Genomic DNA, 57671 nt, shown 5'->3' on the forward strand with positions numbered 1-57671 from the left:
AAGTTGGCAGCATCACCCTGAGCTGGTTAATGCTGTGCACACACAAACAAGCAATTCCATTTGTAATGTGCCTCCCTGGCAGTTTCATCCGGAACCCGGATGAAAGTAAAAATGCATATGAGTTGCACTAAAAATGTGGCTCACATTGTTCCGTTATAATGCCTGAAGTAGATCACAGAATATATCTTCAGGGATCGCATATCTATTAAGTTACTCACTCTTTTCTATTTATGACATGCGAGAGTTTATGTAAATGTAAATGTTGCTCCCTGCTCCACTCCCTCGCAGCAGCGCGGCTAATACGTGTACGCGTACAAACAGCGAGGATGAGGCTGCATCAAAAGCAGGTGCTCCGTCATTAAAGTAGGCATTTTACCCTAAAACCCTTTTATTTATAAGGGTCATTGCGAATTATCTGATGCAAAGTTATGTTATGTTAGGCAAAGTAATCTTCTATTATTAATATGCACAACAAAGCCTTTTTGAATATTAAATAATAATTAATTAGCATCACCCGCATTCATTAATTCCTCTTAACAATAATTTCCCCCGTCATCACCTATACGACACATCGGCAATCACTACTCGTTAATTTTTCACTTATAACGAAAATATCATGAATGCTTTATGTTCGTGATTTCTTAAGCCGAAGAAATTTTACACATTTATCTATCAGACAAAAAAACCATACTCTGAATTGATATTCAGAATAAATCACTACCAAACATCACTTATTAAGTATATGCATCTTATTATTTTGCGATAATTAAGTTATTAACAGCACAATTCCTCTTTCTCTGCCAGCAAAATCTTGTTCTGCAGAACTTCAAAACGCCGCCTCGGGGGAGTACATTGTTCTAAGCTGACTTCCACGGCAGGGAGTGGCGATAACAGCAAAAAGGTCAAGATTCATGTCCCCCATTGAAAAATCCAGCAAATTAGAGAATGTCTGTTACGACATCCGTGGTCCGGTGCTGAAAGAAGCAAAACGCCTGGAAGAAGAAGGTAACAAGGTACTGAAACTGAACATCGGCAACCCAGCGCCGTTCGGTTTTGACGCACCCGATGAAATCCTGGTTGACGTGATACGCAACCTCCCGACAGCTCAGGGCTATTGCGATTCCAAAGGTCTTTACTCCGCGCGTAAAGCCATCATGCAGCACTACCAGGCTCGCGGTATGCGTGATGTTACCGTGGAAGATATTTACATTGGCAATGGTGTATCAGAGCTTATCGTTCAGGCAATGCAGGCATTGCTGAACAGTGGGGACGAAATGTTGGTTCCTGCGCCTGATTACCCTCTATGGACAGCGGCAGTTTCGCTCTCCGGCGGTAAAGCAGTGCACTATCTTTGCGATGAATCCTCTGACTGGTTCCCGGATCTTGATGACATTCGCGCCAAAATTACGCCACGCACGCGCGGCATTGTTATTATCAACCCGAACAACCCAACCGGCGCAGTATATTCCAAAGAACTTTTGATGGAGATTGTGGAGATTGCGCGTCAACATAATCTCATTATCTTCGCCGATGAAATTTACGACAAAATCCTCTATGACGACGCTGAGCATCACTCGATTGCGCCGTTAGCTCCTGACTTGCTGACTATTACCTTTAACGGACTGTCGAAAACGTATCGTGTTGCAGGCTTCCGTCAGGGCTGGATGGTACTGAACGGGCCGAAAAAACACGCCAAAGGCTACATCGAAGGTCTGGAAATGCTGGCCTCAATGCGACTGTGCGCTAACGTTCCCGCACAACACGCAATACAGACCGCACTCGGCGGCTATCAGAGCATCAGCGAGTTTATCATGCCGGGTGGACGTCTTTACGAGCAGCGTAATCGCGCCTGGGAATTGATTAACGACATTCCAGGTGTTTCCTGCGTGAAGCCGCGCGGCGCACTGTACATGTTCCCGAAAATCGACGCCAAACGCTTTAATATTCACGACGATCAGAAGATGGTACTGGATTTCCTGTTACAGGAAAAAGTTCTGCTGGTACAAGGAACTGCATTTAACTGGCCATGGCCGGATCACTTCCGCATTGTCACGCTGCCGCGTGTTGATGATATCGAACTGTCCTTGAGCAAGTTCGCTCGTTTCCTTTCCGGTTATCATCAGTTGTAATCTTAAATTCACTGCCGGAGATTGCATCCGGCAGTGTTATCCCTCCACAATGACCTCAGGATATCATCACTCGTAAGGTCACTATGAAACAGAGCCATTTTTTTGCCCACCTCTCCCGCCTGAAACTCATTAACCGCTGGCCGCTAATGCGCAACGTGCGGACGGAAAATGTGTCCGAACACAGTTTGCAGGTAGCGATGGTCGCCCATGCGCTGGCAGCCATCAAGAATCGCAAATTTGGCGGACAGGTGAATGCAGAACGCATCGCACTTCTGGCGATGTACCACGATGCCTCTGAAGTGCTCACGGGCGATCTCCCTACTCCGGTGAAATACTTCAACTCGCAAATCGCCCAGGAATATAAAGCCATTGAGAAAATCGCTCAGCAAAAACTTGTCGATATGGTTCCGGAGGAGCTGCGGGATATTTTTGCGCCATTAATCGATGAAAATGCGTATAGCGATGAAGAAAAGTCACTGGTTAAACAGGCGGATGCGCTGTGTGCATATCTGAAATGCCTGGAAGAACTCGCAGCCGGAAATAATGAATTTTTACTGGCAAAAACGCGACTGGAAGCGACGCTTGAAGCGCGCCGCAGCCAGGAGATGGACTACTTCATGGAGGTATTTGTTCCCAGCTTTCATCTTTCGCTCGATGAGATTAGCCAGGATTCACCGCTGTAAGCAGCCAGATACCAGCCGACACAGCCTGACAAGACGCGCCAGCGTCGCATCAGGCAATAAGCGACGGATGTGACATCAGGCTCTCGTCAAAATGGAAACAACATCGGGATCATCACCACACAAACCACCATCACGATAATGGTGAACGGTACTCCCAGCTTCACAAAGTCACTGAAGCTGTAATTCCCCGGGCCTAAAACCAGTGTGTTAACGGGTGAAGAAACTGGCGTCATAAAAGCGGCGGATGCAGCCATCGCCACGACCATTGCGAACGGATAAGGTGATACGCCCATTGTTTTTGCAGCAGCCAGTGCAATCGGAGCCATCAACACCGCCGTCGCGGTATTAGAGATAAATAACCCAATAACTGCCGACAAGACAAACAAACAGACCAGCATCATATGCGGCCCGTAACCGCCGCCGATGTCCATCAGCCCTTTCACCGCCAGCGCGACACCACCGGTTTTCTGTAATGCCACAGCAAACGGCATCATCCCAACGATCAAAATAATGCTCGGCCAGTGAATGGATTTATAGGCACTTTCGGCATCGATACAGCGGAATTTCCCCATCAGCAGGCAGGCAATGATAGCGGCAACAGGGTTAGGAATTTCATCGGTCAGCATTAACGCCACCATCAGCACCAGACAGAAAATGGCATGTGGCGCCTGGCTGTGTGCGGGTGATGCTTCACTCACTTCTTCCGGTAAATTCAGCGCCACAAAATCGCGGCCCTGTTTTGCCAGCATACCGATCAGTTTCCAGTTACCAACCACCAGAATAATATCGCCCAGCAGCAGAGGTTCATCCGCCAACGAACCTTCCAGCGCCACGCCATTGCGTTTCAGCCCCACGACATTCAGCCCGTAGCGGGTACGAAAGCCGATTTCGCGAACCGATTTACCAATAAGCTCTGACTCAGGAATTAATGAAATCTCTGCCATACCGACATCAAGAGCCTGATCGGAAAAATACTCGCCGCGCAAAACCATCGGCTCCAGTAATTGTTCACTGCAAAATTGCCGGAGATCGACGTCAGCCGCTGACATATCAATAAGCAAAACGTCACGCGCGCGAAATTCAGAAACCCCGTTCACATTCACAATAACACGACGAAAACGCCGCCAGCGTTCAACACCAATGACGTTTGCGCCATAGCGTTCACGCAATTTAAGGTCGTCCAGCCGTTGACCGATCATCGGCGAACCGGGGCGAATAGCCAGACGGCGCGCACGCCCGGTAAGACGGTATTCACGAATAAGATCGCGGAAGGTGCGACGCGTCCAGCCTTCGCGCTGCGGGGTCTGGGAATCCCCTTTCAGCATAAAACGCATCACCAGCATGTATAAGATGCCGAGTACCAATACGACCAGGCCGATAGGGGTTACGCTGAAGAAACTAAACCCGTGATAACCCTCGCGTAGCAGTTCGCTGTTCACCACCAGGTTAGGCGGCGTCGCCACCAGCGTCATCATGCCGCTAATCAGCCCGGCAAAACTTAGCGGCATCATCAGGCGCGATGGCGACGTTTGCATACGCATGGCAACGCTTAACACCACGGGAATAAAGATAGCGACGACGCCAGTTGAACTCATAAATGCGCCAAGACCCGCGACAGTTAACATCAGTAAAACCAGCATTTTGATTTCACTGTTGCCGGCCACTTTGACCAGCCATGTCCCCATCACGGTGGCAACGCCGGTACGGACTAAACCATCGCCAATAATAAACAGGGCGGCGATCAGCACAACGTTAGGATCGGAAAAGCCGGAAAAAACTTCGGGGACCGTCAGCGTTCCGCTTAATGCAAACGCGACAATAACAAACAAAGCGACCGCATCCATACGCACTCTGCCTGTTGCAAACAGGACTATGGCAACGGCCAGTAATGAGAGAACCCAGATCAATTCACCGTTCACAACTTATCCTTGTTAATTGAGGGGGATGGCTTGATTCTGCCACAAAAAAGCCCCGACGAGACGGGGCTAAATCATGATTAGGTGTTTCACGAAATAATAACATCGCCATTTGGCTGTTTGGTCACAGTAATTTGCTCCAGACTATGGAGAACCAAATCTACCTCATTCAGACGTGGGGTGTCTGCCGGTGCATTAACCGCAATAACATGGCATCCCGCTGCCAGGCCAGAAAGCACACCTGCGGGAGCGTCTTCCACCACCACGCATTCTTGTGGTGCAAGACCCAGCAGTTGCGCGCCTAACAGATACGCGTCGGGCTCTGGTTTCCCACGTTTCACCCGCTCCGCAGTAACAAATACTTCCGGTGCAGGAAGTCCGGCTACTTTGTGGCGCGCTCGTGCAACTGGCATTGAACCTGAAGTCACAATCGCCCATGGAATACCCGCTTTATTCAAATGATTGAGTAAGGCGATTGCCCCAGGAAGTGCAGAAATTCCTTCGGTTTCCGTAGCCTCAATTTGCTCCAGACGCGTAAACTCTGCAGCAATTTCCGCCTCCGATTTCCCCACCATAAAATGGCGCAGAGACGTTATTGCCTGTTTACCGTGAATAAAAGCCAGCACTTCTTCCGGCGTTAATCCATGGCGTCTCGCCCAGTTGCTCCACGCCCGCTCTACCGCAGGCAGGGAATCTACCAGCGTACCATCAAGATCAAACAGAAAACCTTTGCACCGCACGCAAGCCTCCTCAGGCGTTAATGATTTGATTAATTTCGTTTGTGCTCAGATGATACTGACGCGGGCAAGAATGCCAGACGTTCAACATGCGTTGGTATTTCTCCCACATTGGCGTCTGGGCATTAAAGCCGTGAGTCCCGGCATCAAAATGGGTGTAACGCCCTTCGACATTAACCATAAAGCGTACATAACCGAGATAACGTGCTTCGGTGGCAGCGTCGAAGCCGAGGAAAGTGACACGGCGTTCATCGATAGCTTGTTGATCCTGCAAATTAGACCAGGAGACATGCAGTGCGTGATACATCTCCATAATGTCGATGATAGTGCGGCAGGTTTCTTCTTTCAGCTCGCCAAACTCACGATCCAGTTCACGCATCTGCAATCCATAACCGCGTTCAATGATTGTTTGCAGACGACGATAACGTTCAGCATTTGCCGGATCGAGCATAGTCATCATTTTGTACTGGTTAGACAAAATAAGACGTTGCGCGTTGGTCATTTCCATTGTTGACTCCTGTATCACTTTACTACGGTGAAAAAAAAAGAAGGCCGATGTCTGCCTTCTTTTATATGCGTAATCAGGGGTCAATTACAAATCATCAAGGAAAGTTTTATCCAGTTGTTTGAAGGCGCGCTTAAGCGTGTCAGCTAATGCCTGATAATCAGGCTTGCCTTCTACGGGTGCTAATGCTTGCCCGGCCTCCTGCAATTTACCGCGAACCTCATAAAACCAACTCAGGATCGCTGGTGGTAATGGCGTAACAGAACGTTTGCCCAGCCACCATAGCCCCTGCATCGGCAAACTCAGGGCGAACAACGCAGTAGCAACAGCCGGCCCAAGCTGACCGCCTAGTGCAATTTGCCAGCAGAGAGTGAACACAGCAATCGGCGGCATAAAACGAATCGCATAGCGCGTCATCTTGATAACGCGATTTTCAACAAAGACCGGGGCAAGGCGTTTTTCCAGCGGCCACGTCTTTGAGTAATGCTGTCCCCGGCGAAACAAGCTAAAAAAATTAACAGAACGATTATCCGGCGTTGACATGCTTCACCTCAACTTCACATATAAAGATTCAAAAATTTGTGCAAATTCACAACTCAGCGGGACAACGTTCAAAACATTTTGTCTTCCATACCCACTATCAGGTATCCTTTAGCAGCCTGAAGGCCTAAGTAGTACATATTCATTGAGTCGTCAAATTCATATACATTATGCCATTGGCTGAAAATTACGCAAAATGGCATAGACTCAAGATATTTATTCCATCATGCAAAAAAAATTTGCAGTGCATGATGTTAATCATAAATGTCGGTGTCATCATGCGCTACGCTCTATGGCTCCCTGACGTTTTTTTAGCCACGTATCAATTATAGGTACTTCCATGTCGAGTAAGTTAGTACTGGTTCTGAACTGCGGTAGTTCTTCACTGAAATTTGCAATCATCGATGCTGTAAATGGTGAAGAGTACCTTTCTGGTTTAGCCGAATGTTTCCACCTGCCCGAAGCACGCATCAAATGGAAAATGGACGGCAATAAACAAGAAGCGGCTTTAGGTGCAGGCGCCGCTCACAGCGAAGCGCTCAACTTTATCGTTAATAATATTCTGGCACAAAAACCAGAACTTTCTGCGCAGCTGACCGCTATCGGTCACCGTATCGTACACGGCGGCGAGAAGTATACCAGCTCTGTAGTGATCGATGAGTCTGTTATTCAGGGTATCAAAGATGCGGCTTCTTTTGCACCGCTGCACAACCCGGCTCACCTGATCGGTATCGAAGAAGCTCTGAAATCTTTCCCGCAGCTGAAAGACAAAAACGTTGCGGTATTTGACACTGCGTTCCACCAGACTATGCCGGAAGAGTCTTACCTCTACGCTCTGCCGTACAACCTGTACAAAGAGCACGGCATCCGTCGTTACGGCGCGCACGGCACCAGCCACTTCTATGTAACCCAGGAAGCGGCAAAAATGCTGAACAAACCGGTAGAAGAGCTGAACATCATCACCTGCCACCTGGGCAACGGTGGTTCCGTTTCTGCTATCCGCAACGGTAAATGCGTTGACACCTCTATGGGTCTGACCCCGCTGGAAGGTCTGGTAATGGGTACTCGCTCTGGCGATATCGACCCGGCTATCATCTTCCACCTGCACGACACCCTGGGCATGAGCGTTGACGCAATCAACAAAATGCTGACCAAAGAGTCTGGCCTGCTGGGTCTGACCGAAGTCACCAGCGACTGCCGCTATGTTGAAAACAACTACGCGACTAAAGAAGACGCGAAGCGCGCAATGGACGTTTACTGCCACCGTCTGGCGAAATATATCGGTGCATACACTGCACTGATGGATGGTCGTCTGGACGCAGTTGTATTCACCGGTGGTATCGGTGAAAATGCCGCGATGGTTCGTGAACTGTCTCTGGGCAAACTGGGCGTGCTGGGCTTTGAAGTTGATCATGAACGCAACCTGGCTGCACGTTTCGGCAAATCTGGTTTCATCAACAAAGAAGGCACCCGCCCTGCTGTTGTGATCCCAACCAACGAAGAGCTGGTTATCGCGCAAGACGCCTGCCGCCTGACCGCCTGATTCCACACCGCCAGCCCTGCTGGCGGTGCTGTTTTGTAACCCGCCAAACCGGCGGTAACGAAAGAGGATAAACCGTGTCCCGTATTATTATGCTGATCCCTACCGGAACCAGCGTCGGTCTGACCAGCGTCAGTCTTGGCGTGATCCGTGCAATGGAACGCAAAGGCGTTCGTCTGAGCGTTTTCAAACCTATCGCTCAGCCGCGTACCGGTGGCGATGCGCCCGATCAGACAACGACTATTGTGCGTGCGAATTCTTCCACCACGACAGCCGCTGAACCGCTGAAAATGAGTTACGTTGAAGGTCTGCTTTCCAGCAATAAAAAAGATGTGCTGATGGAAGAGATCGTCGCGAACTACCACGCTAACACCAAAGACGCTGAAGTGGTTCTGGTTGAAGGTCTGGTCCCGACACGTAAGCACCAGTTTGCCCAGTCTCTGAACTACGAAATCGCCAAAACGCTGAATGCGGAAATCGTCTTCGTTATGTCTCAGGGCACTGACACCCCGGAACAGCTGAAAGAGCGTATCGAACTGACCCGCAACAGCTTCGGCGGTGCAAAAAACACCAATATCACCGGCGTTATCGTTAACAAACTGAACGCACCGGTTGATGAACAAGGGCGTACTCGCCCGGATCTGTCCGAGATTTTCGACGACTCTTCCAAAGCTAAAGTCAACAATGTTGATCCGGCGAAGCTGCAAGAATCCAGCCCGCTGCCGGTTCTCGGCGCTGTGCCGTGGAGCTTTGATCTGATCGCAACCCGTGCGATCGATATGGCGCGTCACCTGAATGCGACCATCATCAACGAAGGCGACATCAACACTCGCCGCGTTAAATCCGTAACTTTCTGCGCACGCAGCATTCCGCACATGCTGGAGCACTTCCGTGCCGGTTCTCTGCTGGTGACTTCCGCAGACCGTCCTGACGTGCTGGTTGCCGCTTGCCTGGCTGCAATGAACGGCGTAGAAATCGGTGCCCTGCTGCTGACTGGCGGCTACGAAATGGACGCGCGCATTTCTAAACTGTGCGAACGTGCTTTCGCTACCGGCCTGCCGGTATTTATGGTGAACACCAACACCTGGCAGACTTCTCTGAGCCTGCAGAGCTTCAACCTGGAAGTTCCGGTTGACGATCATGAGCGTATCGAGAAAGTTCAGGAATATGTTGCTAACTACATCAACGCTGACTGGATCGATTCTCTGACTGCCACTTCCGAGCGCAGCCGTCGCCTGTCTCCGCCAGCGTTCCGTTATCAGCTGACTGAACTGGCGCGCAAAGCGGGCAAACGTATCGTTCTGCCGGAAGGCGACGAACCGCGTACGGTTAAAGCAGCCGCTATCTGTGCTGAACGTGGTATCGCAACTTGCGTTCTGCTGGGTAATCCGGCAGAGATCAACCGCGTTGCAGCGTCTCAGGGCGTAGAACTGGGCGCAGGCATCGAAATCGTTGATCCAGAAGTGGTTCGCGAAAGCTATGTTGCTCGTCTGGTCGAACTGCGTAAGAACAAAGGTATGACCGAAACCGTTGCCCGCGAACAGCTGGAAGACAACGTGGTTCTCGGTACGCTGATGCTGGAACAGGATGAAGTTGACGGTCTGGTTTCCGGTGCTGTTCACACCACCGCAAACACCATCCGTCCGCCGCTGCAGCTGATCAAAACTGCACCGGGCAGCTCCCTGGTATCTTCCGTGTTCTTCATGCTGCTGCCGGAACAGGTTTACGTTTACGGTGACTGTGCGATCAACCCGGATCCGACCGCAGAACAGCTGGCAGAAATTGCGATTCAGTCCGCAGACTCCGCTGCGGCCTTCGGTATCGAACCGCGTGTTGCTATGCTCTCCTACTCCACCGGTACTTCTGGTGCAGGTAGCGACGTAGAAAAAGTTCGCGAAGCAACTCGTCTGGCGCAGGAAAAACGTCCTGACCTGATGATCGATGGTCCGCTGCAGTACGACGCTGCGGTAATGGCTGACGTTGCGAAATCTAAAGCACCGAACTCTCCGGTTGCAGGTCGCGCTACCGTGTTCATCTTCCCGGATCTGAACACCGGTAACACCACCTACAAAGCGGTACAGCGTTCTGCCGACCTGATCTCCATCGGGCCGATGCTGCAGGGTATGCGCAAGCCGGTTAACGACCTGTCCCGTGGCGCTCTGGTTGACGACATCGTCTACACCATCGCGCTGACTGCGATTCAGTCTGCACAACAGCAGCAGTAATCTCGTCATAATCCGCAGCCTTGCGCTGTGGATATCTGAACCGGAAATAGTCACTATTTCCGGTTTTTTATTCTCTTAATTTGCATTACTCCTTTCTGATTATCTTGCTTAACTGCGCTGCATCAATGAATTGCGCCATATCACTTTGCATACTTACCACTTTGTCTTGTGCAAGGGAAAATTTGCGCTATGTCCGCAATAACTGAATCCAAACCAACCAGAAGATGGGCAATGCCCGATACGCTGGTGATTATCTTTTTTGTCGCTATTTTAACCAGCCTCGCCACATGGGTTGTTCCGGTGGGGATGTTTGACAGTCAGGAAGTGCAGTACCAGGTTGATGGTCAGACGAAAACACGCAAAGTCGTAGACCCTCACTCATTTCGCATTCTGACCAACGAGGCCGGCGAACCTGAGTATCACCGCGTACAACTGTTCTCGACCGGAGATGAACGTCCAGGCCTGATGAACTTCCCGTTTGAAGGGTTAACCTCCGGCTCGAAATACGGGACAGCCGTTGGCATCATCATGTTTATGCTGGTGATTGGCGGTGCATTTGGCATCGTGATGCGTACAGGAACCATTGATAACGGCATCCTGGCGCTTATCCGCCATACTCGAGGGAATGAAATTCTCTTTATTCCTGCGTTGTTTATTCTCTTTTCGCTCGGTGGTGCGGTGTTCGGCATGGGGGAAGAGGCCGTCGCCTTTGCCATTATCATTGCCCCGCTAATGGTACGACTGGGTTATGACAGTATTACTACCGTCCTGGTGACCTATATCGCCACTCAAATCGGTTTTGCCAGCTCGTGGATGAACCCGTTCTGCGTAGTTGTCGCCCAGGGGATTGCTGGCGTTCCGGTGCTTTCCGGCTCCGGCCTGCGCATTGTGGTGTGGGTTATCGCCACTCTGATTGGCCTGATCTTTACCATGGTTTACGCCTCACGAGTGAAAAAGAATCCTCTGTTGTCACGCGTGCATGATTCCGATCGCTTCTTCCGTGAAAAGCAGGCTGACGTTGAACAACGTCCGTTTACCTTTGGTGACTGGCTGGTATTGATTGTCCTGACCGCCGTTATGATCTGGGTGATTTGGGGGGTGATCGTTAATGCCTGGTTTATTCCAGAAATCGCCAGCCAGTTCTTCACTATGGGGCTGGTGATTGGCATCATCGGCGTTGTCTTCCGTCTTAACGGCATGACGGTAAATACCATGGCTTCATCCTTTACCGAAGGCGCGCGCATGATGATCGCCCCTGCCCTGCTGGTGGGTTTCGCCAAAGGGATTTTGCTTCTGGTGGGTAACGGTGAAGCTGGTGAGGCCAGCGTGCTGAATACTATCCTCAACAGCATTGCCAATGCCATTAGCGGTCTGGATAACGCTGTCGCGGCCTGGTTTATGTTGCTCTTCCAGGCGGTATTCAATTTCTTCGTGACATCCGGTTCTGGTCAGGCTGCGCTAACCATGCCGTTACTGGCACCGCTTGGCGATCTGGTCGGTGTTAACCGTCAGGTTACCGTGCTGGCGTTCCAGTTTGGCGATGGCTTCAGTCACATCATTTACCCGACCTCGGCTTCGCTAATGGCGACGCTCGGCGTTTGCCGGGTGGACTTCCGTAACTGGCTGAAAGTGGGTGCGACACTGCTTGGACTGCTATTTATTATGTCCAGCGTCGTGGTGATCGGCGCTCAGTTAATGGGCTACCATTAAAAATGTTAAGAGCCGCAATTGCGGCTCTTTTTTCATTCTGCCGTTTCAGTCTCTACGGCTTCATTTTTGGCATTGCGCTTCATCCACAACGCCAGAGCTTTCAGCGAGTCTGGAGTAAACTCATCGCAACGTGCGGTGATTTCTTCCGGCGTTAGCCAGCAAACTTCACTGACTTCATCTTCCTGGAGGGCGAATGGACCGTGAGAGACACAACTGAACAGCGCGCCCCAGACACGGCAATTTTTATCTTCGAAATAGAACTGCCCGTGCTCGGCAAAGGGGACACCAGCAATGCCCAACTCTTCTTCCGCTTCGCGACGTGCGGATTCCAGCAGTTGCTCATCGGCCTGGACCACACCACCAGCGGTCGCATCTAACATGCCGGGTAAAAAGTCTTTTGTCTCGGTACGACGCTGCACAAGAATTTTGCCCATGCCATCATGCACGACGATATAAGTTGCACGATGACGCAGACACTGTGCCCGCATTTGTTCCCGGCTGGCTTGTGCAATGACTTCGTTCTCTTCATTGACAATATCCACCCATTCAGTACTTGCCAAACGACGCTGTTCCATTATCAGGAAACCTTCTTTTTCTGGCGCTCTTACGGCGCATTTTGAGTTGTGGAGTAAATTACGGATTAATCGCGATCTGCGCAATGATACTTTGATCATTGAGTGCGATTACGCTTAGTACGTCATCATCCAACATGCCATAGCTCGCCGGATAGCCGCCTTTCGGAATGCTTACCGAACCGGGGTTAAAGTGGAAAATTTCACCCCGCTGTTCCGCCACTGGTAGATGGGTATGACCGTACACCAGCACGTCGTTCTGGTTTAAAGCCGGCAGATTATCCGGGCCAAACAGATGACCATGCGTCAGAAACAGACGTTGCTTTTCCAGTAATACCTGTTGCCACGGTGCGGTTATAGGGAAGTGCAGCAGCATCTGATCCACTTCGCTATCGCAGTTGCCGCGCACGGCGATAACTTTATGCGCCACCTCATTCAGCCGTTCGGCTACTTTGGCTGGCGCATACCCTTCAGGCAGGGCGTTTCTCGGGCCATGATTCAGCACATCGCCAAGAATCACCAGCCACTGAGCTCCGCTCTGGGCAAACAAATCCAGAACACGTTCCGTCGCCGGTAACGACCCATGAATGTCCGATGCAAACATCAGTTTCATCACTCACTCCTCGTCGAAAAAACGTAAGCTATGATACTGGATTCTATCGCCTCTATCAGCCAGATTGCTTCGCCGAAAGTGCAATAAAAAGCTGAACTGAAGCCCGCTGCCACTGGAATGCTGCATAATCCACCAGACGTTCCGGCACCTCATCACCCTGTAATACCAGGCGGTTAATCATTAACGCCAAATCAGTATCTGCAATACACCACTCACCAAACAGATTCGGCTGGTCATGCGCCAGTAAATGTTCTGCCATCGCGAACAGTTTCTCTGCACTGGCCTTTCCCTCCACCGTTAATGGCGCTTTTTTCGCACCAGCAAAGACAACATCCGTCGGACGCTCTTCGCGGATGGGCATCAGATCGCTGCGTAGCCAGGCCTGAATCTGCCGTGCTCGCGCCCGATTTTGCAAATCAAGCGGATAAATGCGCTCCCAGGTCGGCGGCGCAAAACGATCCTCCAGATATTCTGCAATGGCAGAGGATTCACTTAACTCAAAATCATCAATTTGTAACAACGGCACGCGCCGTGTCTGTCTGTAACCTTGCCACGTCGGCCGCAAATGTTCACCGCTGTCGAGGTTGATGGTTTTTATATGAAAAGGCAGGCCTTTCTCCTGCAACGCCACCCAGGCGGATAACACATAAGGGGAGAAAAAATGGGCATCTGACCACAGCGTGATTGCAGGTTTACTCATTATGTCCTCAGCGATAAATGGGCTTGCTATCAAACTATAGAGCCTTTTTGTCACGGTTACTTGATGAAAACTTACACAAGTCGCTGCGCTTTCTATACTTGATGTGTTCAGATTATTAGATAACCGGAGCTGCAATGATCGATCTCTATTTCGCCCCAACGCCGAATGGTCACAAAATTACGTTGTTTCTCGAAGAGGCGGGACTGGATTATCGCTTAATCAAAGTTGACCTCGGTAAAGGTGGTCAGTTTCGCCCGGAGTTTTTGCGCATTTCGCCCAACAATAAAATTCCGGCGATTGTTGATCATGCCCCGACTGACGGCGGTGAACCATTAAGCCTCTTTGAGTCAGGTGCAATTTTGTTGTATCTGGCGGAAAAAACAGGGCTATTTTTAGGTCATGAACCGCGTGAGCGCGCCGCCACATTACAGTGGTTATTCTGGCAGGTTGGAGGCCTGGGGCCGATGCTCGGGCAAAATCACCATTTTAATCATGCAGCGCCACAGACTATTCCCTATGCAATTGAGCGTTATCAGGTTGAAACTCAGCGTCTGTATCATGTGCTGAATAAGCGCCTGGAAAACTCGCCCTGGCTGGGCGGTGAAAACTACAGCATTGCAGATATTGCCTGCTGGCCGTGGGTTAATGCCTGGACTCGCCAGCGAATTGATCTCGCAATGTATCCGGCAGTAAAAAACTGGTATGAACGAATCCGCTCACGTCCTGCTACCGGGCAGGCGCTACTAAAAGCACAAGTAAATGATGAGATTTCGAATAGTTAACAGAACCTGGTTCTCGTGTATTATTTAATCCTAAATAAAACAACGGAGAACCTGCAATGGCACAAACTGCCGCGATTATTCGTATAAAGAACCTTCGCTTACGTACATTTATCGGAATTAAAGACGAAGAGATTAACAACCGTCAGGATATCGTTATCAACGTGACGATCCATTACCCCGCTGATAAAGCGCGTACCAGCGAAGATATTAATGACGCGCTGAATTATCGTACCGTTACCAAAAACATCATTCAACACGTAGAGAATAACCGTTTCTCTTTGCTGGAGAAATTAACTCAGGATGTGCTCGATATCGCACGTGAACATCACTGGGTGACGTATGCTGAAGTGGAGATCGATAAACTTCACGCGCTGCGCTATGCCGATTCGGTATCCATGACCTTGAGCTGGCAGCGTTAACCGCTATATCGGGAGGCTGCATGAATATAGTGATCACCGGAGGGACAGGATTAATTGGTCGCCATTTAATCCCACGCTTGTTGGAACTGGGTCATCAGGTAACGGTGGTAACGCGTAACCCGCAGAAAGCCAGTTCCGTTCTCGGCTCCCGAGTGACACTATGGCAAGGGCTTGCCGATCAAAGCAACCTCAACAGCGTTGATGCAGTAATCAACCTGGCCGGAGAACCGATTGCTGATAAACGCTGGACTCGCGAGCAAAAAGATCGCCTCTGCCAAAGCCGCTGGAATATCACGCAAAAACTGGTGGATTTGATTAACGCCAGCGACACGCCGCCGTCAGTGCTCATTTCAGGCTCGGCGGCGGGATATTATGGTGACTTAGGTGAAGTCGTGGTCACTGAAGAAGAACCGCCACATAACGAATTTACCCATAAACTCTGCGCCCGTTGGGAGGAAATTGCCTGTCGGGCGCAAAGCGACAAAACACGAGTGTGCCTGCTGCGTACCGGCGTAGTACTGGCTTCGGATGGCGGTATCCTCGGCAAAATGCTGCCTCCGTTTCGCCTTGGCCTGGGCGGTCCGATAGGCTCCGGTCGGCAGTATCTGGCCTGGATTCATATTGATGATATGGTCAACGGTATTCTCTGGCTGCTGGATAACGAGCTGCGCGGGCCATTTAATATGGTCTCGCCATATCCGGTACACAATGAACAATTTGCCCATGCGCTTGGTCATGCGCTGCATCGCCCGGCGATTTTGCGCGTCCCTGCCACAGCTATTCGCTTGCTGATGGGGGAATCATCGGTTCTGGTATTGGGCGGACAACGCGCCTTGCCAAAACGGCTTGAAGAAGCGGGGTTCGCTTTTCGCTGGTACGATTTAGAAGAGGCGCTGGCGGATGTCGTTCGCTGATGTGGTTTACTGCAAACATCCGCCAGTTAATCCCAGTGTTACAGGATTAGTGGCTTTGCGCGATAAGATCGTCTGGCGAAAGTCTGGTCACCATCAGAACTAACTCTCTGTCTAACCCTCTCTCCAACATCTCCTGAGCAATACGCAGGGCTTCTTCGTGTTTGCCCTGCATTGCGCCTTCTTCACGTAATCTGTCAGCAATGGTCATCAGTTTCTCCTTTTCTTGTGGTGCGCGTTCCGTTATCTCACCAATAAATGCACGGAAACGCTGGGCATCCCCTGTTTGTAATACGTAATTAAACAGGGCTTTTAGCTGTCTGTCATTAGTGTTCCCTGTAACTAGCAGCGAAACAATTTGGTCGACTAATCCCAACAGATCGCGCTGACGAATATGTTTCTGAATTAACTCCAACAGCGCCATTTTGCGATGTTGCATAATCTCGTCATCCGGCACCACGGTAATATCCACCAACGGAAACGCTGATGAATATATTTTGCGGGCAATCGCAGGCTCGGCAAATTCATCAAGCCAGCAGAGTGAATATGGATAAGGGCTTCTGCAGCCATGATAAAACAGCATCGGGATCACCAATGGAAGCTCTTTATAGCCCGCATCAAGATGGTTTTGCATTGCCGCAATGGAATAACGCATCATGCGAAAAGCCATTAATTCTTCCGGCTTACTTTGGTGCTCTATCACTACATAAATATAACCCGCTCCCTCCTGCGTTTTCACAGACCACAAGAGGTCGGAATAATATTGCCGCAGGTCTTCATCAATAAAACTGTTTGGTTCCAGTTTAAGAGTCGTTAAATCACACAGTTTGCGCAGCGGCGCGGGAAGGTGAATATCAATAAAATCCCGCGCGGTGTCTGGATGGCGTAAAAAAGATTTAAATACCGCATCATGCGGCGTGGAAGTTGCCGATATTGTCATGGCGTTCCGTCACCCCTCAAATTTAAGATGACGCGACAATAACCACGATTAACACCCAATGCAGCAGGCAGTTTTTATCTTTGGACAGCGAATTCAGAAGTATTTTTAGCGGACTGCAACTTTTACATTTCAGCGGAAGCTGACTCGCAAATTCCCCCGGAAAATACTCCGGCAGCATTAGCCACCGGAGAGATAATTATTTCAGCGATCCCTTAAGGAACTGTTGCAGACGCGGACTTTGCGGGTTGCCGAATAACTGTTCTGGCGTACCCTCTTCTTCAATTTTCCCTTGATGAAGAAAAATTACATGCGTGGAGACGTGGCGGGCAAAGCCCATTTCGTGGGTCACTACCACCATGGTTTTCCCCTCTTCTGCCAGTTGCTGCATAATACGCAACACTTCGCCTACCAGTTCAGGGTCGAGCGCCGAGGTAGGTTCATCAAACAGTAAAACTTCCGGTTCCATCGCCAGCGCCCGCGCGATAGAAACACGCTGTTGCTGACCGCCGGAAAGATGCACCGGGTATTTACCCTGCGCACGTTCGTCTATCCCGACTTTCGCCAGATACTTCACCGCCCGCTCGCGCGCTTCCTGCTTGCTCAGGCCCAACACCTGAATCGGCGCTTCCATGACGTTTTCCAGTACCGTCATATGACTCCAGAGATTGAAGTGCTGGAACACCATGGTCAGGCGTGTGCGCAGTAAGCGCAGCTGATTTTTATCGGCGACTTTGAGTTGACCGTCTTTGTCACGCACCAGATTGATCGTCTGACCATTAACCACGATCGATCCTTCGCTCGGCTTTTCGAGGAAGTTAATGCATCGTAAAAAGGTACTTTTCCCCGATCCCGACGACCCGATGATGCTTATCACATCTCCGGCGTTCGCCTGCAGGGAAACCCCTTTCAGCACTTCATGTTCGCCGTAGCGTTTGTGCAAATCGATAACGTTTAATTTATTCTCGGACATCGTATTCTCAGTGCGTTGAAGAAGGTTTCACATGCTGCAACCAGCGTTTTTCCGCTTTACGGAACAGGCTTATCAGGACATAAGATATAATTAAATAGAGCACAGCGGCAATGCCGAAGGCGGTAAATGGTTGATAAGTGGCGGCGTTGATATCGCGAGCAATTTTCAGCAGATCCGGCACCGTGGCGGTGAAAGCCAGCGCAGTAGAGTGCAGCATCAGGATCACTTCGTTGCTGTATGCCGGTAACGCAATACGCAGCGCAGAAGGCAAAATAATGCAGCGATACATTTTAAAGGTCGAGAAGCCATAGGCTCTGGCGGCTTCAATTTCCCCATGCGGCACTGAACGAATTGCCCCGGCAAAAATCTCGGTAGTGTAAGCGCAGGTGTTAAGCGTCAGCGCCAGCACGGTACAGTTCAGGCCACTGCGGAAAAAGGCGTTAAGGAACTCGGTTCCCTTAACAATCTCCAGCGTGTACATGCCGGAATAGAACACCAGCAACTGAACATACAGCGGCGTACCGCGAAAAATATAGGTAAATAACCAGATTGGAAACTGGATGTATTTATTACTTGAGACGCGACCAATCGCCAGAAACAGCGCCAGGACTCCGCCTATCACTACCGACAAAATAAGCAGCCACAGAGTGATCGCCACACCAGTAAAGCGATAACCGTCGGTCCACAGCAGTGGTTTCCAGTATTCATGTAAGATTTCGATCACAGGTCAGCCCTCTTCACACCCACGGAGTAGCGGCGCTCAAGGAACAGCAGCACACCATTGGAAACGGTGGTGAAAACCAGATAAATCACGCCGCAGACGATGGCGAAATAGAACGGTTCCCAGGTACTTTTACCCGCAAGTTGCGTGGCTTTGACCACATCTTCCAGGCCGAGTAACGAAACCAGAGCGGTAGATTTAAGGATCACCTGCCAGTTGTTGCCAATGCCTGGCAGGGCGTAACGCATCATCGCCGGAAACATGATCCGCCGAAACACTTGCCCACGAGTAAAACCAAACGCCGTCGCCGCCTCTATATGCCCTTTCGGCACTGCCATAAAAGCACCACGGAACGTTTCGGTAAAATAAGCACCGTAGATAAAACCGAGAGTGATAATACCAGCGACCATCGGATCGATATCAATCTGCCCGACGCCCATCGCCTCCGTCACCGTGTTTAGCGCAATCTGCAAACCGTAGAAAATCAGCAGCATCAACACCAAGTCCGGCACGCCACGAATCAGCGTGGTGTACCCTTCGAAAATCAGCCCCGAAAGCCGATTTTGCGAGAGCTTACCGCCAGCGCCAATTAAACCGATGATTACAGCGAGCACTACAGAGCTGATCGCCAGCTCCAGCGTGACGAGCGCACCCTGTAAAATAACACCTGAAAACCCATACAACATGCTGCCTGTCCTGTCGTGTGTGGTGAATTACCGTCTCTTGTCTCCCTCCGGTTACCCGAAGGGAGCGGGCTTTCTTTCACCGATGGCGATTAACCACCATAAACATCAAAATCGAAGTACTTTTTCGCTAATTTCTCGTAAGTACCGTCAGCGCGCATTTCGGCAAAGGCTTTGTTCAGTGCCTCGCGCAGTTCGTTATCTTCTTTACGCAGGCCCATGCCGGTCCCTACGCCAAACAGTTTTTCATCTTTAACAGACGGACCACCGAATTTGTAATCTTTACCGACGGGTTGTTTGAGGAAACCTTCGCTGGCAGCGACCTCATCCTGGAACGCGGCATCAATACGTCCGGCAGTCAGGTCAGAATAAATGTTGTCCTGCCCCTGATACGAGACGATTTCAATGCCTTTTGGTGCCCAGTGTTCATTACCGAACGTCTCCTGAGTGGTGCCCTGCAATACGCCTACCCGTTTGCCTTTCAGCGACTCGACTGTCGGCTGAATGTCGGAATTTTTCGCCACCACCAGACGAGAATCGGCAGCGTACAGTTTGTCGGTGAAGGCAATTTCTTGCTGACGTTTTTCCGTAATGGAAAGCGATGACATGATGGCGTCAATCTTCTTCGCTTTTAAGGACGGGATTAACGCATCCAGCGGGTTTTCGACAAACGTACATTGCGTATTGATGCGCTTGCACAACTCCTTCGCCAGATCGATATCGAAGCCAACCAGTTCGCCTTGTGAATTTTTTGATTCAAATGGCGCATAGGTCGGATCGGTGCCGATGCGGATGTTTTGCGGGATCGCAGCAAACGCTGCAGTTGCGCTGGAGAAGGCCAGAACCAGAGAGAGCGATAGCACCAGTTTTTTCATAATGTCCTCAACTGACAGTCTTTTTATAGGGAATATTTACAGGTTTGTTACACTTATCGTGCCATAAAATTGACCATCAAGGCAAAATATCCCGCCCCGTTAGACGTATTATTTTTCATTAAAAATGCTTAAGTATGCATTTCAATGCACCACGATAGTGCAACAAACCTGGCGTGCACCATGATGATTCCCCATCAGGCGCTACTTCCCTGCGACGTATCAGTCACCATAGACATTAAAGTCGAAATACTTTTTCGCCATCTTGTCGTAGGTGCCGTCCTGACGCAGTTCGCCAAGCGCCTTATCAAAGGCGGCTTTCAGTTCGGCATCATCTTTACGTAGCCCTACGCCTGTACCATCACCGAAGTATTTTTTGTCTTTCACTGATGAGCCAGCAAAGGCGAACTCTTTACCGGCGGGTTGCTTGAGGAAACCTTCGCTGGCAGCCACTTCATCCTGCAGAGCGGCATCCAGACGACCTGCATCCAGATCGGAATAGACCAAATCCTGGTTAGCATAGGCCACCACATCGACGCCTTTACTGCGCCAGTTGTCATTAGCATACGCTTCCTGGGTGGAGCCTTGCAGCACGCCAACATGTTTACCTTTCAGTGAATCCAGCGTCGGCTGGATCGGCGAACCTTTGGCAGCAATCAAACGGGAATCTGCGGCGTACAGCTTGTCGGAGAAGGCAATCTCCTGCTGACGTTTATCGGTAATGGAGAGCGACGAAATAATGGCGTCGATTTTTTTCGCTTTCAGTGAGGGGATCAGCGCATCAAAGTCACTGGCAACCCAGGTACATTTCACCTGCATCCGTTTGCACATCTCGTTACCGAGATCGATATCAAAGCCAACAAAGTCACCTTTGGCATCTTTCGATGAGAACGGTGCATAGGTGGTATCCGTTCCGATACGTACCGTCTCCGGCAGCGCCGCATAGCTGGAAGCCGCTGCGGAGAGACCGACTAACAAAGACAGAGCGAGAATCGACTTCTTCATACATAACCCTCAAGTGAAATGGCTTTTTTATGTTGTGTATTGTGTTGTGTGTTGCAGGCTCTTTCATGCAGGTCTTATGCCATCTTGCCGACAGCAGAAACATTCGATGTTAAATATGTTAATAAGACGTTGCGTTATTGTCCTGAAGTTGAAGATAGCAGGTATGACGGTTCAATCGCAGCGTTTCGATTCAATGACAGGAACAAAATGTCGAGGATTTGATCGCGGTTGCAAAATTGCCCTGAAACAGGGCAACAGCAAAGTTATACGCCCTGCCAGCGGGCAAAGAGATCTTCGGGAAGGGTTATCGCAAACTGGTCAAGTACACGGTTAACCGTCTGATTTATCACATCATCAAGCGATTGTGGGCGATGATAAAACGCCGGAACGGGAGGCATAATCACCGCACCAATTTCCGCCGCCTGAGTCATTAACCGCAGGTGGCCTAAGTGCAATGGTGTTTCACGCACGCAGAGCACCAACGGGCGACGCTCTTTCAGCACCACGTCTGCCGCACGGGTCAGTAAACCATCGGTATAGCTATGGACAATGCCGGAAAGGGTTTTGATTGAACAGGGTAAAATCACCATCCCCAACGTCTGGAAAGAACCGGAAGAAATGCTGGCAGCAATATCGCGCGCATCGTGCGTCACATCGGCTAACGCTTGCACCTCGCGCAGGGAAAAATCCGTTTCGAGGGATAAGGTCTGGCGCGCCGCCTGGCTCATCACCAGATGCGTTTCAACATCTGCGACATCGCGCAGAACCTGTAATAAACGCACTCCATAAATCGCGCCACTGGCACCGCTGATGCCTACAATGAGTCGTTTCATAAATAGTTGCCCTGTCAAACTTGCAGGCAGACTTTGCAGGATTTCGGCGGGAGTTGCAAGTCAGGGTGCCAGACCGGCACCCTGCGTGAAGGCGTCATCCTTCGTTATGCATTTCCAGATTTTCTACTTCGTTCTGGCGCTGCACCGCTTTGGCGTCGTCATTACGTAAAGTATCGAGGAAATCGAGGTAGCCCTGATCAACATCTTTGGTGACGTAGACGCCGTTGAACACCGAGCATTCAAACTGCTGGATATCCGGGTTTTCAGCGCGAACGGCTTCGATCAGATCGTTGAGATCCTGGAAGATAAGCCCGTCAGCACCAATGATCTGGCGAATTTCATCCACTTCACGACCGTGGGCGATAAGCTCCGTGGCGCTCGGCATATCAATACCATAAACGTTCGGGAAGCGAATTTCCGGTGCCGCAGAGGCGAGGTAAACTTTCTTCGCTCCGGCTTCGCGTGCCATCTCGATAATCTGCTCAGAAGTGGTGCCACGGACGATGGAGTCATCAACCAGCAGGACGTTTTTATCACGGAACTCGGCGCGGTTGGCGTTCAGTTTACGGCGCACAGACTTACGGCGCAGCTGCTGACCCGGCATGATAAAGGTGCGGCCAACATAGCGGTTTTTGACGAAGCCCTGGCGGTACGGTTTACCCAGAATTCGAGCGATTTCCAGCGCGATATCGCAGGAAGTTTCCGGGATTGGAATAACCACGTCGATATCCAGATCTTCCCATTCACGGGCAATTTTTTCGCCAAGTTTCGTGCCCATATTGACGCGGGCGCTGTAAACAGAAATTTTGTCGATGAACGAGTCCGGGCGGGCGAAGTAAACATACTCAAACAGGCACGGATTGCTGACCGGATTGTCGGCACACTGGCGGGTAAACAACTGTCCGTCTTCAGTGATGTAAATCGCTTCACCAGGAGCGACATCACGCAGGAACTCAAAGCCCAGGGTGTCGAGCGCAACGCTTTCAGAAGCGACCATATATTCTGTGCGATTCTCATCAATATCGCGCTTCCCTAACACCAGCGGACGAATGCCGTTAGGATCGCGAAACGCGACCATACCGTGGCCGATAATCATCGCCACACAGGCATACGCGCCACGGATCTGGCGGTTTGTGGCGGCAATGGCGGCAAAAATGTTGTCGGCTTCCAGCGGGTAATGGCGAAAGTTGTCCAGTTCACTGGCGAAGATATTGAGCAGAATTTCCGAGTCGGAAGTAGTGTTGATGTGGCGGCGTTTTTCTTCAAACAGCTTTTTACGCAACTCGTGAGCGTTAGTCAGATTGCCATTATGGGCAAGCGTGATGCCATACGGGGAGTTAACGTAAAACGGCTGTGCTTCAGAGGCGCTGGAGCTGCCAGCCGTAGGGTAACGCACATGACCAATGCCCATATTGCCCTGCAAACGCTGCATATGGCGAGCTTCAAATATATCGCTCACCAGACCGTTCGCTTTACGCAAACGGAAGCAGTTATTGGCATCAATGGTGATGATGCCAGCGGCATCCTGACCGCGATGCTGAAGCACCGTTAAGGCATCATAAATCGATTGGTTAACCGGCATAACACCGGCGATACCGACAATACCGCACATACGTCTTTTTCCTCGTTAAGCCACATCTCAGAACCGTTAGATCCTGGGCAAGAAACTTGACGAGCTTTGCAGATAATCAAAAAACCATCTGATGATAAAACTGAACTGCGGGATCAGCTGTGATTTGCTCCAGTCTTCGCTTTTCGACACTCCGGTAAAGGAGTCGAGAAAGAAAAGAATGGCAGCAACAATCAGCACACCACGCAACGCACCGAAACAGACGCCCAGCACCCGATCGGTGCCTGACAACCCTGTTTTCTCCACTAGCTGGCCTATCACGAAGTTCACGATAGCGCCAACGATAAGTGTGGCAATAAACAGTACCGCGATGGCAATCCCATTTCGAACCAGTTCGTCTTCAAAGCCCGTAAACCAGGGTGACAGGTAAGTGTAGTAATGACTGGCGACAAAGAAAGCACACCCCCATGTCACCAGCGATAACGCTTCACGAACAAAGCCACGGATCAGGCTAACCAGAGAGGAAAAAGCAATCACCGCGATTATGGCGTAATCAATCCAGACCATATGTGTCCCACGATTTTACGCCCTGTCATCCTGTTCGGGGCGCATTCTAACAGAAAAAGAAAACGTTTGCGTAGGGATTTCCTTCCCACGCATCAATAAAAATGGCGCTGAAAAAATATTCAACGCCATCGGTTTTTTTGCCTTTGCGGCATCGGGCAATACGTGTCGGATGCGGCGTGAACGCCTTATCCGACCTACAGGGCTGCTCCTGTTCGGGCCTGATAAGATCGCATCAGGCAAAACCGTATTAATTCGGCGTATAGCCCATTACCACGCCGCTTAAGCCAGAAAGTTGCTTCAGCTCACCCAGCGAGCCTTTCAGCTTCTCTTTCGAAGCATCCGGCCCAACCAGAATACGGGTAATTTTACCCTGTACTGGCGTTGACGGCGACGTATAAACCCGGTATCCCGCACCGCGCAATTTACCAACAATCTCATTCACTTTGTCGGCATTTTTCAGCGCGCCCAGTTGCACAACATAGGCTTTACCCGTCGGTGCAGCTTTTTCCTCCACGACCGGTTTCGGTTCTGGCTTCGGCGCAGGCGGTGCTTCTACTTTCGGCTTAGGCGGCTCCACCGGTTTTGGTTTCGGTGGAGCGACCGGTGCAGGTTCCGGTTCAAACTCGGTATTATTGGCCGCAATAATTGCCGGATCGAGCGAAGGTGCCGCAGCATCGCCCGCACGCACCTCCTCTGCAGCCCCTTCAGGCGGCTGTGTCGGCAATGCCTGGGTAGCGGCTGGCATCATATCAGGCTCATCGCGATCGCCCGCTTTAGGCACCAGCGGGATTGCCGCGAACTCATCCTGATAATGTTTTTTCTGCCCGTCCAGCAGCCCTGGCAGCACAATCACTCCCAGCGCCACCAGCACTATTGTGCCAACTAACCGATTCTGAAACTTACTCGCCACCGCTTCTCCTCGCGTCAATCACTTCCATGACATGTGCGACCGTGTGGAATGAACCACACACCAGCACGGTATCTTCCGGTTTAGCGTCCGCCATTGCGGCATCCCATGCCTGCGCAACGCTATCAAATGATTTGCCGTAACCCAAATGCTCAAGCAGTTGTTCTGCCGTGGCACCGCGCGGCCCTTCCAGTGGCGCACAATACCAGTCATCCACCACGCTTTTCAACCAGGCCAATGTCCCAGCAATATCTTTATCATGTAGCATACCGATTACTGCCAGTACGCGCCCGTTTTTCGGTAACGCTTTCATACGCCCGGTAAGATATTCTGCCGCATGGGGATTATGGGCGACATCAAAAATGACGCGTGGCGACTCGCTCACAATCTGGAAACGTCCCGGCAAAATTGCGCTGACAATACCATCGCGAATTGCCTGCTCACTGACCTCCAGGCCGCTGGCACGCAGCGCCGCCAGCGCCGTTGCGGCATTCGGTTGTGGGACAAGCGGTAACGGCAGGTTTTCCAGCGTACCGTGTGCGTCGGTAAACGACCAGTCATGGTCGCTGACGGAATAATTCCACTCTACGCCTCGACGTCGCAACAGTGCGCCCTTCTCATGCGCCACATCGGCGATGGTGTACGGCATTTCAGGTTCACCAACGATCGCCGGTCTTTCACTGCGGAAGATCCCTGCTTTCTCGCGACCAATGCTTTCGCGATCTGGCCCCAGCCAGTCGGTATGATCCAGCGCAATGCTGGTCACCACGGCCACATCAGCATCGACAATATTGGTGGCATCCAGACGACCACCCAGCCCCACTTCCAGAATTACCACATCAAGTTGCGCCTGTTTAAACAGCCACAGCGCCGACAACGTGCCGTATTCAAAATAGGTCAGGGAAATATCACCGCGTGCCGATTCAATCTCAGCAAAAGAGGCGGTGTGAGCCGATTCTGGTAGTTCCTGACCCTGTACACGAACGCGCTCGGTATAACGCACCAGATGCGGCGAACTGTAAACACCCACTTTGTACCCTGCCGCCATGAGTATCGATTCCAGCGTGCGGCAGGTTGTGCCTTTGCCATTAGTACCCGCAACGGTAAACACAAACGGTGCTGGTTTCAGAACGCCGAGACGCGCTGCCACCTGGCTTACGCGCTCAAGGCCGAGATCGATAGTCTTACTGTGCAGGTTTTCCAGATAAGAAAGCCACGAAGCCAAAGGCGACGCGGCTTGAGGTGTGCGTTTGATAATCATGGTATCCGCTGATTCATTACGGGGATAATAGCAAAAGGGCAGAGCCAGCGGCCCTGCCCTTATCAGTTATCAGGCCTCAGGTTCCTGATCCGGTGCTGGTGGCACCACTTCGCCTTCACGTGGCGCTTCAGGATTTGGCGCTGGCAGATTCATCAGCTTCGCCAGAATGCTCGCCAGTTTCAGGCGCATTTCCGGACGGCGGACGATCATGTCGATCGCGCCTTTTTCGATCAGGAACTCACTGCGCTGGAATCCCGGCGGCAGTTTTTCGCGAACGGTCTGTTCAATAACACGCGGGCCGGCAAAGCCGATCAACGCTTTCGGTTCAGCAATATTGAGATCGCCAAGCATCGCGAAACTTGCAGAAACGCCGCCCATGGTCGGATCGGTCAGTACGGAAATGTACGGCAGACCGCGCTCTTGCATTTTCGCCAGCGCCGCAGAGGTTTTCGCCATCTGCATCAGCGACATCAGCGCCTCTTGCATACGTGCGCCACCAGAGGCGGAAAAGCAGATAAGCGGGCAGTTGTCTTCCAGCGCCTGCTCAACGGCACGCACAAAACGAGCACCCACTACGGATCCCATTGAACCGCCCATAAAGGCAAATTCGAAGGCAGCAGCAACGACCGGCATTCCATACAGGGTGCCTTTCATTACTACCAGCGCGTCTTTTTCGCCGGTTTCTTTCTGTGCTGATGCCAGACGATCTTTATACTTTTTGGAGTCACGGAACTTCAGCACATCTTTCGGCTCAAGCTCGCTACCCAGCTCCACAAGGCTTCCTTCATCTAACAGGCTATGCAGGCGATTACGCGCCGTCATACGCATGTGATGGTCACACTTCGGACAGACCTCAAGATTACGTTCCAGCTCTGCACGGTATAAAACCTGACCGCAGCTATCACACTTAGTCCACACACCTTCAGGAATACTTGCCTTGCGGGTGGGAGTAATGTTGCTTTTAATTCGTTCAATCCAGCTCATTAGGGACCTTTCTGTCTGAACCTGGTTCGATGCCAGTTTTATCTTTGGGGACGCATAATGCCATTTTTGCCCCCAACAGACCATCAATGTTGCACATTAAAACATAACAGCCCGAAACTTTGGATAAAAAAGTGGTCGAACCGCCGAGTTACTTTATTTTGCGGCGCGTGCCGCAGCGCGTTTGTGACGGATAATTTCGATGACGCCCGGCAATATGGAAACCACAATAATCCCGACGATCAGCAGCTTAAGGTTATCCTGAACCATTGGGATTGTACCGAAGAAATAGCCTGCGTAGGTAAAAAGCAGTACCCATAACAGCGCGCCGATCACATTGTAAGCGGCGAAATGACGGTACGACATGTGGCCCATCCCCGCAACGAACGGGGCGAACGTTCTGACGATCGGCACAAAACGGGCGAGAATAATGGTTTTGCCGCCGTGTTTCTCATAAAACTGATGCGTTTTGTCGAGATAGCTACGACGGAAAATTTTCGAGTTCGGATTACTGAATAATTTCTCACCGAACAACCGTCCGATGGTGTAGTTGACTGCATCACCAACAATCGCGGCGATTAACATCAGTATGACCATCATATGAACATTGAGATCGTTGGTTTCAAGCGAAGCCAGTGCTCCAGCGACAAACAACAGCGAATCTCCCGGCAGAAACGGTGTCACCACCAGACCAGTTTCACAGAACAAAATCAAAAACAGGATTGCATAAACCCAGACGCCATACTCTGCGACCAGCTCCGCCAGATGCACATCAATGTGCAGGATAAAATCGATGAGGAAATAAATCAGGTCCATAATTGCCTATGCCTTTTGCTCTTACTCTTTCAGGCCGTAACTGCGTTGGCTACGACCTGAAATGTTCAGAGCATTATTCTCATTAGTCCGCCAGAAATAGCGGGCCCATTGGCGGCTTTGGAAGATCAAATCGGTCAGGGTAATCCACCGCAACCAGATACAGACCTTCCGCTTTCGCCGTTGCTGCCGCCAGCGTTCTGTCCTTTGCCGCCAACAGCTCTGCTATCCAGCTCTCTGGCTGGTTGTGGGCACCGACCTCCATCAGGCTGCCAACAATATTCCTCACCATATGGTGTACAAAGGCATTCGCTTTGATATCTACCACCACATAAGGACCGTGACGCGTGACATTAATATGCATAACGTTGCGCCACGGGGTTCGGGACTGGCACTGCACCGCACGGAACGAGGTGAAATCATTCTCGCCCAGCAAGCATTGCGCAGCCCGATGCATCCGTTCAGCGTCCAGCGGTTCGTAAAAATGGGTTACCCCTTTACTCAGTACCGCCGGGCGCAGCCGATGATTGTAGATGATGTAGCGATAACGGCGAGCCGTGGCGCTAAATCGGGCATGAAAATCATCAGGTACAGCTTTAACCCAACGCACGGCGATGTCACCAGGTAAATTCGCATTTACGCCCAACGTCCACGCAGCGTCTTTGCGCTGCGCGGTGGTTTCGAAATGCACAACCTGCCCGGTGCCGTGTACACCTGCGTCAGTACGCCCGGCGCAGAAGACGGTAATCGGTTCGTTCGCCACCTGGGAGAGCGCCTTTTCCAGCTTCTCCTGCACACTGCGGACTTCGTTCTGCCGTTGCCAGCCGTAATACTTACTGCCGTCGTACTCAATGCCCAGCGCAATTTTATAAACTGGCGGTTGTTGCTGGTCGGACATTAGTACAGGTACTCCTGCACCAGTTTTTCAGCGATCTTCACTGCCATCAATGCGCCGCCAAAGCGAACGTTATCAGCCACCGACCAGAACTGAATTTGTTCCGGCATACCATAGTCATTACGCACGCAACCAACAGAAAGATGCGGCGACCCGGAAGCATCGCCCACCTGCGTTGGAAATTCATTCTCTTCAGAAAGCTCAATATCTTCGCTTTGAGCAAACGCATCACGCGCTTCTTCCGCCGCCAGCGGACGCAGTGCTTCAAAGTTGACCATCTGAGCATGACCATAAAATACCGGTGCCTGGACGATGCTTGCCGAAATCATCAGCCCTTCGTCCTGCAGGATTTTGCGTACTTCGTCAACGATACGACGTTCTTCACGCACGCTACCTTCGCTATCCGGCAGTAACGGCAGCATGTTGAACGCCAGCTGACGACCAAAGAAATCTTCTTCATCAATCGGAATACCGTTGAGCAATTTCGCGCTCTGCCCTGCTAACGCATCGACCGCTTTTTTACCCTGGGCGGAGGCAGAAATCAGGCTGGTGACGCTGATACGAGACAAACCGCCCTGATCGATTAACGGTTTCAGTGCTGCCAGTAACTGACTGGTCAGGCTATCAGGAACAGCAATAACGTTGCGATTACGGTAGTCCGTCAGTACAAAAGGATTCACTTCCGGCACCACCAGCGGTACGTCGGGTTCGAGAGCAAACAATCCGCTGCTGTCGATCACCAGACAACCCGCGTTGGTCGCTTCTTCAACCCAGGCAGCGGTCGCTTCTTTGCCTGCGACAAAAAATGCAAGTTGCGCCTGCGTCCAGTCAAATTCAGCGGCATCCTGCACGGTGATTGTCTTACCACCAAAGCGCAGATGTTCACCTGCGCTTTCGTTACGTGCCAGTGCATAAATTTCCCCAACCGGGAACTGACGTTCAGCCAGCGTTTCAAGCAGGGCTTCGCCCACAGCGCCAGTTGCGCCCAGGACGGCAATGTTCCAGCCTTCAGACATGGTGGTTTACTCCAGAAATAGCAAAGCTCCCTGCCAATATTACAGCAGAGAGCATGAAGAAGAGATTAACGTGCCGGATGATGAACGGCGTTAAAACCCAGTTTACACAGTAATGCCGCCGCGCTGGCGTCATCACAGATCACATACAGAGACGACCATTCACGGCGCTCAAGGTAGTTTTTGCGCAGTTTATCAAACTCACCCGGTATCCCGGCGACTTTACGCAGCGGTGCGTCATCGCGGCGCACATCATACACCAAATGCACCAGCCTTTTCAGCGTTGGCTGATCGAGCGAGCCATGCAGCGTAATGCGACCAAACTCTGGCGTTGGCAATAAGGTATCCAGCGCAACGTGCTGCTCATGACCAATAAATTTGCTGTATGCTTCAAATACTTGTGTGGTTCCGCGCGCTTTTCCTTCCAGGGTATAACCGGCGATATGCGGCGTGCCGATATCCACTTTCTTCAACAGTTCTACGTTGAGTTCCGGCTCCCCTTCCCAGACATCCAGCACCACGCTTAACTTCTGGCCTTCGTTCAGGCAAGTCAATAACGCGGTATTATCAACGACCGCGCCACGGCAAGCGTTAATCAAAATCGTCCCTGGCTTCAGGCGGCGGATCAATTTTTCATCCGCCAGATGTAGCGTTTTGTACGGCCCATCTTTAAAGAGCGGTGTATGGAAAGTCAGAATATCCGCGTGCTGAACCAGCTCATCAAGAGAACGGAAATCTCCCTCATCCCCACGATCGGCGCGTGGCGGATCGCAAAGCAAGGTTTTAATCCCCAACGCCTCCAGCCGCGCCTGTAATCGACGACCGACATTACCGACGCCCACAATCCCCACGGTACGGTCATGCAGTGAAAATCCATCGCGTTCGGCAAGCATCAGCAATGACGAGAAAACGTATTCCACTACCGCAATCGCATTACAGCCAGGTGCCGCAGAAAAACCAATTCCCGCCTGCTTCAACCATGCCTCATCAACATGGTCTGTCCCTGCCGTGGCAGTGCCAACAAATTTTACCGGTTTCCCCGTCAGCAGCGACGCGTTCACTTTTGTGACTGAACGCACCATCAGCGCATCTGCATCATCCAGTTCAGCGACTGGAATTGGACGCCCCGGAACCGCTTTCACCTCACCCAGACGGCTAAATAATTCGCGGGCATAAGGCATATTTTCATCAACAAGGATTTTCACGTTTGTGCTACCTGTATGAGAACGAGAGTTAACCGGACAAGTGTGCCATAATCTCGCGGCCAGGCATACTTGCGATGATTTCAGGTATAAGGATACGTAATGATACAACCTCTTTCAGGCCTTCCACCTGCGCAACCACCAGGTCAGGGGGATAACCTGTCGTCTGGCGCAGGCAATCAGCCTTTATCCAGCTTGCAACGTACCGCGTTGGAAAGTTTGATGACCAAAATAACTTCGCTGACGCAACAGCAGAGAGCGGAATTGTGGGCCAATATAAAGCACGACATCGGTCTGCCGGGTGATTCACCTTTGCTTTCACGCCACTTCCCGGCCGCAGAACAAAACCTTGCGCAACGTCTGCTGTCTGCGCAAAAAAGTTATTCTGTCCGCCAACTTCTGGCTCAATTGGGGGAGTATTTACGTCTGGGGAATAATCGTCAGGCCGTCACGGATTATATCCGGCATAATTTTGGTCAGACGCCGCTGAATCAACTCTCACCAGAGCAGTTAAAAACCGTCCTGACTCTGCTACAGGAAGGGAAGATGGTTATCCCGCAGCCGCAACAGCGCCAGGCGACCGATCGACCTTTATTACCAGCGGAGCACAATACGCTCAAACAACTGGTCACAAAACTCGCGGCAGCCACGGGGGAACCCAGTAAACAGATCTGGCAATCGATGCTGGAACTTTCAGGGGTGAAAGATGGCGAGTTGATTCCGGCGAAACAGTTTAATCATCTGGTCACCTGGTTACAGGCGCGTCAGGCGTTAAGTCAGCAACACACACCGACGCTGGAGTCGCTCCAGATGGCGCTAAAACAGCCACTGGATGCCAGCGAGCTGACGGTATTATCGACCTATGTTGAGCAAAAGTATGGCCTTTCTACGCATTCAGCCCTGACTTCTGCACAGGCCGAGGATATCCTTAACCAGCTCTATCAGCGGCGGGTAAAAGGCATTGAACCGCGTGATATTCAACCGCTGTTCAATCCCTTTACCCCATTAATTGACACGATACAAAAAATGTCAATGCGCCCCAGCTTGTGGATATTATTCGTCGTCATCATTGTGATGTTGTTTTGGCTGGTGAGTTAACCCCGGCGAAATGCCAGTATCGTCACGATAATCCCCAGCACCGCCGATATCGCCCCGGCAAGAAATACCGAAGAGTAGCCAAACGAGGTCGCCAGCACTCCCGCCAGCGGCCCGGAAACGCCGAGGGCGATATCCTGAAACGCGGCATAGCCGCCGAGCGCAGTACCGCGAACCTGGGAAGGAACACGTTTAACCACTTCCACACCCAGCGCAGGGAAAATAAGCGAACACCCAGCTCCGGTTAACGCCGCGCCAGCTAACGCGACCCACGCCCCCGGCGCCTGCCAGAGCAGCAACAGTCCTACCGTTTCCACCAGCAGAGAGACAATCGCCACTTTTACGCCGCCAAAACGGTCTGGCATCCAGCCAAACATCACGCGCATAACGACAAATGCGCCGCCAAAGGCAGTGAGCGTAAAGCCCGCCATCGCCCATCCTTTGCTGGCAAAGTAAAGTGAAACAAAAGTCCCGATAACCGCAAAGCCAACACCCTGAAGCGCCAGTCCTAGCCCTGGTTTCCAGATAAGCCCAACAACGCTCCACAGCGATGGGCGTTCTCCCGCCATTGCCGGTACTTTGCGTACTGTGCCATTGCAGCCCCACGCCAGTAAGGGTAATGCCATTGTGGTGAGCGCCAGTGCGGCAAAACCATAATGGCTATGAATCAGTAAGCCAAGCGGTGCGCCGACTGCCAGTGCGCCGTAAATGGCCATTCCGTTCCAGGACATCACTTTACCAGAGTGTTTCGGCCCGACAATGCCTAATCCCCATGTCAAAGCCCCTGTCAGCAACTGACTTTCACCAAAGCCAAGAATCAAACGTCCGACAACCAGCAGAGTAAATTTAATCGGTGCAGAGACGGGTAAAAGCGCCGCCAGCAGCAACGCGCCGCCAGCCAGACCACAAGCTAACATCCCCTGAAGCGCCGAACGTTTTGCGCCATATTGATCGGCCAGCCGCCCGGCGTAACCACGCGTCAGCACCGTAGCCAGAAACTGAATGCCGACGGCAATCCCGACCATGGTGTTGCCATAGCCCAGTTCATGATGAACAAACAGCGGGATAACCGGCAACGGTAACCCTACGGTCATGTAAGTTAGAAAAACCGCAAAGGCGATACGAAAGAGTGAAAAATTGGCAGAAGATCGTGTTTCTGTTTGGCTTACAGCAGTCATGCATTACTCCAGAATGCAGCGCAAGGCGAGGAGTGTCCCCGTCTCATCTCTCTGGTTTTCAGGGTTACGGTGCGTCGCGTACGTGTTTTCAGAAGGCAATTGACAAAGCGGGAAGTTTGCCTGGAAGCGGCAGCGATTGTCAACGATGTGAAAAAGGGAACCATCAGGTTCCCTTTTGCGTTGCTGTCGGATGCGACGCTGGCGCGTTTTATCCGACCGACTCTACCTATTAATCTTTCAGCTTACGCATTACCAGCGTGGCGTTAGTGCCGCCGAAGCCGAAGCTGTTAGACATAACGGTGGTCAGTTCGCGATCGGTTGTTTCGGTCACGATGTTCAGACCCGCCGCCTGCTCGTCCAGCTCCTCAATGTTGATGCTCGGGGCGATAAAGCCGTGTTCCAGCATCAGCAGAGAGTAGATAGCTTCCTGCACACCCGCCGCGCCCAGTGAGTGACCGGTCATTGCTTTGGTTGCAGAAATTGCCGGGCTCTTGTCGCCAAACACTTCACGGATAGCCGCCAGCTCTTTCACGTCGCCAACCGGAGTTGAAGTACCGTGAGAGTTCAGGTAGTCGATTGGGGTATCAACGCCGTGCATCGCCATCTTCATGCAGCGAACTGCGCCTTCACCAGACGGAGCAACCATATCTGCGCCATCAGACGTTGCGCCGTAGCCAACGATTTCAGCGTAAATGTGAGCGCCACGTGCCAGAGCGTGTTCCAGCTCTTCCACCACGACCATACCGCCGCCGCCAGCAATAACGAAACCGTCACGATGAGCGTCATAAGTACGGGAGGCTTTTTCCGGGGTGTCGTTGTATTTGGTAGACAGCGCGCCCATTGCGTCGAATTCGCACGCCATTTCCCAGCACAGCTCTTCGCCGCCGCCAGCAAACACGATATCTTGTTTGCCCAGTTGGATCTGCTCGACTGCGTTACCGATACAGTGTGCGGAAGTCGCACACGCGGAGCTGATGGAGTAGTTAACACCGTGAATTTTAAACGGTGTGGCGAGGCAGGCAGAAACGCCAGATGCCATCGCTTTGGTGACCACATACGGGCCAACCGCTTTCAGGCCGCGCGGGCCACGCATTGCGTCAGCACCGAACACCTGGAAACGCGGGGAACCGCCGCCGGAACCTGCAATCAGGCCAACGCGCGGGTTATTCTGGTAAGCTTCCGGAGAGAGGCCAGCATCTGCAATTGCCTGCTCCATAGAAAGGAATGCATAGATGGATGCGTCGCTCATAAAGCGCACAACTTTGCGGTCAATGAGGCCAGTGGTATCCAGTTTTACGTTGCCCCAGACGTGGCTACGCATGCCGGAATCCTTCAGCTCCTGAGAGAAAGTGATCCCTGAGCGTCCTTCACGCAGAGATGCCAGGACTTCCTGCTGGTTATTACCGATGCTGGAAACAATGCCCAGGCCAGTAATCACTGCACGTTTCATTCAATACCTCTGTAAGTCGCACATAGAGTAAGTTTCGAATGCACAATAGCGTACACTTGTACGCCGAACAAGTCCGATCAGACAATTTATAGAGAAATTTGCGCGGCCTGACACACATCGCTAAGATCGAGCCACCGCCTGTAAGACGAGTAACTTACGTGAAACACTACTCAATACAACCTGCCAACCTCGAATTTAATGCTGAGGGTACACCTGTTTCCCGAGATTTTGACGATGTCTATTTTTCCAACGATAACGGGCTGGAAGAGACGCGTTATGTTTTTCTTGGGGGTAACCAATTAGAGGCACGTTTTCCTGCTCATCCAGATCCTCTGTTTGTGGTAGCGGAGAGCGGCTTCGGCACCGGATTAAACTTCCTGACGCTTTGGCAGGCATTTGATCAGTTTCGCCAGGCGCATCCGCAGGCACAATTGCAGCGATTGCATTTCATTAGTTTTGAGAAGTTTCCCCTCACCCGTGCTGATTTAGCGTTAGCGCATCAACACTGGCCGGAACTGGCGCCGTGGGCGGAACAACTCCAGGCGCAGTGGCCTTTACCCTTGCCCGGTTGCCATCGTTTATTGCTCGATGAAGGACGCGTAACGCTGGATTTATGGTTTGGCGACATTAACGAACTGACCAGCCAACTGGACGATTCGCTGAATCAAAAAGTGGATGCCTGGTTTCTGGACGGTTTTGCGCCTGCGAAAAACCCGGATATGTGGACGCAAAACCTGTTTAACGCCATGGCACGTCTGGCGCGTCCTGGCGGCACGCTGGCGACCTTCACATCTGCCGGATTTGTCCGTCGCGGTTTGCAGGAAGCCGGATTCACAATGCAAAAGCGTAAGGGCTTTGGGCGGAAACGGGAAATGCTTTGCGGCGTGATGGAACAGACATTACCACTCCCCTCCTCCACGCCGTGGTTTAACCGTACAGGTAGCAGCACACGGGAAGCCGCAGTTATCGGCGGCGGTATCGCCAGCGCGTTATTGTCTCTGGCGCTGTTGCGGCGCGGCTGGCAGGTAACGCTTTATTGCGCGGATGATACCCCTGCGCTGGGTGCTTCTGGCAATCGCCAGGGGGCGCTGTATCCGTTGTTGAGCAAACATGATGAGGCGCTGAACCGCTTTTTCTCTAATGCGTTTACTTTTGCTCGTCGGCTTTACGATTTATTGCCCGTTAAATTTGATCATGACTGGTGCGGCGTCACGCAGTTAGGCTGGGATGAGAAAAGCGAGCATAAAATCGCGCAGATGTTGTCGATGGATTTACCCGCAGATCTGGCGATGGCGGTCGATGCAAATGAGATTAAAGGCGTTACAGGTGTTGCGACAAATTGTGGTGGTATCACTTATCCGCAAGGCGGCTGGCTGTGTCCGGCAGAACTTACCCGTAATGTGTTGGAACTGGCGGAACAGCAAGGTTTGCAGATTCGTTATCAGCATCAGTTAAAGGATTTATCCCGTAAAGATGATAAGTGGCAACTGACATTTGCGGATAGTCAGCAAACGATGCATAGCGTGGTGGTACTGGCGAACGGGCATCAAATTAGCCGTTTCAGCCAAACATCGCCTCTGCCGGTGTATTCAGTTGCCGGGCAGGTTAGCCATATTCCGACAACGCCGGAACTGGCGAAGCTGCGGCAGGTGCTGTGTTATGACGGTTATCTCACGCCACAAAATCCGGCGAATCAGCATCATTGTATTGGTGCCAGTTACCATCGCGGTAGTGAGGACACGGCGTACAGTGAAGATGATCAGCTGCAGAATCGCCAGCGGTTGATTGATTGTTTCCCGCAGGCGCAATGGGCGACAGAAGTCGATGTCAGTGAAAAAGAGGCTCGTTGCGGTGTGCGTTGTGCTACCCGCGATCATCTGCCAATGGTGGGAAATGTGCCCGATTATGACGCAACGCTCGCGGAATATGCCTCGCTGGCGGAACAGAAAGATGAAGCGGTAAGCGCGCCGATTTATGACGATCTGTTTATGCTTGCAGCTTTGGGTTCGCGTGGTTTGTGTTCTGCCCCACTGTGTGCCGAAATTCTGGCGGCGCAGATGAGCGACGAACCGATTCCGATGGATGCCAGTACGCTGGCGGCGTTAAACCCGAATCGGTTATGGGTACGGAAATTGTTGAAAGGTAAAACGGTGAAGTCCGGGTAATCAGCTTTGCCATTGTTTGTCGGATGCGGCGTAAACGCCTTATCCGACCTACGGTAACATGCAGGCCTGATAAGACGCGGCAAGCGTCGCATCAGGCATAGTGCTCCAGACGCCAACAACTTACTGCTGTGAAGCCTGCTGAAACAGGTTTTCCCACATATCGGTCACCAGCGCCTGGTCACGCGGCGACAACTCACCTGCGCCAATGGCTTTTTCCAGACTCTGGCTAACGGTTGTATGCACCGCCTGGGCGGAGTGGTCATCACCACTTTCCAATTCTGCGATGGCTAATGTCAGGTGGCCACGCAAATATCCACTGGCAAACAACTCATCATCACTGGCATGGTCAACCATACCGTCGATTAATGCCAGAATGCGTGATTCAAACTCCGCGATCATCTTCTTTCCTCATTGTAAAACGTGGCGCTGGCTTCAGTTGAGCTCTTCCGGCCACGGGAACTGTTCCGCCGTAAGTTCCGGCGTGTGATAATAATTTTGTAATGCGTTTATGAAGCGTGCCGGACGTTCGGGAATACCGTTTGCCAGATAATCCATGACCTGAGCATGTACCCGCCGTTGAAACACCACGCGATCCGGTTCGAAGTCGCCTTCCAGATTGTCGCAGCTAACATTAAACGGATATCCCGCCGCCACGCAGAACAACCAGTCGAGCGCCTGCGGCTTAACTTCAACATCTTCAAACTGGCTTTGCGTCTGGGCATCGCGTCCGTCCGGGCAATACCAGTAACCGAAATCAACCAGTTCACGGCGGGCTTTCCCGGCAATACACCAGTGCGAAATCTCGTGGATGGCGCTGGCATAAAAACCATGAGCAAAGACGATTCGGTTATACGGTACTTCCGCATCAGCAGGAAGATAGATCGGCTCGTCGTCGCCTTTAATCAGACGGGTATTAAATTCATCGGCAAAGCAGCCATTAAAAATTTCAATCAACTGCTCGTAGTGGTGTGTACTGTTCATTAGTTCATCCCCAACCAGTGGAGGATCTCCTGTCCGTGGCTATCGTAAAGTAATTTGGCACTCATCACCGCCGAGACGATAACAATCATCGGGCGGATCAGCTTTTGTCCTTTGCTCAACACCAGTCTTGAACCCATGCGCGCGCCGAGGAACTGCCCCACCAGCATCACAAAGCCCGTCGCCCAAATCACTTTGCCGCCGAGAATAAACAGCAACAGGCCGCCGATGTTTGAGGTTGCGTTGAGTAATTTGGCGTGGGCGGTGGCTTTGGCAAGATTAAATCCGCACAGCGTAACGAAGGCCAGCGCATAAAACGATCCGGCTGCCGGACCAAAGAATCCATCGTAAAAACCGACACAACCACCGGCAATTAACGCGAAAGGTAGGCCGTACATCCGGCGCTGGCGATCTTCTTCTCCCAGTTTGGGCATCAGCAAGAAATAGAGACCGATACAAATCACCAGGATGGGTAAAATCTGCCGTAGCACATCAGCCTGCACGTACTGCACCAGCAATGCGCCGCTCATTGAACCAACAAAGGTCATGGCGATATTGAGTTTCTGATCGCTTAAGCTGACGACTTTGCGGCGAATAAAATAGATAGTAGCGGAAATAGAGCCACCGCAGGCTTGCAGTTTATTGGTTGCCAGCGCGTTAGCCGGAGACATCCCCGCCGCCATCAATGCCGGAATGGTGAGTAACCCACCGCCACCGGCAATCGAGTCAATAAATCCCGCCAGCATGGCGACAAAAAAGAGAACGCCCAGCAATAGCGGGGAGACCATAAACAGGCTATTAAACGTTTCCATTAGATCACGTGCTCATCCAGTAGCGCCTGGCAGGAAGGCGGCAACGGAGGCGGTGTCTTCTTCTCAGGCTTGGTTGTTCCTGGTTTCGGTGGTTCAAACCAGCTTTGCAGTTCTGCCCCGCAGCCATCGCCCGGCGGCGGTAAAGGTTGATCTTCACACTCCAGACTATCGGCAGGACAACGTAATCGTACATGCATATGCGCACGATGCTGGAACCAGGGTCGCACTTTACGCAACCAGTCGCGATCGGTGCCCGCATCAAGGCAAAGTTGTTGTTTAATCGCCGGATTAACAAAAATGCGGGTGACGTCTTTGTCCTGCGCAGCGAGTTTGATCAGGCTGAAAATTTCCGGCTTCCACAGCGTCGGGACGACGTGTTTGCCGTCGCGGGAAACTAAGTCCAGTGCCTGCGGGCGCAAGAGCTGCGCGGAGGTCCAGCGTTTTTTCGGCAGTTGCAGGAAGATATCCACATCCAGTCCGGTCTGGTGGCTGGCGTGACCGCCGTTAAAACGCCCACCAGCGGGCATCCCCATATCGCCAATCAGCACCGTGCCCAAACCCAGATTGCTCACCTGGCTACTCAGTCGCTGGATAAACATCACCAGATCCGGGTGTCCAAAATAGCGACGCTGGTCGGTACGCATCACCTGATAATGTTCGGACTGTACCGGCAGCGTGTCAGCGCCGACGATACAACCATTAGAAAAACTGCCTATCGATTGTGCGCTACCCGGCACAGGTTGGGTTATTTTTTGCCACGGCGTCGCTGCCAGGCTGGCGCTACTGGCAAGCAGGGCCAGCAGCGCAATCGCGGTTTTGTTCATGTTTTACCAGCGTGGAATATCAGTCTTCACATCGGCATTTTGCGCCCGTTGCCGTAACAGGTGATCCATCAAAACGATCGCCAGCATCGCTTCAGCGATCGGCACCGCGCGGATCCCGACACAAGGGTCGTGACGGCCTTTGGTGATCATCTCAACTTCTTCGCCAAAGCGGTTAATGGTGCGCCCAGGCACGGTAATGCTGGAGGTCGGTTTCAGCGCCATATGGGCAATGATTTGCTGCCCGCTGCTGATGCCACCAAGAATGCCGCCTGCGTGGTTGCTCTGAAAACCTTCTTTGGTGATTTCGTCGCGATTCTGGCTGCCGCGCAGCGCCACCACGTCAAAACCATCGCCAATTTCCACGCCTTTCACCGCGTTGATGCTCATCAGCGCGTGGGCGATGTCGGCATCCAGGCGATCAAAGACCGGCTCGCCAAGTCCGGCGGGGACGCCACTGGCAATAACGGTCACTTTCGCTCCGATAGAATCGCCCTCTTTTTTCAGCGCGCGCATCAGTTCATCTAAGGCGTCGATTTTGTCCGGGTCCGGGCAGAAGAACGGATTTTGCTCGACCTGCGACCAGTCTTTGATTTCCAGCGGAATGTCGCCCATTTGGGTCAGGCAACCGCGAATCTCAATACCAAATTTCTCAGCGAGATATTTTTTGGCAATCGCCCCTGCCGCAACGCGCATGGCGGTTTCACGGGCGGAAGAACGTCCGCCGCCGCGATAATCGCGCAGGCCGTATTTTTGTTCGTAGGTGTAATCGGCATGACCCGGACGGAAAACGTCTTTAATTGCGCTGTAATCCTGGGAACGCTGGTCGGTGTTTTCGATCAACAAGCCAATGCTGGTGCCGGTGGTGACGCCTTCAAAAACGCCGGAGAGAATTTTGACCTGATCCGGTTCACGACGCTGGGTGGTATAGCGCGATGTCCCAGGGCGACGACGGTCGAGGTCATGTTGCAGATCCGCTTCCGTCAGCGGAATTCCTGGCGGAACACCATCGACGATACAGCCGAGCGCCAGCCCGTGCGATTCGCCGAAGGTGGTTACGCGAAAGAGTTGTCCAATTGTGTTTCCAGCCATCACGGCTCCGTTATTGTTGTGTTTGCGTGTTTACTTAATCTTTATAAATTCCAAAATGTTCCCGTGCCGCAATAAGCTGCGCTTTGGTGAGCATAAACACACCATCGCCGCCGTTATCAAACTCCAGCCAGGTGAACGGAACATCCGGATATTGTTCCATAAGATGTACCATGCTGTTGCCGACTTCACAAATCAGCACGCCATCATCAGCAAGGTAATCTGCCGCGTTACCGAGAATGCGGCGCGTCAGTTTCAGGCCGTCGGTGCCAGATGCCAGACCCAGTTCCGGCTCGTGGCGGTATTCATTTGGCAGGTCGGACATATCTTCCGCATCGACATACGGCGGGTTGGTGACGATCAGGTCGTACTGCACTTTCGGCAAGTCACGGAACAGATCGGATCGAATCGGAATGACGTTATGGATCAAACCGTGTTCTTCGATGTTCTGTTCGGCAACCGCCAGCGCGTCGGGAGAGATATCCACCGCGTCGACTTCCGCTTCCGGGAAGGCATAAGCGCAGGCAATGGCGATGCAGCCGCTACCGGTACACATATCTAAAATATGCTGCGGTTGCTTGCTGATAAGTCCGGCAAATTTATTGTTGATCAGTTCACCAATCGGCGAGCGCGGCACCAGTACGCGTTCATCGACGTAAAATTCATGACCGCAGAACCAGGCTTTGTTAGTCAAATAGGCCACCGGAATGCGTTCGTTGACGCGGCGGATCACGCGCTCAACAATACGGTGTTTTTCGCTGGAGGTCAGGCGGGCGTTACGCATATCTTCCGGAATATCCAGCGGCAGGTAGAGCGACGGCAACACCAGTTGCACTGCTTCGTCCCACGGGTTGTCTGTGCCGTGACCGTACCAGATATTTGCCGCGCTGAAGCGGCTAACCGACCAGCGCAACATGTCCTGAATGGTTTGCAGCTCATTTACTGCTTCATCGACGAAAATTTTATCCACGTATTCCTCCAGGGCATGGTCGCATTAATTTCGGCGGCTAGTTTGCCATGAAGATGACGATAAATCAGCATTCACGCGGCGATGACACAGGAAAATTATGTTTTGACCGATCGATTGCGCTGCGAGTCGGGTAAACTGTAGGAAAATTAAAATAGAGATGCATAAATGAAAAAGAAAACAACACTCAGCGAGGAGGATCAGGCACTGTTTCGCCAGCTGATGGCGGGCACTCGCAAGATTAAGCAGGACACGATTGTCCATCGACCGCAGCGTAAAAAAATCAGCGAAGTGCCGGTCAAGCGGTTGATTCAGGAACAGGCGGATGCCAGCCATTATTTCTCCGATGAGTTTCAACCGTTATTAAATACCGAAGGCCCGGTGAAATATGTCCGCCCGGATGTCAGTCATTTTGAGGCGAAGAAACTGCGCCGTGGTGATTATTCGCCAGAACTGTTTTTGGATTTGCATGGTCTGACGCAGCTTCAGGCCAAACAAGAGTTAGGCGCGTTGATTGCCGCCTGCCGCCGTGAGCATGTGTTTTGTGCCTGTGTCATGCACGGGCACGGTAAGCATATTTTAAAACAGCAAACGCCGCTGTGGCTGGCGCAGCATCCGCATGTGATGGCATTTCACCAGGCACCGAAAGAGTACGGCGGCGATGCGGCGCTGTTAGTGTTGATTGAAGTGGAAGAGTGGCTGCCGCCAGAATTGCCCTGAATGGCAACAACCGATATGGAATTTGCAGGTCGGATAAGATGCGTCAGCATCGCATCCGACAAGAAATGCCGGATGCGGCGTGAACGCCTTATCCAGTCTGGGCGCTACAGCATATTCAATATGTACTGGAACCGACACGTGGCGTCTATTGGCTGCCTGCTACTGGTATCCACACGCACTAACATATCGTGCAGTTGTCGATCGGTAATAGGGTGCTGCGTTGGCGCCACCGTCACTTTAGCGTCATCACATCCTTCAGCAGTAAATGTCATCAACTGATTTACAAAACGACAATAGGCGGCGCGTTCATCCGTTCCACTGCCATCGCAGAGCTGACCATCTTTCATCAGGTAAGTCGATAAGTTTTGTTCAATAACGGCCCCTGTTGATTTCAGGTTCAAAATCTTTGTGTGTTCAACGCGGCTGTCACTCCAGGAGATATCATAAGTCGTTAATGGCTCACTCGGGCACGTTGTTTCATAGGCTGTCGGCCCCCTATAGTATTCCGTTATCCATTTACCACCATCGATTACCCGTGTAGAACTGTTTGCCGTCAACCCCACCAACCATGGGCATGTCTCTGCTGAACCGTCGACTTCTATGGTCAGTCCTGCTACTGTGCATTCCCAGGGCAGACCTTTATCAATATCGTTCACGCCCGGACAAAAAGAATCTGATGCATCATCTACTGTACGGATCGTGATTTTGGGTGCGGGCACGTTTCCAGGCCCGGTCCACGACTGATTAGGAAGATCCCCATACTTCACGCCATGGTCGACATTCTGATAATACTCCCCATGATAAACTCCATTGGTGGTCAGTAAATCAAGGGTGAAGTTAAGTTCTGCCCTTGAGCCAACCGTACCATAATAGATCTTCACGTCAGTATAGACTCCCCCCAGTTTCGCCTGAGCTCCCTGGCTAAAGCACAGCACCAGCATGACGCAAAGCAGTAATCGTATTTTTTTCATCTTATATATACTCAAAGGTTGCCGTCAGGTTGGCGGTAAAATCACCGAGCGTGACATCGCGACCGCTTTTCGCCTGCAGCCAGGCCCTGAAATTAATGTCATTGCTGCCATCGCTGAGTGTAAATTTCGCTCCGGTCGGGTTGTTAATCGACACCCGCACACCGTCGGTCGTCTCCATCCCAATCCCGACGCCCTGAGCGGCTGAGGTGGTATCCAGCGCAAGGAAACCCGGTTGCTCGCTGTCTTCCGTACCGGTAAGGGTCACCTGCACCTGGTAACTCGCTGGTCCCTTACAATCTTTCAACTTAAACACCACCGGAACGCGCGGGGATTCCCCCGCGACCATAAGATCCTGACGGCTGATGGCAGGAAAATGCACTTCTGCCAGATTTCCGCCATCAACCACCAGCGTGCAGGAGCGGCTTAACAAGTTGCCGGAAAAATGCAGGTTGTTGTCCACGGCCAGAGTACGAGTACTACCAGTCAGCAGCAGACCCGCTAAAAGCGCGTAACCGAGCGAATAAATGCGTCCTGTCTTCATTGATAATCCACCCGTAATGTTGCCCAGGCCGAAAACGTGGTATCACTCAACACCGCATCAGCCGATTTTACCGGCACAGCTTCCAGCTTCGGCTTTTGCGTAAAATCGGTGGCGTTAATGGCAAGCGGCGTATTCAGCTTAAAACGCTGACCATCGTGCTGAAGCTCAATACCAAAGCCGGGAACGTCTGTTTCGATAGCCGCGTCATTGTACGAGGTCTGCGTCCCCGTCCAGGTGAGCGTCATATTCCAGTCGGGATCGCGAACTGCGGAGTCACAGCTCAGGTCATAGTTCACTTCCTTGCGACCATAGTCCCCGTTGATGCTGTCGATGATGAGATCGCGAAATTCCACTTCGATGGTCTTTCCACCGCTGATAGTACAGACAGGCGGTGCCACCAGCGTACCGTGGAAGGTGATGTCATCGTCAGCCGCCAGGGCAACGCCGCTGCAGGCGCAGAGTAAAAGGAGCGAGAGTTTTTTCATTGGTAATCCACCACCATCGTCATGCTGGCGTTAAATTCCGCTGGCGTAAGCTGCACTCCACTTTGTTTTACCGGCACCGCTTTGAGATTGGGCAACTGGTTAACATTGAAATCAGACCAGTTACCTTCACCCACTTTAAACAGGGAGTTATCGGCGCCGTTTTCAATGCGAATGCCCAGGCCTGAAATTTCGGTCGCAATGACCGTTTCCCCGTTAATCACGGTGGTGGAGCCTTTAAGCTGCATCCGCAGATCATCAACACCTGATGCCTTATTTCCGCAGTTCAGGGTATAAAGCGCCTCCGTCGTGCGGTAATTTGTGCCATTTATTTTGTTAATGTACACATTGCCAAATTCAACATTGCTCCCTTTCACGGAACAGGGCGGTGGCCCATCCACCATAATGCGCAACGTTAATGACACCGGTTTACTTTCTCCCGCAAAAGCAACGTTGCCCGTCAGCCAGCCGCTCAGGAGCAAAATGCCCGTTCCCACCAGAAACGTGTATTTCATAAGACTCTCCCGGCATCAGCCTTTGCGGCTCTGCTCTGCATCCACCTGGCAACTATTGCCATTACATTTAAATATCAGCGACAGTCGCGCGCCGTAGTCGTTGACGTAAGTCAGCACCGGCACACTGTCCATCTTCACATTCAGCGGTGCGGATGTTTTCGGCGGCATCACCAGCGGCGTAAACCCGGCTGCCGGATTACCATTTTTCTGCGTACTGGCGTTGCTGAGGATCACGTAATACGGCGTTGGGTTATTAACGGTGAAGGTCTGACCATTGCGGGTTAAGGTCACCTTGTGCTGCCACGGATCTCTCATGTTGATTTCTGCCAGCGCCCTGGGTCGCCAGAACAGTTTGATACGCGTTTGCAGCGCAATTTGCAGGGTGTTAGGTTTGTTCGATTTTGGCGGAATTTCACGCACGTTAAAGTAGAACATGCTCTCACGATCGGCGGGTAACTTGCTGATATCCGGCATTCCCTGGACTTTTACCTGACCATTCATCATCGCATCAATGCGCTGTACCGGCGGCAGTACCGTCAATGGCGAGCTGATTTTGTTGCCCTTTTCGTCTTCTATCCAGCTTTGCGCCAGGTATGGCAGCTTAGGATCGTTATTACGCAACGTGACGCTGATGGATTTGTCGCTTTCTTTGAAGATCAAGCGGGTGCGGTCGGGCGTTACCGATGCGTGGGTTGTAAAACTGGCGGCGGTCACCAGCAGCGCCAGCGCCGGGGCAACCATTTTTGCAGTATTAGTCTGTGTATACATGGATCATTCCTTAATCACGTTATTGGTTAGCGGAGATAGCGACTGGCGGTGTACCCGGCGTGACCTGTTGCGTCTGTTCCTGAATCACCGGTTTGATTTCCACCGGCGTAGCAGGCGTCACTGTGCCTTTTTGCTTACACGGCAGTAACAGGCCATTGAACAAGTCAGCAGGCAATGGATCTGGCAGGGAGATCTCACAGTGGGAAGCCCCATTCCATGAGACGCTCATACGTTCGCCAGCTTTTACTCCGGCCAGATAGACGTTGCCGTCATCATCGACCAGACCGACCTGTTGGTCGTGTTCGTTTTTCACTTCTGCACCAAATGGTGGATAACTGCCATCACTCATGCGCAGGACAGCCATCGCCTTTTGTCCACTAATGACCGCAAATTTACGGTAGCCAATGGCTCCTTCGGTCAGCGTCGCCTGCACCACTGACTGCGTGGCTTCGGCGTTCTCTGGCAGTTTAGTCAGGTCAATCGTGGCCTGGTTACGGTAGTAGTTATTGACGTCCGCAACGACGGCTTTACCGAACATGTTGGTGTAAACCGCTGAACCGTTACCTTCGACCGGTACGTCAGCCACGCCGTCAGCGTCGATAAGCAGGCGCGTACCGCCCATGTTTTGAGTACGATGCAACGCGCCACCGTGCGCCGTTAACGTGGCTCCACCTTGCAGCGACAGCCCGGCAGAAGTGTATTGCCCTTCATGGTAGTTAGCACTCAGATCCACGTGTGCCATAGAGCTGTCATGGCTGTAATAACCATCTACGCTGGAGTGATTTTCACTGCTGCCAACGTTTATCTGATAGTGGCTGGCGTCATCAATACGGTTGAAGTATCCCACCTGACTGCTGTCTGAACCGCTGCCGTAGTTGCCGTTGTAACTCACGGTGCTGTTATCACCCCACGGCATACTTAAGGAGATATAGACGCCTTTGTCGGCGCTGTTGTCATACTCGTAGCGATAACCTGTCAGGGAGATACTCATGTTGCGAATGCCGCCCATATTGAAATAATGGGAAAGCATGACGTTGTAGTTGGTCTGCTCCTCGCGATCCCAGTAGGTATGGCGCGTATAGTTCAGATAAACAGAAACGCCGGCATCCCTGAAGTTCTGGTTATAGGTGGCGGTGTACATCTCTTTATCGTTGCCGGCGCGAACCATTTCGCTGTCATTCGCGTCCAGATACTCGCTCATGGTCATATAGTTTTCTTCAGAGAAGCGGTATCCGGCGAAGGTGACGCGACTGTTTAGTTCATCAAAGTCTTTGGAGTAACTGACCCGGAAGGAGTTACCGTCGAGCGTACCCTTGCCGTAAGCGGTTGAATCGTCGAGTCGGGTATGCGAGTGGGTAATATCAAACGCCATCGCGCCGAAAATAGAGAGATCGCGCCCGATGCCAAGCGCGGCAGACTGATAGTTTTCATCGCCCAGCGCCCCGCCGTACAGCGACCAGCCGTTGGCTATCCCCCAAGACGCTTCGCCACCGGAGAAGAATCCGCCCTGTACATGGTGTCCCCATTCCTGCGGGCGCCCCATCATCACTTTGTAGCGCACCTGACCAGGGCGCGTCAGAAACGGCATGGAAGCGGTGCTGATGTCATACTCCTGCACCTGGCCGTTCAGCTCTTCAATGCGCACATGCAGCGTACCAGAGTTAAATTCACCGAGATCCTGAATACGGAATGGCCCGGCAGGCACCTGGGTTTCATAAATTATGCGCCCGGCCTGACTGACGGTGACTTTCGCCGCCGTATGGGCCACGCCGGAAATATCCGGGGCGTAGCCGCGCAGGTTCGGCGGCAACATTTGATCGTCGGTACTGATGCTACCGCCGATGTAGTTAAAACCATCAAAAATATCGGAGTCGAGATAGTCTTCGCCAAGTGCCAGTTTGGCTTTCAGGCTCGGTAACGCACGCCAGGCGTAGTAACGGCTCCAGTCCCAGTTTCTCTCGGTGCTGTTATCCGTCTCTTCATCGTTGCTGCGGGTGTGCTGATAATCGCTCTGCCAGTCGGCGCGCAGACGCCACGGCCCAAGGTTAACGCCAACCGTACCATTTCCGCTGATGTCGTTGCTGTCATCGCCGCCATTTTCTTCGTGTCGGGTTTGGGCGTTGATGCTGTAATCGGCAATGAAACCGGGGATGCCATCATCCCAGCGCGAAGGTGGATCCCAGTCTACATCGCTGTATTCAAGATAAGCCTGCGGTAAGGTGATGAGCAGCGCGGACTGGCTTAAATCAGCACGTATTTCCAGACCGTCAAGTTGGCCTGGCTTGAGACATTTACCGTCGTTATCCCATTGCAATTTTTGTGCAATGTCTTCTTTAAAACCAAGCTGCGCCACCAGCTCCGGCGACAGGCAGGCATAAGTTTTATTTTTATCGTTTTCTGACGCATACCAGTAAATATCATATTCATCGGGTAACGGCTGTTTATTTACCTGAACCTGTAAATTATATTTACCCGGTTCAACATAACCCTGACTGGAAAAACGCTTCAGATCAATTTTCGTGTCGCCTTTTAATTCCAGAAAACGGGAATCAAACTGAATATCTTCGTCGGCCCAGGCATTGATATGGCATCCAGATATTGCCATAGCAACACACCAGGGAAGCGCCCGTAAGCGGAAAAGGGAATGGTCAGGCATACACGTATCCATCCGTGGTTATTTAAAGACTATCGAAACGCTAAAAACCCCTCATAGCATTGCTGCTATGAGGGGACATACCTTAGAGATAGGTAATCTGGAAGGTGGTATTAGCTTCAAAACCACCCAGATCCGGCGCGTCAGTCGCACCTACCAGCCAGGCTTTAAAGTTTAAAGTTTGTTTCGGTTTGCCTTTGGAGGTTGCAGTATCTTTTACGATCTGCTGATTAATGCCAGCGCCACTTTTGTAAGAGGTTCCTTGTTGATCACCAATCGCCAGGCTCACGTTGTTAAACGCCGCACCGGTATCAGTATTAAAAATGGTGTAATAGTTGCCGCTATTCGCCGTAGACACAGTACCGGTGAAGGTAGTGGCCATGGTAGTTTGGGTATCAAACACGCAGTCCTGCAAACGAATCTGGAAATCTTTCGGCGTGGTAGTGCCGTTGTTTTTCAGTTTATCTGCACCGATATTACCCATATCCACTTCCAGTTTGTGATCGTCTGGTACGATTGAGCAAACTGAATCTTCAATGGTGCCGTAAAAACGGGCAGTACCGTTGTTACCTTCTGCGAAAGAAGATGTTGAAGTGAACGCACCCATTACCATTGCTGCTGCAATAGCTGTTTTTACAAACTTACTCATTATTTGTCCTTAAACCATAAATAATTAGAATATAAGCTAACTGAAATATTGACGATAAAATCCCTCAATCTTTCTTCAGCAGCTTTTAACCAACCATTGAATAGGATTTCTGATCCATAAAATACGGGTTGCACGAGATGATATTCTTTGGCGTGGCGGCAATGTTGATATTTTAATGAGACTGATTCAATTTAAATTTACTAACAACACAGTGTAGAAATTTTTAAATAATCAACAGCACAAATAATAGCTTGAGGGTTATCTCAAAAAGCAGCAGAACATTTCATCAAAACGGTACAAACACTTTATACCATGAATGATTCTGGATCATAAAACAGCTAAAAATAAATATGGCAATTGTGACTTTAGCTTCTCGAAGATATAATATTAATCTTTCTGAATTAATATTATATCAAGACCCAAAAATATCTACTCGGCAATGTTATCTTTTATTTTTTAACACCTCTTTTCGAAAAATAATAACCCATGCAAAAAAGCAACAATTACTTCCATATGTAACTTTGTGAAAAGAAATAAGCACCATTACTATAAATGGAAACATTTATTTTTTCACACCAGGACGATTAAACGCATTTAAATAGCAATGATTTCAATACAGTAAGCAAAACTAAGGCCCGACAGCTTACGCCAGCGGGCCTTACACGTTCATATCAAATTGCTTTTGCCATCTTCAGATTACACGGGCTCATCTGCCAGTTGAATTGACCTTTTCCGCTTTCATCAAGCGTTACGCTGGCAATGGCCGAGGTGGTAAACATAGGCGGCGTTTCGCCCGGACATAACTCGGCGACCAGATACCCGACTAATGGTAAATGGGAGATCACCAGTACCGAAGCAACACCTTCATTGGTCAACGCCTGCAGATAGGCACTGACCAGGCCAACATCGCCGCAGGGCGTTAACTCCGGCAGAACTTCTGCACTGGAAGGCAGGTTCAGACAATCCCCTACTTCGTCCAGTGTTTGCTCGGCTCGCAGGAACGGGCTCACCAGAACGCGTTCGATTTCCACTTTTTGACCTTTCAGCCAGTTCGCCATCAGGCGAGATTCGTCACAACCGTTAGTGGTCAGAGGACGAACCGAATCACTGGCGGCATCGAGGGCTGCGTCGCCGTGACGCATGATAAAAACTTGCATATTGCACCGCTTTTGTTAACCAGATTCGCCCGTCTTCTTTCATCTGAAACCAGATAAAGAGGACGGTGGCCGGCATTGTGCCTTATCCATTCACCGAATGAAACGCTGTTTTTTACCTCAATGGCGTAAGTATAGTCAATATGCGTTTACATTTTGAACAACACTCCGCCATTCAGCGCGGATTCATATAGCTTTGACCTTCTTATTGCAGGTCAGTTGCAGTTGTTTTCCAAAAACTTTCCCCACGCGCGCCCATCTCTACTAAACGCTCGCAAGGGGTAAAACGAGAACCATACTGCGTGGCCAGTCGCTGCATTAATGCAACCACTTCACCCGCGCCGAGAGAATCGATATAGCGGAACGGCCCACCAAGAAACGGTGGAAAACCAATGCCAAATGCCGCGCCAATGTCCCCGTCACGCACGCTTCGGATAACCTGCTCGTCCAGACAACGTACTGCTTCATTCAGCATCAACATCACGCACCGTTCAGCAACCTGCGGTGCGGAAAGCCGCCCCTGCCCTTGCGCGCCAATCAGCGGGTAAATGGCGGGATCGACCTGTTTTTTGCTTTTACGCCCTTTCTGACCGTAAAGATAGAAACCCCGGTCATTTTTTCTGCCTTTGCGATCATCGTTCAAAATTGAAGAAACAACATTTGCAGGCGCGCTAAAACGTTCTCCATAAGCTGCTTCCAGTACAGGAATAATTTTAGTCCCGGTGTCGATTCCTACCTCATCCAAAAGTTGGATTGGACCTACCGGAAAACCAAATTTCACCAGCGCGGCATCAATGTGCTCTACCCGCTCACCTTCGGTCAACATGCGGATAGCTTCATTAATGTAAGGCGCTAAGATGCGATTGACGTAAAACCCGGCTTTGTCACGCACGACAATTGGCGTTTTACCCTGTTTTTTCGCCAGTTTTACCGTAGTGGCGATGGTTTGCGCCGATGTCCCCGCATGAGGAATGATCTCCACCAGCGGCATTTTTTCCACCGGACTGAAGAAATGCAGGCCGATAACTTGCTCTGGTCGCGTGGCGTGAGCGGCGATATCGCCAATCGGTAAAGATGAGGTATTCGAAGCAAAAATGGTATGAGCGGCGCAGTTTTGCTCAACTTCTGCCACCATCTGTTGTTTTAATTCGAGATTTTCAAATACTGCTTCAATAATCAGATCGCGATGGGCAAAGCCGCGATAATCCGTCGCCCCCGAAATCAGCGCCAGCTGTTTGTCGCGTTCACTGGCTTTGAGATGACGACGGCGCACTTTACTCTCCAGCTGATCCCAACTGTATTTCAGCGCATGATTAATCCCCTGAGCGTTGATATCTTTAATTCGTACCGGCAGACCCGCTTTACAGGCAGTGACGTAAGCAATACCGCCGCCCATCAAGCCGCCGCCTAAAATCCCCACGCTGTTTAAGGGAGCGGGTGCAACATTGCTGCCAGGATCTTTCTTCACATCAGTACTGGCAAAAAAGATATTGCGCAATGCCTTTGATTGCGACGTCATCGCCAGTTCACCAAAGGCTCTTGCTTCAGCGTCATAGCCGCTGCTGGTGCCCTGCGCTAACCCTGTCTCGACAACCTCAAGAATACGTTCCGTCGCCGGATAGTTACCCTGGGTTTTCTGTTCTGTTTTTTTGCTTACCATTTTGAATAACAGCGCACGACCTAATGGCCCCGCCATCACACGTTCGCGAACCGGGAGTGTCCGCGAAACCGGACGATCCTGCTTCGCCAGCTCCACAGCGGCTTCCAGTAAAATGGAATGCGGAACGACGTCATCCACCAGCCCCAGCTTTAACGCCTGTTTTGCCCGAAGCTGCTTGCCGGTGAGGATCATCTCTAATGCTGTGCTGACGCCTATCAGGCGCGGTAAACGCTGGGTTCCACCTGAACCGGGTAACAACCCAAGCTGAACTTCAGGCAAACCGAGCACCGTTTTAGGATCGTCGGTACAGATGCGACCATGACACGCCAGTGCTAGCTCCAGCCCGCCGCCAAGACATGCGCCGTGAATAGCCGCGATAACCGGAACGGGCAAAGCATGAATCTCTGCCATTAACTGTTGCCCCTGCCGCGCCAGTGCTTCCGCTTCTTGCGCCGTTTTGCAGTTGCCGATCATGTTGATATCCGCGCCGGCAATAAAGTTGTCTGGTTTCGCGGAGATAAACACCACGCCGCGCAGATCTTTATTTTCGCGGAGTTGCTTAATAATGACTCGCACCTGTGAGGCAAACTCCACCTTCAGGGTATTCATTTTCTCACCGGGAACGTCGATGGTGATGATGGCAATGTTGTCCAGACGCATATTGAGGGTAAATGCTGATGCCATTTCCATTATTCCGCCTCCAGAACCATTGCTGCGCCAAGCCCACCGGCAGCACAGGCGGTCACTAAACCAAATCCACCGCCGCGTCGGCGAAGTTCATGCAATGTCTGAGTTATCATCCGCGCGCCAGTCGCCGCAAAGGGATGCCCGTAAGCTATCGAGCCGCCAAGCACGTTAAATTTGCTGTCATCCACTTCACCAGTGGCATGTGCGCGCCCCAGCACATCGCGGGCAAAACGTTCGCTACCCAGCAACTGAATATTCGCCAGCGTCTGGGCAGCAAAGGCTTCGTGCATATCAATCAATGTCAGATCGCTCATCGTCAAACCAGCACGTTCCAGCGCCAGCGGTGTTGACCAGGCCGGGCCGAGCAGCATGTCCTGCCAGACATCTATCGCGGTAAATGCATAACTGCGCAGATACCCCAGCGGTAACAACCCTAATTCTTTCGCCCGCGATTCGGTCATCAGGATCACCGCCGCAGCACCATCGGTCAGCGGCGTGCTGTTTGCCGCCGTTACCGTTCCGTGTTTGCGATCAAACGCCGGACGCAGCTTTGCGTAATCGGCAAGCGTGGAATTACCGCGAATATTATTATCTTCCGCGAACGGTTGTTTATAAGGAGGGATAAAGGCGGTCATCACTTCTTCTTTGAGTTTACCTTCCGACCACGCGTGAGCGGCTCGCTGATGCGAACGATGCGCCAGCGCATCTTGCTGTTCGCGAGTAATGCCGTAGGTTTTCGCCATTTGTTCGGCGGTGTCACCCATCCGCAAGCCCGTGGAATATTCTGCTACCGCAGGCGGTACGGGCATTAAGTCACGCAAACGCAGGCGAGAAAAGAGTTTCAGCCGTTGGCTCATTGTGCGTGCTTTGTTGACATCCACCAGCACGCGCGCCAGCTTTTTACTAACGCCAATCGGCAATACCGACGAGGAATCTGCCCCACCGGCAATCCCCGCTCGAATAGTTCCCGCCATCAGGCTTTCGGCAACGTTTGCCACAGCCTGGAAACTGGTGGCACAGGCACGACTGACGCTGTAAGCATCGGTATGGACGTTCATTCCGGTGCCAAGAACAATTTCACGCGCAATGTTGGGGGCTTCCGGCATTTGCACAACCTGACCAAATACCAGTTGTTCAATCACTTCGGCGGGGATCTCGCTACGAGCAAGCAGTTCTCCGACGACCATCTTCCCCAAATCAACAGCGGGAATGCCATGAAAAGCCGTCGCCTGGCGAGCAAAAGGCGTGCGTAATCCGCTAACGATGGCGATACGATCGCCCTGACGGGTAACCAGCGGTAAAACCTGACCCATAACACTCCCCTGTAAAAAAATATATAAAGTGGTCTGACCTGATCATAGTCTTAACCATTTTTTTACATTTAGCCAAGTGGAGAAAAGGGAAAGTGGGAGCTATGACACAGAGAGAAAAGAAGAAGAGAAAACAAAACGCCCCTGCCAGCAACTGGCAGGGGCGTGCGTACCTGAGAGGAATTAACGCAGACCCAGCTGGAAGATCAGCATTTCAGCTTCGCAGGCAAAAGTGAAATCGATATCCAGGCGAACACCATCAGACTCTTCAGTGAAAGTCGGGGTGATTTTGCAAGGTTCGGATTCCACGCCACGGGCTTTTTCAGTCAGCGCCGCCAGCATTTGTTCTGCTTCTGCGCGGTTTGCAAACACGCGGCTATAAGACGCGGTGCAATCGGAGTTGTCCATAATGGTGCCAACATCCATACAGCAGCAAACCGGGGTTTCATCAGCACTACATTTACTCATCGTTGATTTCCTCTGTATGTGCACCCAAGGTGCCAGATAAACGTTGCGGATATTTTACGCTTCCGGAAAGTGCTGCTCCAGTTGTTAATTCTGCAAAATCGGATAAGTGACCGAAATCACACTTAAAAATGATCTAAAACAAAATTCACCCGGATGGATGAGTGCGCCACCTCCAAATTTTGCCAGCTGGATCGCGTTTCTTAGATCATATTTGAAAAAAGATAGAAACATACTTGCAACATTCCATCTGGTCAGACCTATACTCTCGCCACTGGTCTGATTTCTAAGATGTACATCAGCACCTACACTTCGCGCTCCTGTTACAGCACGTAACATAGTTTGTATAAAAATAAATTATTGAGGTTATGGTCATGAGCCAGAAAACCCTGTTTACAAAGTCTGCTCTCGCAGTCGCAGTGGCACTTATCTCCACCCAGGCCTGGTCGGCAGGCTTTCAGTTAAACGAATTTTCTTCCTCTGGCCTGGGCCGGGCTTATTCAGGGGAAGGCGCAATTGCCGATGATGCCGGTAACGTCAGCCGTAACCCCGCGTTGATTACCATGTTTGACCGCCCGACTTTTTCTGCGGGTGCGGTTTATATTGATCCGGATGTAGATATTACCGGACATTCTAATTTAACCGGTCAGAGTGCAAATGCTAAAAATATCGCACCGACAGCGTGGGTACCTAACCTGCACTTTGTCGCGCCTATTAACGATCAGTTTGGTTGGGGGGCGTCAATAACGTCCAACTACGGCCTGGCTACGGAATTTACCGACAACTACGCTGCTGGTATCTATGGCGGTAAAACTGATCTGCAGACAATCAACCTTAACCTTAGCGGGGCTTATCGCCTTAACAATAGCTGGAGTTTTGGTCTTGGTTTTGATGCTGTTTACGCCAAGGCAAAAATTGAGCGTTACGCCGGTTCGCTGGGGCCTTTGTTGTCTCAACAGTTGATTGCCCAGGGTGTACCCGCTTCATTGACCAATGGTATTAATACTCCGGACTCTCAAATTGCTCATCTGAAAGGTGACGAGTGGGGCTTTGGCTGGAACGCGGGTATTCTTTATGAACTGGATAAAGATAACCGTTGGGGCCTGACATATCGTTCAGAAGTTAAAATCGACTTCGAAGGGGATTACAAAAGCTCCATTAACCCAAATCTGAACAACATTTTGGGTAACATGGGCTTGCCGTATGGCACGATGGGTGCAACACAAAATGGATCCTTGACACTCAACCTGCCTGAGATGTGGGAGATTTCTGGTTATAACCGTGTTGCGCCGCAGTGGGCAATTCACTACAGCATGGCCTATACCAGCTGGAGCCAGTTTCAGGAGCTGAAAGCGAAAGGCGATAGTGGTCAGACGCTGTTCTATAAAGATGAAGGATTCCGTGACGCATATCGTATCGCGTTGGGTGCAACCTACTATTACGATAAAAACTGGACCTTCCGTACCGGTATCGCCTATGACGACAGCCCGGTTCCGGCAGATAAACGTTCTATTTCCATTCCTGACCAGGATCGCTTGTGGTTAAGTGCTGGGTTAACCTACGCATTTAATGAAGATGCATCCATTGACGTTGGCGCATCTTATATGCATGGTCAGAAAGTGAAATTCACCGAAGGTGAAGGCGCGGCAGCTTATTCCTTCGAGTCTGAAGGTAAAGCCTGGCTGTTCGGGACTAACTTTAATTACGCGTTCTAATAACACGTTAGCTTAATAAGAAAAAAGGTGAGTTTTACGACTCACCTTTTTTATTTGCGGCTTATTCAGAATCGATATCTTTTAAATCATCCTGAATCGCTTGCGCATTCGGGTTTTCTTGTGGTTTGAGTTCACCGCCATTGGCGATGAAATCATGACGCTGGAAGTAAGCCTCGCGCACCATGATATAAGGATCGGAGGACTGGCGAAGCAAGCCGTCAGAATCCAGCAACTGCGCACGAGTTTCGATCCCTTCAAGCGTCCATTTACCCACCGACATCGGCCAGGTCAGCCAGGAAAGTACCGGGTAAAGACTATCTGCCATATCACCGCCGTCATCACGCAGCGTAAAGCTACCGTAGAACGGTAACTGAACGTACGGCCCATAGCCCACGCCATAGTGACCGAGCGTGCTACCAAAACGGTGAGGTTCAGTCCGTTGCAGCTTCGGATTCGCCATCCCCGCAACATCAATAAAGCCGCCCATACCCAAAATGGTGTTCAGGAAAAAGCGGGTAAAGTGGACCATCCCCTGATAAGGGTCGCCCTGCAAGAAGTAGTTAACCATCACCGCAGGTTCTTCAAGGTTGCCGGTAAAGTTGCTCAAACCGTTACGCGCCGGTTGTGGAACATAATCACGCCAGACGACAGCTACCGGTCGAACCACATACGGGTCTAACACATTGAAGTTAAAATTGTACATGGTGCGGTTGAACCCTTCTAACGGGTCAGAACGCCCTTGCTGATCTGTACCGGAACTCGCACACCCCACCAGAAGCGTAGTTCCCAGAGCAAGCGCCGACAGGCGAAGCTTCATAAATGTCTCCCTGTTTTTTATGGCTTTTTTATGGCTTATGCAGTTTGCCATCCATGACGGAACGATACCGTATCCGCCTGTTTAGGTGTGGGCGATTGTAACAGCACGTCAACTGATGTCCAGACGCCCTGGAATGCTGACTTGATCATAGCCTGGTAATCGCCGCCCTGTAGGCTACTTGATTCTGTAGAAACAGAAAAAGGCAAACGCAGCCTTTTATACATTTTCAGAGTAACTCCCGCCAGTTGCGAGCAAAAAAGCCGCTACGCTTTAGCTATACGTGCTAATTCAAGAGACGACACCATGGACAATGACAAAATAGATAAACACAGCGACGAACTTGAAGTAGAGAGCGAAGAAAAAGAGCGTGGAAAAAAAATAGAAATCGATGAAGACCGGCTCCCCTCCAGAGCGATGGCTATTCACGAACATATCCGCCAGGACGGCGAAAAAGAGCTGGAGCGCGACGCAATGGCGCTACTATGGTCAGCCATTGCAGCGGGTCTGTCGATGGGCGCATCTCTACTGGCAAAAGGGATATTTCATGTCGAACTGGAGGGCGTACCGGGGAGCTTTTTGCTGGAGAATCTGGGTTATACCTTTGGTTTTATTATCGTCATTATGGCTCGCCAGCAATTATTTACTGAGAATACCGTAACTGCGGTACTGCCGGTGATGCAAAAACCGACTATCGGCAACATCGGCTTACTGATGCGGTTATGGGGCGTCGTGCTGCTGGGTAATATTCTCGGAACAGGTATTGCGGCGTGGGCTTTTGAGTATATGCCTATCTT

Annotated in this window: 56 protein-coding genes (1 of these 56 running past the window's edge); 13 read left to right on the forward strand and 43 right to left on the reverse strand. The window is 51.3% G+C overall.

The window, feature by feature from the left end; all coding sequences use genetic code 11:
* Window positions 1–911 precede the first annotated feature (911 nt).
* The gene (gene alaA, locus A7589_RS05360; protein WP_000074519.1) at window positions 912–2129 is read left to right on the forward strand and encodes an alanine transaminase AlaA; all 1218 of its coding nucleotides are present in this window, start codon (window positions 912–914) and stop codon (window positions 2127–2129) included.
* Between the two features lie 83 nt (window positions 2130–2212).
* A complete protein-coding gene (gene yfbR, locus A7589_RS05365) occupies window positions 2213–2812 on the forward strand; it encodes a 5'-deoxynucleotidase (RefSeq protein WP_000813872.1) in 600 nt (199 codons plus the stop codon).
* 86 nt (window positions 2813–2898) lie between these two features.
* Here the strand turns inward: yfbR and A7589_RS05370 are convergent, their stop codons facing one another.
* The 4 genes from A7589_RS05370 to yfbV all read right to left on the reverse strand — a co-directional run bounded on the left by A7589_RS05370 (window position 2899) and on the right by yfbV (window position 6513).
* Window positions 2899–4731: an SLC13 family permease gene (locus tag A7589_RS05370; RefSeq protein ID WP_001012878.1), complete on the reverse strand. Its 1833-nt coding sequence runs from the start codon at window positions 4729–4731 to the stop codon at window positions 2899–2901.
* Between the two features lie 86 nt (window positions 4732–4817).
* Window positions 4818–5468 (reverse strand): hexitol phosphatase HxpA, encoded by a 651-nt coding sequence (gene hxpA / locus A7589_RS05375; protein ID WP_001203423.1) that lies wholly within the window; start codon window positions 5466–5468, stop codon window positions 4818–4820.
* Between the two features lie 10 nt (window positions 5469–5478).
* A complete protein-coding gene (locus A7589_RS05380) occupies window positions 5479–5973 on the reverse strand; it encodes a YfbU family protein (protein ID WP_000426118.1) in 495 nt (164 codons plus the stop codon).
* 84 nt (window positions 5974–6057) lie between these two features.
* The gene (yfbV, locus tag A7589_RS05385; RefSeq protein WP_000106629.1) at window positions 6058–6513 is read right to left on the reverse strand and encodes a terminus macrodomain insulation protein YfbV; all 456 of its coding nucleotides are present in this window, start codon (window positions 6511–6513) and stop codon (window positions 6058–6060) included.
* Window positions 6514–6850: 337 nt separating this feature from the next.
* On the opposite strand from yfbV, the gene ackA reads away from it, so the two are divergent.
* The 3 genes from ackA (at window position 6851) to yfcC (ending at window position 11985) form a co-directional block, all read left to right on the forward strand.
* Window positions 6851–8053 (forward strand): acetate kinase, encoded by a 1203-nt coding sequence (gene ackA / locus A7589_RS05390; protein ID WP_108188758.1) that lies wholly within the window; start codon window positions 6851–6853, stop codon window positions 8051–8053.
* A gap of 74 nt (window positions 8054–8127) precedes the next feature.
* Complete coding sequence (gene pta / locus A7589_RS05395; protein WP_000086701.1) at window positions 8128–10275, forward strand: phosphate acetyltransferase; 2148 nt, start codon at window positions 8128–8130, stop codon at window positions 10273–10275.
* 189 nt (window positions 10276–10464) lie between these two features.
* A complete protein-coding gene (gene yfcC / locus A7589_RS05400; protein ID WP_001274483.1) occupies window positions 10465–11985 on the forward strand; it encodes a putative basic amino acid antiporter YfcC in 1521 nt (506 codons plus the stop codon).
* 32 nt (window positions 11986–12017) lie between these two features.
* Here the strand turns inward: yfcC and yfcD are convergent, their stop codons facing one another.
* Genes yfcD through yfcF form a run of 3 tightly spaced genes read right to left on the reverse strand, consistent with a single transcriptional unit; the run spans window position 12018 to window position 13870 of the window.
* Window positions 12018–12560, reverse strand: coding sequence for an NUDIX hydrolase YfcD (gene yfcD, locus A7589_RS05405; protein WP_000437935.1), 543 nt, complete (start codon window positions 12558–12560; stop codon window positions 12018–12020).
* 58 nt (window positions 12561–12618) lie between these two features.
* Window positions 12619–13170 (reverse strand): phosphodiesterase, encoded by a 552-nt coding sequence (gene yfcE / locus A7589_RS05410; protein WP_010351461.1) that lies wholly within the window; start codon window positions 13168–13170, stop codon window positions 12619–12621.
* A 55-nt stretch (window positions 13171–13225) separates the two neighbouring features.
* Window positions 13226–13870, reverse strand: a complete 645-nt coding sequence (yfcF, locus tag A7589_RS05415) for a glutathione transferase (RefSeq protein ID WP_000042425.1) — start codon at window positions 13868–13870, stop codon at window positions 13226–13228.
* Between the two features lie 134 nt (window positions 13871–14004).
* On the opposite strand from yfcF, the gene yfcG reads away from it, so the two are divergent.
* The 3 genes from yfcG to A7589_RS05430 are packed head-to-tail and all read left to right on the forward strand — an operon-like array spanning window position 14005 to window position 15985.
* Window positions 14005–14652 (forward strand): GSH-dependent disulfide bond oxidoreductase, encoded by a 648-nt coding sequence (gene yfcG / locus A7589_RS05420; protein WP_000566492.1) that lies wholly within the window; start codon window positions 14005–14007, stop codon window positions 14650–14652.
* Window positions 14653–14708: 56 nt separating this feature from the next.
* The gene (gene folX / locus A7589_RS05425; protein WP_000079408.1) at window positions 14709–15071 is read left to right on the forward strand and encodes a dihydroneopterin triphosphate 2'-epimerase; all 363 of its coding nucleotides are present in this window, start codon (window positions 14709–14711) and stop codon (window positions 15069–15071) included.
* Window positions 15072–15091: 20 nt separating this feature from the next.
* Window positions 15092–15985 (forward strand): TIGR01777 family oxidoreductase, encoded by an 894-nt coding sequence (locus tag A7589_RS05430; RefSeq protein WP_001028350.1) that lies wholly within the window; start codon window positions 15092–15094, stop codon window positions 15983–15985.
* 46 nt (window positions 15986–16031) lie between these two features.
* On the opposite strand, the gene rpnB is transcribed toward A7589_RS05430, so the two are convergent.
* The 16 genes from rpnB to pdxB form a co-directional block, all read right to left on the reverse strand.
* Window positions 16032–16922 carry a recombination-promoting nuclease RpnB gene (gene rpnB, locus A7589_RS05435; protein WP_000155640.1) on the reverse strand — a complete coding sequence of 297 codons (891 nt, stop codon included), beginning with the start codon at window positions 16920–16922 and terminating at the stop codon, window positions 16032–16034.
* A 196-nt stretch (window positions 16923–17118) separates the two neighbouring features.
* Window positions 17119–17892: a histidine ABC transporter ATP-binding protein HisP gene (gene hisP / locus A7589_RS05440; RefSeq protein WP_001293617.1), complete on the reverse strand. Its 774-nt coding sequence runs from the start codon at window positions 17890–17892 to the stop codon at window positions 17119–17121.
* A gap of 7 nt (window positions 17893–17899) precedes the next feature.
* Window positions 17900–18616 carry an ABC transporter permease gene (locus A7589_RS05445; protein WP_000569957.1) on the reverse strand — a complete coding sequence of 239 codons (717 nt, stop codon included), beginning with the start codon at window positions 18614–18616 and terminating at the stop codon, window positions 17900–17902.
* On the reverse strand, window positions 18613–19299 hold the full coding sequence (gene hisQ / locus A7589_RS05450) for a histidine ABC transporter permease HisQ (RefSeq protein ID WP_000965518.1): 687 nt from the start codon (window positions 19297–19299) through the stop codon (window positions 18613–18615). Before hisQ ends, A7589_RS05445 begins: the two co-directional genes overlap by 4 nt.
* An 89-nt stretch (window positions 19300–19388) precedes the next feature.
* Window positions 19389–20171 (reverse strand): histidine ABC transporter substrate-binding protein HisJ, encoded by a 783-nt coding sequence (hisJ, locus tag A7589_RS05455; protein ID WP_000737621.1) that lies wholly within the window; start codon window positions 20169–20171, stop codon window positions 19389–19391.
* Window positions 20172–20390: 219 nt separating this feature from the next.
* Entirely contained in the window at window positions 20391–21173 is a 783-nt protein-coding gene (gene argT / locus A7589_RS05460; RefSeq protein ID WP_000748253.1) for a lysine/arginine/ornithine ABC transporter substrate-binding protein ArgT, read from the reverse strand.
* 263 nt (window positions 21174–21436) lie between these two features.
* Window positions 21437–22006 carry a flavin prenyltransferase UbiX gene (gene ubiX / locus A7589_RS05465; RefSeq protein WP_000825692.1) on the reverse strand — a complete coding sequence of 190 codons (570 nt, stop codon included), beginning with the start codon at window positions 22004–22006 and terminating at the stop codon, window positions 21437–21439.
* Between the two features lie 94 nt (window positions 22007–22100).
* Entirely contained in the window at window positions 22101–23618 is a 1518-nt protein-coding gene (purF, locus tag A7589_RS05470) for an amidophosphoribosyltransferase (RefSeq protein ID WP_000334208.1), read from the reverse strand.
* A gap of 36 nt (window positions 23619–23654) precedes the next feature.
* Complete coding sequence (gene cvpA, locus A7589_RS05475; RefSeq protein ID WP_000262106.1) at window positions 23655–24143, reverse strand: colicin V production protein; 489 nt, start codon at window positions 24141–24143, stop codon at window positions 23655–23657.
* 247 nt (window positions 24144–24390) lie between these two features.
* Entirely contained in the window at window positions 24391–25053 is a 663-nt protein-coding gene (gene dedD / locus A7589_RS05480) for a cell division protein DedD (RefSeq protein WP_000146984.1), read from the reverse strand.
* Window positions 25043–26311 carry a bifunctional tetrahydrofolate synthase/dihydrofolate synthase gene (folC, locus tag A7589_RS05485; protein WP_000584591.1) on the reverse strand — a complete coding sequence of 423 codons (1269 nt, stop codon included), beginning with the start codon at window positions 26309–26311 and terminating at the stop codon, window positions 25043–25045. The genes dedD and folC overlap by 11 nt, the downstream gene beginning before the upstream one ends.
* Before the next feature lie 69 nt (window positions 26312–26380).
* On the reverse strand, window positions 26381–27295 hold the full coding sequence (gene accD / locus A7589_RS05490) for an acetyl-CoA carboxylase, carboxyltransferase subunit beta (protein ID WP_000118402.1): 915 nt from the start codon (window positions 27293–27295) through the stop codon (window positions 26381–26383).
* Window positions 27296–27448: 153 nt separating this feature from the next.
* Entirely contained in the window at window positions 27449–28108 is a 660-nt protein-coding gene (locus A7589_RS05495; protein WP_000364323.1) for a DedA family protein, read from the reverse strand.
* Between the two features lie 82 nt (window positions 28109–28190).
* The gene (gene truA / locus A7589_RS05500) at window positions 28191–29003 is read right to left on the reverse strand and encodes a tRNA pseudouridine(38-40) synthase TruA (RefSeq protein WP_001283589.1); all 813 of its coding nucleotides are present in this window, start codon (window positions 29001–29003) and stop codon (window positions 28191–28193) included.
* Window positions 29003–30016 (reverse strand): aspartate-semialdehyde dehydrogenase, encoded by a 1014-nt coding sequence (locus tag A7589_RS05505; protein WP_001289153.1) that lies wholly within the window; start codon window positions 30014–30016, stop codon window positions 29003–29005. Before A7589_RS05505 ends, truA begins: the two co-directional genes overlap by 1 nt.
* Window positions 30017–30081: 65 nt before the next feature.
* Window positions 30082–31218, reverse strand: a complete 1137-nt coding sequence (gene pdxB / locus A7589_RS05510) for a 4-phosphoerythronate dehydrogenase PdxB (protein WP_000699164.1) — start codon at window positions 31216–31218, stop codon at window positions 30082–30084.
* 99 nt (window positions 31219–31317) lie between these two features.
* Between pdxB and flk the strand changes: the two genes are divergently transcribed.
* The gene (flk, locus tag A7589_RS05515) at window positions 31318–32313 is read left to right on the forward strand and encodes a flagella biosynthesis regulator Flk (protein ID WP_000615848.1); all 996 of its coding nucleotides are present in this window, start codon (window positions 31318–31320) and stop codon (window positions 32311–32313) included.
* On the opposite strand, the gene A7589_RS05520 is transcribed toward flk, so the two are convergent.
* Together A7589_RS05520 and fabB are read right to left on the reverse strand one after the other, a co-directional pair.
* The gene (locus tag A7589_RS05520) at window positions 32310–33488 is read right to left on the reverse strand and encodes an MFS transporter (protein WP_000127794.1); all 1179 of its coding nucleotides are present in this window, start codon (window positions 33486–33488) and stop codon (window positions 32310–32312) included. The two genes, flk and A7589_RS05520, sit on opposite strands and share 4 nt — an antisense overlap.
* Before the next feature lie 229 nt (window positions 33489–33717).
* Entirely contained in the window at window positions 33718–34938 is a 1221-nt protein-coding gene (gene fabB, locus A7589_RS05530; protein WP_000817178.1) for a beta-ketoacyl-ACP synthase I, read from the reverse strand.
* Between the two features lie 158 nt (window positions 34939–35096).
* Between fabB and mnmC the strand changes: the two genes are divergently transcribed.
* Entirely contained in the window at window positions 35097–37103 is a 2007-nt protein-coding gene (gene mnmC, locus A7589_RS05535; protein ID WP_000683765.1) for a bifunctional tRNA (5-methylaminomethyl-2-thiouridine)(34)-methyltransferase MnmC2/FAD-dependent 5-carboxymethylaminomethyl-2-thiouridine(34) oxidoreductase MnmC1, read from the forward strand.
* A gap of 120 nt (window positions 37104–37223) precedes the next feature.
* On the opposite strand, the gene A7589_RS05540 is transcribed toward mnmC, so the two are convergent.
* The 6 genes from A7589_RS05540 to prmB are packed head-to-tail and all read right to left on the reverse strand — an operon-like array spanning window position 37224 to window position 41773.
* On the reverse strand, window positions 37224–37502 hold the full coding sequence (locus tag A7589_RS05540; RefSeq protein ID WP_000559764.1) for a YfcL family protein: 279 nt from the start codon (window positions 37500–37502) through the stop codon (window positions 37224–37226).
* 33 nt (window positions 37503–37535) lie between these two features.
* Window positions 37536–38084, reverse strand: a complete 549-nt coding sequence (gene epmC / locus A7589_RS05545; RefSeq protein WP_001089209.1) for an elongation factor P hydroxylase — start codon at window positions 38082–38084, stop codon at window positions 37536–37538.
* Entirely contained in the window at window positions 38084–38893 is an 810-nt protein-coding gene (locus tag A7589_RS05550; RefSeq protein ID WP_000447361.1) for a sulfite exporter TauE/SafE family protein, read from the reverse strand. The genes epmC and A7589_RS05550 overlap by 1 nt, the downstream gene beginning before the upstream one ends.
* Complete coding sequence (gene mepA / locus A7589_RS05555) at window positions 38893–39717, reverse strand: penicillin-insensitive murein endopeptidase (RefSeq protein ID WP_001043829.1); 825 nt, start codon at window positions 39715–39717, stop codon at window positions 38893–38895. Before mepA ends, A7589_RS05550 begins: the two co-directional genes overlap by 1 nt.
* Before the next feature lie 3 nt (window positions 39718–39720).
* On the reverse strand, window positions 39721–40806 hold the full coding sequence (aroC, locus tag A7589_RS05560; RefSeq protein ID WP_010351484.1) for a chorismate synthase: 1086 nt from the start codon (window positions 40804–40806) through the stop codon (window positions 39721–39723).
* A 34-nt stretch (window positions 40807–40840) separates the two neighbouring features.
* The gene (gene prmB, locus A7589_RS05565) at window positions 40841–41773 is read right to left on the reverse strand and encodes a 50S ribosomal protein L3 N(5)-glutamine methyltransferase (protein WP_010351486.1); all 933 of its coding nucleotides are present in this window, start codon (window positions 41771–41773) and stop codon (window positions 40841–40843) included.
* Window positions 41774–41938: 165 nt separating this feature from the next.
* Here prmB and smrB point away from each other — a divergent pair, with 165 nt between their 5' ends.
* Window positions 41939–42490 carry an endonuclease SmrB gene (smrB, locus tag A7589_RS05570; RefSeq protein WP_000730806.1) on the forward strand — a complete coding sequence of 184 codons (552 nt, stop codon included), beginning with the start codon at window positions 41939–41941 and terminating at the stop codon, window positions 42488–42490.
* A gap of 104 nt (window positions 42491–42594) precedes the next feature.
* Here smrB and A7589_RS05575 read toward each other — a convergent pair whose 3' ends face one another.
* The 11 genes from A7589_RS05575 to A7589_RS05625 form a co-directional block, all read right to left on the reverse strand.
* Window positions 42595–43461: a StfH/YfcO family fimbrial adhesin gene (locus A7589_RS05575; RefSeq protein ID WP_016158699.1), complete on the reverse strand. Its 867-nt coding sequence runs from the start codon at window positions 43459–43461 to the stop codon at window positions 42595–42597.
* Window position 43462: 1 nt separating this feature from the next.
* Entirely contained in the window at window positions 43463–44002 is a 540-nt protein-coding gene (locus A7589_RS05580) for a fimbrial protein (protein ID WP_000847941.1), read from the reverse strand.
* The gene (locus tag A7589_RS05585; RefSeq protein WP_000736550.1) at window positions 43999–44487 is read right to left on the reverse strand and encodes a fimbrial protein; all 489 of its coding nucleotides are present in this window, start codon (window positions 44485–44487) and stop codon (window positions 43999–44001) included. Before A7589_RS05585 ends, A7589_RS05580 begins: the two co-directional genes overlap by 4 nt.
* Window positions 44484–44999: a fimbrial protein gene (locus A7589_RS05590; protein ID WP_000877923.1), complete on the reverse strand. Its 516-nt coding sequence runs from the start codon at window positions 44997–44999 to the stop codon at window positions 44484–44486. The genes A7589_RS05585 and A7589_RS05590 overlap by 4 nt, the downstream gene beginning before the upstream one ends.
* Window positions 45000–45014: 15 nt before the next feature.
* The gene (locus A7589_RS05595) at window positions 45015–45767 is read right to left on the reverse strand and encodes a fimbria/pilus periplasmic chaperone (protein WP_000288639.1); all 753 of its coding nucleotides are present in this window, start codon (window positions 45765–45767) and stop codon (window positions 45015–45017) included.
* 19 nt (window positions 45768–45786) lie between these two features.
* The gene (locus tag A7589_RS05600) at window positions 45787–48423 is read right to left on the reverse strand and encodes a fimbrial biogenesis outer membrane usher protein (RefSeq protein WP_010358806.1); all 2637 of its coding nucleotides are present in this window, start codon (window positions 48421–48423) and stop codon (window positions 45787–45789) included.
* An 82-nt stretch (window positions 48424–48505) separates the two neighbouring features.
* Entirely contained in the window at window positions 48506–49069 is a 564-nt protein-coding gene (locus tag A7589_RS05605; RefSeq protein ID WP_108188759.1) for a fimbrial protein, read from the reverse strand.
* A gap of 671 nt (window positions 49070–49740) precedes the next feature.
* Window positions 49741–50226: a phosphohistidine phosphatase SixA gene (gene sixA / locus A7589_RS05610; RefSeq protein ID WP_001195811.1), complete on the reverse strand. Its 486-nt coding sequence runs from the start codon at window positions 50224–50226 to the stop codon at window positions 49741–49743.
* A gap of 202 nt (window positions 50227–50428) precedes the next feature.
* Window positions 50429–52573, reverse strand: a complete 2145-nt coding sequence (gene fadJ, locus A7589_RS05615) for a fatty acid oxidation complex subunit alpha FadJ (RefSeq protein WP_000424979.1) — start codon at window positions 52571–52573, stop codon at window positions 50429–50431.
* Window positions 52573–53883, reverse strand: a complete 1311-nt coding sequence (gene fadI / locus A7589_RS05620) for an acetyl-CoA C-acyltransferase FadI (protein ID WP_105282499.1) — start codon at window positions 53881–53883, stop codon at window positions 52573–52575. Before fadI ends, fadJ begins: the two co-directional genes overlap by 1 nt.
* 180 nt (window positions 53884–54063) lie before the next feature.
* Window positions 54064–54348: a YfcZ/YiiS family protein gene (locus A7589_RS05625; protein ID WP_010353400.1), complete on the reverse strand. Its 285-nt coding sequence runs from the start codon at window positions 54346–54348 to the stop codon at window positions 54064–54066.
* A 371-nt stretch (window positions 54349–54719) separates the two neighbouring features.
* Between A7589_RS05625 and fadL the strand changes: the two genes are divergently transcribed.
* Window positions 54720–56060, forward strand: coding sequence for a long-chain fatty acid transporter FadL (fadL, locus tag A7589_RS05635; RefSeq protein WP_010355469.1), 1341 nt, complete (start codon window positions 54720–54722; stop codon window positions 56058–56060).
* Window positions 56061–56121: 61 nt separating this feature from the next.
* Here the strand turns inward: fadL and mlaA are convergent, their stop codons facing one another.
* A complete protein-coding gene (gene mlaA / locus A7589_RS05640; protein WP_000776783.1) occupies window positions 56122–56877 on the reverse strand; it encodes a phospholipid-binding lipoprotein MlaA in 756 nt (251 codons plus the stop codon).
* Window positions 56878–57180: 303 nt separating this feature from the next.
* Here mlaA and A7589_RS05650 point away from each other — a divergent pair, with 303 nt between their 5' ends.
* A protein-coding gene (locus A7589_RS05650; protein WP_000368111.1) for a formate/nitrite transporter family protein crosses the window boundary here: on the forward strand, window positions 57181–57671 show its 5' portion. 442 nt of this gene lie beyond the right edge of the window; only the first 491 of its 933 coding nucleotides appear in the window; it begins with the start codon at window positions 57181–57183; its stop codon lies off the right edge, out of view.

It is taken from the genome of Escherichia sp. MOD1-EC6475 (assembly GCF_003046645.1).
GTDB lineage: Bacteria > Pseudomonadota > Gammaproteobacteria > Enterobacterales > Enterobacteriaceae > Escherichia > Escherichia ruysiae.

Coding starts and splice junctions, on each gene's coding strand:
- alaA (WP_000074519.1), top strand. CDS start 912: ATGTCCCCCATTGAAAAATCCAGCAAATTAGAGAATGTCTGTTACGAC.
- yfbR (WP_000813872.1), top strand. CDS start 2,213: ATGAAACAGAGCCATTTTTTTGCCCACCTCTCCCGCCTGAAACTCATT.
- A7589_RS05380 (WP_000426118.1), bottom strand. CDS start 5,973: ATGGAAATGACCAACGCGCAACGTCTTATTTTGTCTAACCAGTACAAA.
- yfbV (WP_000106629.1), bottom strand. CDS start 6,513: ATGTCAACGCCGGATAATCGTTCTGTTAATTTTTTTAGCTTGTTTCGC.
- ackA (WP_108188758.1), top strand. CDS start 6,851: ATGTCGAGTAAGTTAGTACTGGTTCTGAACTGCGGTAGTTCTTCACTG.
- yfcC (WP_001274483.1), top strand. CDS start 10,465: ATGTCCGCAATAACTGAATCCAAACCAACCAGAAGATGGGCAATGCCC.
- yfcD (WP_000437935.1), bottom strand. CDS start 12,560: ATGGAACAGCGTCGTTTGGCAAGTACTGAATGGGTGGATATTGTCAAT.
- yfcE (WP_010351461.1), bottom strand. CDS start 13,170: ATGAAACTGATGTTTGCATCGGACATTCATGGGTCGTTACCGGCGACG.
- yfcF (WP_000042425.1), bottom strand. CDS start 13,870: ATGAGTAAACCTGCAATCACGCTGTGGTCAGATGCCCATTTTTTCTCC.
- yfcG (WP_000566492.1), top strand. CDS start 14,005: ATGATCGATCTCTATTTCGCCCCAACGCCGAATGGTCACAAAATTACG.
- folX (WP_000079408.1), top strand. CDS start 14,709: ATGGCACAAACTGCCGCGATTATTCGTATAAAGAACCTTCGCTTACGT.
- A7589_RS05430 (WP_001028350.1), top strand. CDS start 15,092: ATGAATATAGTGATCACCGGAGGGACAGGATTAATTGGTCGCCATTTA.
- rpnB (WP_000155640.1), bottom strand. CDS start 16,922: ATGACAATATCGGCAACTTCCACGCCGCATGATGCGGTATTTAAATCT.
- hisP (WP_001293617.1), bottom strand. CDS start 17,892: ATGTCCGAGAATAAATTAAACGTTATCGATTTGCACAAACGCTACGGC.
- hisQ (WP_000965518.1), bottom strand. CDS start 19,299: ATGTTGTATGGGTTTTCAGGTGTTATTTTACAGGGTGCGCTCGTCACG.
- hisJ (WP_000737621.1), bottom strand. CDS start 20,171: ATGAAAAAACTGGTGCTATCGCTCTCTCTGGTTCTGGCCTTCTCCAGC.
- argT (WP_000748253.1), bottom strand. CDS start 21,173: ATGAAGAAGTCGATTCTCGCTCTGTCTTTGTTAGTCGGTCTCTCCGCA.
- ubiX (WP_000825692.1), bottom strand. CDS start 22,006: ATGAAACGACTCATTGTAGGCATCAGCGGTGCCAGTGGCGCGATTTAT.
- purF (WP_000334208.1), bottom strand. CDS start 23,618: ATGTGCGGTATTGTCGGTATCGCCGGTGTTATGCCGGTTAACCAATCG.
- cvpA (WP_000262106.1), bottom strand. CDS start 24,143: ATGGTCTGGATTGATTACGCCATAATCGCGGTGATTGCTTTTTCCTCT.
- folC (WP_000584591.1), bottom strand. CDS start 26,311: ATGATTATCAAACGCACACCTCAAGCCGCGTCGCCTTTGGCTTCGTGG.
- accD (WP_000118402.1), bottom strand. CDS start 27,295: ATGAGCTGGATTGAACGAATTAAAAGCAACATTACTCCCACCCGCAAG.
- A7589_RS05495 (WP_000364323.1), bottom strand. CDS start 28,108: ATGGACCTGATTTATTTCCTCATCGATTTTATCCTGCACATTGATGTG.
- truA (WP_001283589.1), bottom strand. CDS start 29,003: ATGTCCGACCAGCAACAACCGCCAGTTTATAAAATTGCGCTGGGCATT.
- A7589_RS05505 (WP_001289153.1), bottom strand. CDS start 30,016: ATGTCTGAAGGCTGGAACATTGCCGTCCTGGGCGCAACTGGCGCTGTG.
- flk (WP_000615848.1), top strand. CDS start 31,318: ATGATACAACCTCTTTCAGGCCTTCCACCTGCGCAACCACCAGGTCAG.
- A7589_RS05520 (WP_000127794.1), bottom strand. CDS start 33,488: ATGACTGCTGTAAGCCAAACAGAAACACGATCTTCTGCCAATTTTTCA.
- fabB (WP_000817178.1), bottom strand. CDS start 34,938: ATGAAACGTGCAGTGATTACTGGCCTGGGCATTGTTTCCAGCATCGGT.
- A7589_RS05540 (WP_000559764.1), bottom strand. CDS start 37,502: ATGATCGCGGAGTTTGAATCACGCATTCTGGCATTAATCGACGGTATG.
- epmC (WP_001089209.1), bottom strand. CDS start 38,084: ATGAACAGTACACACCACTACGAGCAGTTGATTGAAATTTTTAATGGC.
- A7589_RS05550 (WP_000447361.1), bottom strand. CDS start 38,893: ATGGAAACGTTTAATAGCCTGTTTATGGTCTCCCCGCTATTGCTGGGC.
- mepA (WP_001043829.1), bottom strand. CDS start 39,717: ATGAACAAAACCGCGATTGCGCTGCTGGCCCTGCTTGCCAGTAGCGCC.
- aroC (WP_010351484.1), bottom strand. CDS start 40,806: ATGGCTGGAAACACAATTGGACAACTCTTTCGCGTAACCACCTTCGGC.
- smrB (WP_000730806.1), top strand. CDS start 41,939: ATGAAAAAGAAAACAACACTCAGCGAGGAGGATCAGGCACTGTTTCGC.
- A7589_RS05575 (WP_016158699.1), bottom strand. CDS start 43,461: ATGAAAAAAATACGATTACTGCTTTGCGTCATGCTGGTGCTGTGCTTT.
- A7589_RS05580 (WP_000847941.1), bottom strand. CDS start 44,002: ATGAAGACAGGACGCATTTATTCGCTCGGTTACGCGCTTTTAGCGGGT.
- A7589_RS05585 (WP_000736550.1), bottom strand. CDS start 44,487: ATGAAAAAACTCTCGCTCCTTTTACTCTGCGCCTGCAGCGGCGTTGCC.
- A7589_RS05590 (WP_000877923.1), bottom strand. CDS start 44,999: ATGAAATACACGTTTCTGGTGGGAACGGGCATTTTGCTCCTGAGCGGC.
- A7589_RS05595 (WP_000288639.1), bottom strand. CDS start 45,767: ATGTATACACAGACTAATACTGCAAAAATGGTTGCCCCGGCGCTGGCG.
- A7589_RS05600 (WP_010358806.1), bottom strand. CDS start 48,423: ATGCCTGACCATTCCCTTTTCCGCTTACGGGCGCTTCCCTGGTGTGTT.
- A7589_RS05605 (WP_108188759.1), bottom strand. CDS start 49,069: ATGAGTAAGTTTGTAAAAACAGCTATTGCAGCAGCAATGGTAATGGGT.
- sixA (WP_001195811.1), bottom strand. CDS start 50,226: ATGCAAGTTTTTATCATGCGTCACGGCGACGCAGCCCTCGATGCCGCC.
- fadJ (WP_000424979.1), bottom strand. CDS start 52,573: ATGGAAATGGCATCAGCATTTACCCTCAATATGCGTCTGGACAACATT.
- fadI (WP_105282499.1), bottom strand. CDS start 53,883: ATGGGTCAGGTTTTACCGCTGGTTACCCGTCAGGGCGATCGTATCGCC.
- A7589_RS05625 (WP_010353400.1), bottom strand. CDS start 54,348: ATGAGTAAATGTAGTGCTGATGAAACCCCGGTTTGCTGCTGTATGGAT.
- fadL (WP_010355469.1), top strand. CDS start 54,720: ATGAGCCAGAAAACCCTGTTTACAAAGTCTGCTCTCGCAGTCGCAGTG.
- mlaA (WP_000776783.1), bottom strand. CDS start 56,877: ATGAAGCTTCGCCTGTCGGCGCTTGCTCTGGGAACTACGCTTCTGGTG.